32 protein-coding genes (1 of these 32 running past the window's edge) are annotated in these 42,556 nt (G+C 48.9%); 9 read left to right on the plus strand and 23 right to left on the minus strand.

The genetic code is table 11. The features are described from left to right. Window positions 1-209, minus strand: partial view of a DMT family transporter gene (locus L4D19_RS25115; protein WP_428454717.1) — the beginning only. It extends 715 nt beyond the left edge of the window; the window shows 209 of its 924 coding nt (coding positions 1-209); the start codon lies at window positions 207-209; its stop codon lies beyond the left edge, outside the window. A gap of 201 nt (window positions 210-410) precedes the next feature. Between L4D19_RS25115 and L4D19_RS25120 the strand changes: the two genes are divergently transcribed. Both L4D19_RS25120 and L4D19_RS25125 read left to right on the plus strand, forming a co-directional pair. After that, on the plus strand, window positions 411-686 hold the full coding sequence (locus L4D19_RS25120) for a hypothetical protein (protein ID WP_428454718.1): 276 nt from the start codon (window positions 411-413) through the stop codon (window positions 684-686). 478 nt (window positions 687-1,164) lie between these two features. Then, window positions 1,165-1,776, plus strand: coding sequence for a TetR/AcrR family transcriptional regulator (locus L4D19_RS25125; protein WP_428454719.1), 612 nt, complete (start codon window positions 1,165-1,167; stop codon window positions 1,774-1,776). A 115-nt stretch (window positions 1,777-1,891) separates the two neighbouring features. On the opposite strand, the gene L4D19_RS25130 is transcribed toward L4D19_RS25125, so the two are convergent. From L4D19_RS25130 to uraH, 4 genes are all read right to left on the minus strand, one after another. After that, the gene (locus tag L4D19_RS25130) at window positions 1,892-3,256 is read right to left on the minus strand and encodes an 8-oxoguanine deaminase (RefSeq protein ID WP_428454720.1); all 1,365 of its coding nucleotides are present in this window, start codon (window positions 3,254-3,256) and stop codon (window positions 1,892-1,894) included. A 136-nt stretch (window positions 3,257-3,392) separates the two neighbouring features. Next, the gene (locus L4D19_RS25135) at window positions 3,393-4,769 is read right to left on the minus strand and encodes a nucleobase:cation symporter-2 family protein (RefSeq protein ID WP_428454721.1); all 1,377 of its coding nucleotides are present in this window, start codon (window positions 4,767-4,769) and stop codon (window positions 3,393-3,395) included. Between the two features lie 89 nt (window positions 4,770-4,858). Next, window positions 4,859-6,208: an NCS2 family permease gene (locus L4D19_RS25140; protein WP_428454722.1), complete on the minus strand. Its 1,350-nt coding sequence runs from the start codon at window positions 6,206-6,208 to the stop codon at window positions 4,859-4,861. Window positions 6,209-6,665: 457 nt separating this feature from the next. Next, window positions 6,666-7,019 carry a hydroxyisourate hydrolase gene (uraH, locus tag L4D19_RS25145; protein WP_428454748.1) on the minus strand — a complete coding sequence of 118 codons (354 nt, stop codon included), beginning with the start codon at window positions 7,017-7,019 and terminating at the stop codon, window positions 6,666-6,668. Window positions 7,020-7,409: 390 nt separating this feature from the next. Here uraH and puuE point away from each other — a divergent pair, with 390 nt between their 5' ends. The 6 genes from puuE (at window position 7,410) to L4D19_RS25175 (ending at window position 12,461) form a co-directional block, all read left to right on the plus strand. Next, entirely contained in the window at window positions 7,410-8,336 is a 927-nt protein-coding gene (gene puuE / locus L4D19_RS25150) for an allantoinase PuuE (RefSeq protein WP_428454723.1), read from the plus strand. Then, a complete protein-coding gene (gene uraD, locus L4D19_RS25155) occupies window positions 8,336-8,851 on the plus strand; it encodes a 2-oxo-4-hydroxy-4-carboxy-5-ureidoimidazoline decarboxylase (RefSeq protein ID WP_428454724.1) in 516 nt (171 codons plus the stop codon). The genes puuE and uraD overlap by 1 nt, the downstream gene beginning before the upstream one ends. Before the next feature lie 73 nt (window positions 8,852-8,924). After that, complete coding sequence (gene alc, locus L4D19_RS25160; RefSeq protein WP_428454725.1) at window positions 8,925-9,914, plus strand: allantoicase; 990 nt, start codon at window positions 8,925-8,927, stop codon at window positions 9,912-9,914. A 22-nt stretch (window positions 9,915-9,936) separates the two neighbouring features. Continuing rightward, on the plus strand, window positions 9,937-10,488 hold the full coding sequence (locus tag L4D19_RS25165) for an ureidoglycolate lyase (protein WP_428454726.1): 552 nt from the start codon (window positions 9,937-9,939) through the stop codon (window positions 10,486-10,488). 44 nt (window positions 10,489-10,532) lie between these two features. Then, window positions 10,533-11,768: a urate hydroxylase PuuD gene (locus L4D19_RS25170; RefSeq protein ID WP_428454727.1), complete on the plus strand. Its 1,236-nt coding sequence runs from the start codon at window positions 10,533-10,535 to the stop codon at window positions 11,766-11,768. 189 nt (window positions 11,769-11,957) lie between these two features. Beyond that, window positions 11,958-12,461, plus strand: a complete 504-nt coding sequence (locus L4D19_RS25175; protein WP_428454728.1) for a PaaI family thioesterase — start codon at window positions 11,958-11,960, stop codon at window positions 12,459-12,461. A gap of 6 nt (window positions 12,462-12,467) precedes the next feature. On the opposite strand, the gene L4D19_RS25180 is transcribed toward L4D19_RS25175, so the two are convergent. From L4D19_RS25180 to L4D19_RS25265, 18 genes are all read right to left on the minus strand, one after another. Then, the gene (locus tag L4D19_RS25180) at window positions 12,468-13,289 is read right to left on the minus strand and encodes a hypothetical protein (RefSeq protein ID WP_428454729.1); all 822 of its coding nucleotides are present in this window, start codon (window positions 13,287-13,289) and stop codon (window positions 12,468-12,470) included. An 889-nt stretch (window positions 13,290-14,178) separates the two neighbouring features. Then, entirely contained in the window at window positions 14,179-16,569 is a 2,391-nt protein-coding gene (locus tag L4D19_RS25185) for a cytochrome c peroxidase (protein WP_428454730.1), read from the minus strand. Between the two features lie 331 nt (window positions 16,570-16,900). Next, window positions 16,901-18,379, minus strand: a complete 1,479-nt coding sequence (locus L4D19_RS25190; RefSeq protein ID WP_428454731.1) for a peptide MFS transporter — start codon at window positions 18,377-18,379, stop codon at window positions 16,901-16,903. A 582-nt stretch (window positions 18,380-18,961) separates the two neighbouring features. Continuing rightward, window positions 18,962-20,440, minus strand: a complete 1,479-nt coding sequence (locus tag L4D19_RS25195) for a peptide MFS transporter (protein WP_428454732.1) — start codon at window positions 20,438-20,440, stop codon at window positions 18,962-18,964. A 436-nt stretch (window positions 20,441-20,876) separates the two neighbouring features. Continuing rightward, the gene (locus tag L4D19_RS25200; RefSeq protein ID WP_428454733.1) at window positions 20,877-22,106 is read right to left on the minus strand and encodes a cation:proton antiporter; all 1,230 of its coding nucleotides are present in this window, start codon (window positions 22,104-22,106) and stop codon (window positions 20,877-20,879) included. Between the two features lie 51 nt (window positions 22,107-22,157). Continuing rightward, window positions 22,158-22,628, minus strand: a complete 471-nt coding sequence (gene bfr, locus L4D19_RS25205; protein WP_428454734.1) for a bacterioferritin — start codon at window positions 22,626-22,628, stop codon at window positions 22,158-22,160. A 16-nt stretch (window positions 22,629-22,644) separates the two neighbouring features. Further along, entirely contained in the window at window positions 22,645-23,109 is a 465-nt protein-coding gene (gene bfr, locus L4D19_RS25210) for a bacterioferritin (RefSeq protein ID WP_160648301.1), read from the minus strand. 446 nt (window positions 23,110-23,555) lie between these two features. After that, a complete protein-coding gene (locus tag L4D19_RS25215) occupies window positions 23,556-23,882 on the minus strand; it encodes a hypothetical protein (RefSeq protein WP_428454735.1) in 327 nt (108 codons plus the stop codon). Between the two features lie 71 nt (window positions 23,883-23,953). After that, on the minus strand, window positions 23,954-25,291 hold the full coding sequence (guaD, locus tag L4D19_RS25220) for a guanine deaminase (protein ID WP_428454736.1): 1,338 nt from the start codon (window positions 25,289-25,291) through the stop codon (window positions 23,954-23,956). A 19-nt stretch (window positions 25,292-25,310) separates the two neighbouring features. After that, window positions 25,311-26,156, minus strand: coding sequence for a xanthine dehydrogenase accessory protein XdhC (gene xdhC, locus L4D19_RS25225; RefSeq protein ID WP_428454737.1), 846 nt, complete (start codon window positions 26,154-26,156; stop codon window positions 25,311-25,313). A gap of 35 nt (window positions 26,157-26,191) precedes the next feature. Further along, on the minus strand, window positions 26,192-28,603 hold the full coding sequence (xdhB, locus tag L4D19_RS25230) for a xanthine dehydrogenase molybdopterin binding subunit (RefSeq protein ID WP_428454738.1): 2,412 nt from the start codon (window positions 28,601-28,603) through the stop codon (window positions 26,192-26,194). Next, entirely contained in the window at window positions 28,596-29,996 is a 1,401-nt protein-coding gene (xdhA, locus tag L4D19_RS25235; protein ID WP_428454749.1) for a xanthine dehydrogenase small subunit, read from the minus strand. The genes xdhB and xdhA overlap by 8 nt, the downstream gene beginning before the upstream one ends. Window positions 29,997-30,329: 333 nt before the next feature. Beyond that, entirely contained in the window at window positions 30,330-32,453 is a 2,124-nt protein-coding gene (locus tag L4D19_RS25240; RefSeq protein ID WP_428454739.1) for a type I secretion system permease/ATPase, read from the minus strand. After that, entirely contained in the window at window positions 32,450-34,378 is a 1,929-nt protein-coding gene (locus L4D19_RS25245; protein WP_428454740.1) for a bifunctional diguanylate cyclase/phosphodiesterase, read from the minus strand. Before L4D19_RS25245 ends, L4D19_RS25240 begins: the two co-directional genes overlap by 4 nt. 5 nt (window positions 34,379-34,383) lie before the next feature. Next, window positions 34,384-35,049 carry a transglutaminase-like cysteine peptidase gene (locus L4D19_RS25250; RefSeq protein ID WP_428454741.1) on the minus strand — a complete coding sequence of 222 codons (666 nt, stop codon included), beginning with the start codon at window positions 35,047-35,049 and terminating at the stop codon, window positions 34,384-34,386. A 21-nt stretch (window positions 35,050-35,070) separates the two neighbouring features. Beyond that, window positions 35,071-35,664 carry an OmpA family protein gene (locus L4D19_RS25255; protein ID WP_428454742.1) on the minus strand — a complete coding sequence of 198 codons (594 nt, stop codon included), beginning with the start codon at window positions 35,662-35,664 and terminating at the stop codon, window positions 35,071-35,073. A 19-nt stretch (window positions 35,665-35,683) separates the two neighbouring features. Further along, entirely contained in the window at window positions 35,684-37,003 is a 1,320-nt protein-coding gene (locus L4D19_RS25260) for a TolC family outer membrane protein (protein ID WP_428454743.1), read from the minus strand. Beyond that, window positions 37,003-38,397, minus strand: a complete 1,395-nt coding sequence (locus L4D19_RS25265; RefSeq protein WP_428454744.1) for an HlyD family type I secretion periplasmic adaptor subunit — start codon at window positions 38,395-38,397, stop codon at window positions 37,003-37,005. Before L4D19_RS25265 ends, L4D19_RS25260 begins: the two co-directional genes overlap by 1 nt. Before the next feature lie 365 nt (window positions 38,398-38,762). On the opposite strand from L4D19_RS25265, the gene L4D19_RS25270 reads away from it, so the two are divergent. Next, window positions 38,763-42,556: retention module-containing protein (locus tag L4D19_RS25270; protein ID WP_428454745.1), on the plus strand; the 3,794-nt coding region annotated here is incomplete at its 3' end.

Consider the following 42,556-nt stretch of genomic DNA (forward strand, 5'->3'; position numbering starts at 1 on the left):
GCAAAGTCCTTGGCTGTTGGTATGCGGAACTGTTTTTGTCCCAGCAGGAGTCCCAAAAACAGCAGGCTGGCAAGGAGGTAGCGTATCCAAGTAACAACCAGTGGGTTTAGCTGCGCGGTAATGTGACTACCAATCGGAAATGAAAGGCTGATCAGTGCCGTGAAGGCAAACATTTTGAGGTGCGCAGTGTGGCTGGTTGTCATTGTCATAGGCAAGTTTCTCGATAATAAAGTGATTGGGATCAAATTGCGGGCTATTTAATCAATACTTGACTCCCGGGTCAACAAATTTGTGATGTTAATCACGACATGTGTTTATTAACAATAGCTAACGAGTTCAGCTGACATTAATTGTAAGCTGTTCGATTGTTTGACAAAGTAGCTGGAGTGGCTAGTAGAAGGAGTTCAGGCATGTTGAAGATATCAAAAGCTGGTGTTTTTGCGTCGCTCGCGGTGGGATTGACTGTTCTGTTTGCAATAGTTGATCACGAGCCCGCTCTGGCAAGCGAAAATAGTGGGCAGGTAGGGCATTATCTTGCTCACCAAGAGCAAAACCTAGAGGAGCTTTACCAGGTCAAAGCCCAACTGGCAGCATATGGTGAAGAGGATTCCGATCTCTACCTTGCTGTACTTAATGCCATTAATACCAGTCAACACCTTGTCGATGAAGCCACGAACTGGCAGTAGTGCGCGGCATGATGGCTGCTGACAAACAGACTGTCTATGTTATCCGCTGATCTGGGTATCTGATCCGAGCATGGAGCTTTCGTCGCTATCAGATATCCATTACTATAGAAAAATCATATATACCCAAACTACCTCAAGATGCAGGATTCAGAGTGAGACCAGCGTGTTCAGTTCAAGGAAAATAGCGGCAGGAATGGTAGCCCCTTTCAACGTTATTTGACACAGAAATGGGCACGCTGGCTCACTCCCAAAGGGCGAGTTTACTTGGCTTCTATGCGTTGTTACCGATTATCAATTTAGAACCACTAGATTTTCAAATCGGTGCCTAGCCTACAAGCCAAGTAATTCTCGCTGAAACGAGCATCTTGAGGTAGCTTGGGTATATAACAATGCCATGACATATTGATAAAAGGCTGGTATCGGTGGCATGCAATATATGGTTTAGGTATTTGAATTTGTCGGATAGGCGGGACTGTTAATGTCACGGATAAGAGAAAAAAACCAAGAGCTGATTATACAAGTCGCCTGTCAGCTTTTTGCTGAGCAGGGATATGCGGCGACTAAGGTGGCTGATATTGCCAAGGCTGCCGATGTACCCAAGCCTAATATCTATTATTACTTCAAAGCCAAAGACAATCTGTATCGTGCAGTGCTCGAAAGTGTCACCCAACCTTTGCTTGAGGCTTCCCGTCCGGTTGAAGAACTTGATGATCCGGCTGAAGCACTCAGCGAATATATCAAGACAAAGCTGAGAATATCTCGTGACCACCCTTATGCTTCCAAGGCGTTTGCCAATGAGGTGATGACGGGGGCCAAGTACCTTCCTGACGATATTGCTGATAAACTTCACAGCCAGTCGCAGATGATCATTGCCAAATTCGAAAGCTGGATCGAGCGCGGAGCAATGGCGCGGGTGTCGCCGCAGCATCTGATGTTTACAATCTGGGCGGCCACACAAACCTATGCCGATTTCAGCTGGCAGATCTGCAAGGTCATGGATAAAGATCAGCTTGATGAGCAGGACTTTGCTGATGCGGCTGAGTTTCTGACTCACTTGGTGATTAATGGCTGCAAACTGGAACAATCCTAATAGTGCCTTTGCTTATATCGCCTTGGCACTGTGATTCCCCCTTGCAAGTAGGCCAGCCCTTAACAGGCTGGCTTATTTTTAGCCTTTATTTCAGTTACTTGATTTAAGGCAACAGCTACATTAATTGCTGGGCTTTTTGAGCAAGACGCTTGGCAGCACTGCGGTGTTTGGATAACAGCTGGTCGAGATCGACACCCACAACATGGCCGTCATGTACCCGCCATTTTCCAGCAATCATCACTCGGTCTGCCTGATACGCTCCGCACAGAATCAAAGCGGCTAGCGGATCGTGAGCACCGGAGAAGCGGATATCGTCCAGCCTGAACATGGCTATGTCTGCCTGCTTGCCGATAGCGAGTGTGCCGAAATCTTCCCGTCCCATTGCTTTGGCAGAGCCTGATGTCGCCCAGCGCAGGGCATCAAAGTGGCTGACATTGGCCGAGCCATATCGAAGGCGCTGAATATACAAGGCCATGCGAACTTCATTGATCAGGTTCGAACCGTCATTCGACGCTGAACCATCAACCCCAAGGCCGACATTGGCTCCGGCAGCTTCCAGCTCTTTGTTGCGGCATATACCGGAAGCCAGCATCATATTTGATGACGGGCAATGGCAGATCCCGACGTTGGCTTTGCCGAGGCGGACAATTTCCTCGTCGTTGAAATGAATACCATGCGCTAGCCAGGTGCGGCGATTGAGCCAGCCGACGTCTTCAAGATAATCAACCGGGCGTAAACCGAAACGTTGCAGGCAGAAGTCTTCTTCGTCGATGGTTTCACAGAGGTGGGTATGGACCATGACGTTCTCAGCTTTGGCAATGCGTGCTGTTTCCTTCATTAAATCCGTAGTGACTGAGAAAGGCGAGCAGGGTGCCAGCGCCACCTGGATCATAGCGCCATCATCGCGTTGGTGGTAGTCGCGGATCAGGCGTTGGCTGTCGTCGATAATGGTCTGTTCGGATTGAATGGTATGGCGTGGTGGCAGGCCGCCGTCATCTTCACCCAAACTCATTGAACCTCGGTTGAAAATAGCGCGGACGCCCAGTTTGTTGGCCGCCTCTATCTGGAGGTCGATAGCATGTTCGAGACCGGTAGGGATGAGGTAGTGATGGTCCGAAGCGGTTGTACAGCCCGACATCATCATTTCGACCAGTGCGAGTTCTGTCGCCAGACTCATCATCTCTTCGTCCAGTCCGGCCCAGACAGGGTAGAGGGTTTTTAGCCAGTGGAATAACTCTTTGTTAAGAGCATCAGGGTAGGCGCGGGTCAGGGTTTGGTAGAAGTGATGGTGAGCATTGACTAACCCTGGGGTGACAACATGCTGGCTGGCATCGATAACGCTATCGACTTTGCAGGTAGGTTCGCTGTTAGCATTGATTATCTCAATAACCTTGTCACCTTGAATGACGATACCGCCGCGGGCATCTTCGTCTGTTCCGGTGAAGATTGCTAAAGGGTTTTTAACCCAGATGGTTTCCATTCATAGTAATCCTTAGCCATCTCAGCCTTTTCAGGGGAGAGGGTCTTTTTCATTGTGCTTGTTAATAGGCAGGTTGAGTTATGTATTAAGCAGCCTGAACACTGAAGCGTCGGGCTGCCTGTATGAGTACCGGTTGTTATTGCTTGGACTCTGCTGTTTCTGCAACTGTCAGGGACTGTTCATCTGTCTCTGTTAGTTGCTCTGTACTCATTTCAGTGTCTTCATCACCGGCATCCTGCTCCGGCAATAACTGATTGAGCAATACCGTGACAATGGTGCCAGTGGTAATCCCCGAATGGAACAGGTTCGCCAGATCATGAGGCAGGTGCTGAATGAGGCGAGGCTCAATAGTCACAGCAAGTCCCGATGCAATCCCGACACAGATTACCAGCGCGTTGCGTTTGGTGTCTGCTGCCTTGATCAACATACGGATTCCGGCATAGGCAATCATACCAAACATCACGAAGCCGACACCGCCCAGTACCGGCTTGGGAATGGTGACTGCGACCGCAGCCAGTTTGGGGAATAAGCCGCCGAGAATGAGCAGGCCGCCGGTTGTTGCTACCACAAAGCGGCTGGCTACCCCGGTAATTCCGACGATACCGACATTCTGGCTGAATGAGGCCAGCGGCATTGCGGTGAGGAAAGCGGCAAGGGTACTGCCAATACCGTCGCCCAGCAGACCACGTTTAAGGTCATTGCCGGTCACCTTGGTATGGCAGTTGTTACCCAGGGCCATGAAGTCACCGGTTGCCTCGGCAATAACAACCAGATACACCAGACTCATGCTGATGATGGATGATACTGAGAAGGTCAGGCCATATTTGAGGATTTCCGGCCTGCCTACCCAGTCGGCAGCTGAAATTTGTTCCAGGTTGACCATTCCCATGGATAACGCAACGATGTATCCGCCGGCGAGCCCGATGACAATGGCAGAGGCCGCGACGGCACCTTTGCAGTAGACTGATACGCCAATCACGATAGCCAATGAGGTAAGGGCCAGAAAGAGCTTGGGCAAGGTGGCAAATTCCTGGCTGACCGCCGGCGCATCACCGACCCAGTTCATCGCGACCGGCAGGATGGTCAGGCCTATTAAGGTGACGACTACGCCACTGACTACTGTGGGGAACAGTTTGCGAATTTTGTCCATGTAGAAGCTGGCGGCAATTACAACGAAGGAGCCAACCAGACTGGCGCCCATGATCCCGCCGACACCGTCTTTGTTACCGATGGCGATGGCAATGCCGAGAAAGGCAAAGCTGGATCCCATTACAACCGGCAGCCGGATCCCGACCGGACCCACGCCCAGACATTGCGCGATGGTCACGATACCGGAGGCCAGTAGTGCAGCGTTGATCAGGGTAACGATTTCATCGGTTGGCAAGCCAATTGACGAGCCAACGATCAAGGGGACGGCGACAATCCCCCCGATTGAAGCCAGCATGTGCTGCAAGGCCAGTAGCAAAGTGATCCCGTAGGGGGGACGTTCGTTAAGTGTGTAGAGAAGTTTCATTGGTGATCCTCTGTAATCCATCGTTTGTATTAACGCTTTTGGTACAAAGAATGACTTCTACAAACTGCGTAGGGTCACGGTCGTGTGGTCTAGCCGATGTAAATTAGCTTGGCGATAAAGATAGCGGTAAGCGTATACATGCTTATCGACACATCTTGGGTTTTGCCGGTTGCGACTTTCAGCACTGTGTAGGTGATAAATCCCAGTGCAATGCCGTTGGCAATCGAGAAGGTCAGCGGCATCATCAGTGCAGTAATGGCGGCAGGGGCAGCATCGGTAAAATCTGTCCATTTGACATGCTGCATGCTGCTCATCATGACGAAAGCAACGTAGATCAGCGCGCCTGCTGTGGCATAGCTAGGGATCATTCCGGCCAGCGGAGAGAAGAAAATAGCAGCCAGGAACAGGGCGGCGATCACGATGGCTGATAGGCCGGTACGACCGCCGGCAGCAACACCGGAAGCACTCTCGACATAACTGGTAACAGGCGGACAGCCAACACAGGCACCTGCGACGCTGGCGATACTGTCGGCTTTCAGTGCCTTGCTCAGCCCCTCGATACGACCAGTTTCTTTGTTTACCAGATTGGCGCGCTCGGCAACGCCCATCAGGGTGCCAGCGGTGTCAAACATGTTGACGAACAGGAAAGCCAGGATCACGCTGACCATTGAGATATTCAGTGCACCGGTGATGTCCATTGCCAGCAGGGTTGGGGCAAGACTCGGCGGTGATGAAATCAGCCCTTGGTACTCGACAAGGCCAAGCATCATACCGACCAAAGTTACGCCGATCATGCCAATCAGGACTGCGCCGAATACCTTGCGCTCGCTCAGTACCGCAATGATCAGAAAGCAGATAGCAGCAAGCAGTGCCTGCGGCTGGGTAAAGTCTCCCAGCGTGACCAGAGTTGCCGGACTCTCGACGACAATCCCCGCTGTTTTCAGGCCGATGAGGCCAAGAAACAGGCCGACACCAGCGGTCATCGCATAACGCAGGCTTTCAGGTATGCTTTCGATGATCCATTCCCGGACCTTATAAAAGCTCATACCAACAAAAAGCACACCTGAAATAAAGACCGCGCCTAGCGCGACTTCCCAGCTGTAGCCCATTTCACCGACGACGGTAAACGAGAAAAAGGCATTGAGCCCCATGCCTGGTGCCAGGCCAACCGGCCAGTTGGCAAACAGGCCCATCAGCAGGGTACCGATTGCTGCGCCGATACAGGTCGCGACAAAGACCGCCCCGGCGTCCATGCCCGAGGCAGACATAATGCTCGGGTTAACAAAGATGATATAAGCCATGGTCGCAAAGGTGGTGAGGCCACCGATGAGCTCATTTCTTACGTTAGTTCCATGTGCTTTTAACTGGAAAAACCGTTCCAGGAAAGGGGCGGAACCCTGCGCCTTTTCATTTAGCACTTCTGCCTTAGTGTCATTCATGACTACATTCCTCTTTCTAACGTTCCTAAAATGAACTCAATTTGTATTTATATCGTTCACAATGAAGCCTGTGATTTCTGTTTTATCCGACTATTAGTGTCTGTATTTCTACAGTTCATACTCTCTACGCTTCGCAAAAAGCGTTCCAACTTTCTGTATGTGTTATCTTTTTTACTGGATCTGCCTTTTTGAATGCAGCAAAAGCCCGTATGGCAACCCTTTCAGGGCCAGTAGAAAAGATAGTGACAGCAGTAGATCGCTAATTAATTACTTAATAGTAAACATGTATACAATTTAGTTTGTTGCACCATGGGTGTGCCGAACCATATCCAGAACAGTGCATGCCGGTGCCTGTGAATACCACATTCATTCAAAGGGGGAAGGCGAGTAATGATTTTTTGTTTTCGCTATTGGGCAGAACACACTTGTATGCTGCCCTGACAGCGTTAAAGAAGCTTTAGCTCCCTCGATAAGTTGAGAAACTATAAGGTGATACGAGTAGGGGCACGTGATAGTGCGAACTTGAGTCAGCAATGCCGAAGCGGATCACCACATCATCAAGGAAGGGGATATCAGGCAGTGACACTCCCTGTTGTTTAAAGTAGTCGGCGGTATGAAAGATTAACTGATACTTACCCGGATTAAAGCTCCCGCTATTCAAAATAGCCTCATCCGTTCGTCCGTCAGCATTGGTATATACGGTTTTAACCCAGTGCAAAGCGGTATCTTCAATCCGATACAGTTCCACTTTTATTTCTGCGCCTGGAATGCCATTTGCAGTATCAAGTACATGTGTCGTTAATCGTCCCATCATTTGTCACGCGCTGAGCGCTCTCCATTGTTAACTTAAAAGATCAATATCAGTAAGAGGTTAGAAGTCAACAGGTGGTTGTTGAGATAGTTCAACCTTGCTGAGATTGTATTTAACTTTTACTAACTATGTACACAATGAGTTCAAATAGTAAAGCTTATTGTAACAAAAGTGTTAACTGATTCTGTGGGCTAAAAGACGAATTTCGAACTTGTGCCTTGATGTTAAAGGGTTTTGATGACATTGTTTAATTTGACCCTAAAGTCAGTTAAACAAAAATTTTACATTTCATCTTTCGATTGTATACAATCTGTGTTAAATATTTAGATGATACGTTGCCAAACAACTGGAACATGATTGGCATATGGAACGCTAGAAAGGAGTCATGTGATGAGTACAGACTATCCGCGAAATCTGATTGGTTATGGTGATACGCCCCCGCATCCCCAATGGCCGAATGATGCCCGCGTCGCGATTTCTTTCGTACTGAACTACGAAGAGGGTGGCGAGCGCAGTATTTTGCACGGAGATAAAGAATCGGAAGCTTTTCTGTCTGAAATACCGTCCGCGCAGCCGCTTCAGGGGCAGCGGCATATTAGTATGGAGTCAATCTACGAATACGGCAGCCGTGCAGGAGTATGGCGAGTTCTGAAACTATTCGAAAAATACGATATACCGCTGACTGTTTTTGCTGTGGCAATGGCGCTGGAGCGACACCCCGATGTCGCCAGGGCGATGGTTGCGGCTGGCCATGAAATCTGTAGCCACGGCTATCGCTGGATTGACTACCAGAACATGGATTACAGCGAGGAGCGGGATCATATGGTGAAAGCGATCGAGATCATCAAGAAGATCACCGGTCAGCGTCCTTTGGGCTGGTATACAGGAAGAACCGGCCCTAATACCCGCAAGATTGTCGCTGAAGAAGGGGGCTTCCTGTATGACTCTGATGCCTATGATGACGATCTTCCCTACTGGCATGAGGAAGCAGGCAAGCCACAACTGATCATCCCTTATACCCTCGACGTCAACGACATGCGTTTTGCTACCGTTCAGGGTTTCAATGCCGGTGATCAGTTCTTCAACTATCTCAAAGATACCTTCGATACCTTGTATGAAGAAGGGGAGACAGCGCCGAAGATGATGTCGGTCGGCCTGCATTGCCGCCTGATTGGCCGACCAGGGCGTATCGCTTCCTTGAAGCGCTTTCTCGACTATGTCCAGCAGCATGACGATGTTTGGCTTTGCCGCCGAATAGATATTGCCCGTCACTGGCACGAACACCATCCGCACCCAAGTATGAAGGAGTCCCGATAATGGCAAGCTTTAACACCTGTCAGCCAGCTCAGATGAGCCGCGAAGAATTTGTTGCCCATTTTGCTGATGTATACGAACACAGTCCCTGGGTGGCTGAACGTACCTATGATGAAGGGGTGTCAGATACCGATAATCAGGTTGAAGCTCTTCATCATCGGATGGCAGAAGTTTTGCTGCAAGCGGATGTTAAGGAACAACTAGCATTGATCAATGCTCACCCGGATTTGGCAGGTCGTGCAGCCATTAACGGAGAGTTGACGGCTGCGTCAACGGCAGAGCAGGCCGGTGCTGGCATTGACCAGTGTTCACCGGAAGAATTCGAACAATTCACCCAGTTTAACAACAGCTACAAAGAGCGCTTCAAGTTTCCCTTCATTATGGCAGTGAAAGGGGCCAATCGTTACCAAATTCTCGAGTCCTTTGAGATGCGATTAGGAAATGACAGTGCAGCTGAGTTCGCGAAGGCGATAGAGGAGATCAATAAGATCGCACTATTTCGCCTGCAGGACATGTAAGCCGCGGCTGATGTCCTGATTACTTACTCAAACCACGCATTTCATGACGAATGGAATTGAAGAAGGAAAGGAAATGACAACGACATTTGAACAGTACGTCAACCTGGCAGATGAGAAAATTGGCGCGGTTGCCATTTATGCCACCGATGATTTCTTTGCTGACAAAAGCCGTCTGATCAGCAGTGCTCAGCCAGTGTTCAAAGAAGACCTGTATGACGACAACGGCAAGTGGATGGATGGCTGGGAATCTCGCCGCAAACGCGGAGAAGGGTACGATTATTGTGTTGTCCGGCTTGGCTTTGCCGGCACTATCAAAGGGCTGGATATCGATACTTCGTTTTTCACCGGCAACTACCCCCCTTCAGCGTCTGTTGATGCCTGTTATAGCCCGGACGGTGATCCGACAGAGGCAACAGAGTGGCAGGAGATCCTGCCATCACAAAGCCTGCAGGGTGACAGCCATCATGAGCATGTTGTCGACAGGGAGCAGGTGTTTACCCATGTCAGGTTGAATATCTATCCCGACGGTGGTGTTGCGCGCCTAAGGGTTTATGGCTTGACAAACGTGGACTGGGAGAAAATTGCAGCTGACGTAGAAGTGGATTTGGCGGCGCTGGAAAACGGTGGCCGTGCATTGGCCTGCAGCGATGAACACTTTGGCAAGAAAGCCAATATTCTTCGTCCGGGGCGCGGTGAGAACATGGGTGACGGCTGGGAAACGGCCCGCCGCCGGACGCCGGGAAATGACTGGGTCATTGTGGCTCTCGGTCATCCGGGAACAGTCAACAAAGTCGCAGTCGATACCGCACATTTCAAGGGCAATTTCCCCGATAGCTGCTCTATCCAGGCCGCCTATGTGCAGGGGGGGACTGATGATCAGGTAGCGACCCAAAGTTTGTTCTGGCGTGAATTGCTGCCATCTCAGAAGCTGGCTGCCGACAGTATTCATGAATTTTCTGATCAGGTGAATGACATCGGGCCGATCACACATGTGCGCCTGAATATCTTCCCTGATGGCGGGATCAGTCGTCTTCGCTTGTTTGGTTTTAAACAACAAGCGTAACTAATCAGCTCAGGAGAGAATAATGCAACCAGCGACCACGGTAAGGCAGTTGACTATTGAGCCACTGACAAAAGAAGCTTTTCAGCCATTTGGTGATGTAATCGACAAGGATGCTAGTGATTATTTTATGATCAATAACGGTTCGACTCGCCGTTATCACAGTCTGGCCGAAGTGGATGTCGCTGATGAAGGCGGCAAGCCGATTATCAGCATTTTTCAGGCAACACCACTGCAATATCCGTTGACGGTAAAGATGATGGAACGTCATCCGCTGGGTTCTCAGGCCTTTATTCCACTTCTGGGCAATCAATACCTGATCCTTGTTGCCCCCAAAGGTGATAAACCTGATCCCGCTGCTTTGAGAGCATTTCTCAGCAACGGTAAACAGGGAGTGAATTACCATAAAGGTGTTTGGCACCACCCGGTTTTGGCACTCAGCGATCAGGATCAGTTTCTGATCGTTGATAGGGCGGGTGAGGGCAACAACTGTGATGAAGTGTATTTCACCGATGATGTTCAGGTGGAGCTGGCTTTGGACAGTTTGGAGCAGGCGGCGTTAACCGAAGCACTCTGATAAGCCAAGGGCGATCAGGGCGCTGAACATGACAGGAGTTAGTTATGGATCCACATATGACAGAATGGTTGAACCTGGCGATTCGCTGGATTCACATGATTGTGGGTATAGCATGGATAGGTGCTTCATTTTATTTTGTTTGGCTTGAAAATAACCTTAACCGCGTTAATCCCAAAACAGGGCTGACTGGTGATCTGTGGGCAATTCACGGCGGTGGGATCTACCACCTAGAGAAGTACAAACTTGCTCCGCCCACAATGCCTGAGAAGCTGCACTGGTTTAAGTGGGAAGCGTACTTTACCTGGATTTCAGGTATCTGCCTGCTGGCGGTGGTGTATTACCTCAATGCGGAAATCTACCTGATTGCACCGGGCTCGGGGCTAGAACCTTCCACAGCTATCGCGCTAGGGATTGCAGCATTGGTGGCAGGCTGGTTTATTTATGATTTCCTCTGTAATTCGAAGCTGGGTCAGACCCCGATGCTGCTCGGCGCGGTATTATTTCTTGGTTTGGTTGGGGCGGCTTACGGGCTGAGCCAGGTATTTAGTGGTCGTGGTGCTTATATTCATGTCGGCGCGATTATCGGCACTATCATGGTCGGCAATGTCTTTCGCGTCATCATGCCGGCGCAGCGCGGACTGGTAAAAGCGATAGAAGAGAACCGGGAGCCGGATCCCGAGTTACCGGCAAAAGGCCTGCTACGCTCGCGTCATAATAACTATCTGACACTGCCTGTGTTGTTCATTATGATCAGCAATCATTTCCCGAGCACTTATGGCTCAGAATATAACTGGTTGATCCTGGCTGGCCTTGCCGTGTTCAGTATTCTTGTTCGCCATTACTTTAATACCCGTCACGACGGCCAGAAATATGCCTGGACGGTGCCAGCCGCGGCTTTGGGTATGATCACTCTGGCATTTGTAACCTCACCTTACGCAGCAAAAATGTCGGCAGCGCCTGTTGCATCGGCACCAGTGAGTGTTGAGGATAAGGAAGTGGCTCAGGTTCAAGCCAATCACATTAGTTTTGAAGAAGTAAACCTGGTTATTCAGGAACGTTGCTCTGTTTGCCATTCGGCCAATCCTACTCATGCTGCGTTCAAAACAGCGCCTGCTGGGGTGATATTGGATACTCCGGAGGAAATAAAAGTCAATGCACCGCGTATTGTGGCGCAGACAGTACAGACTCAGGTAATGCCGCTTGGCAACCTTACTCAAATGACCGATGAAGAACGTGCGCTTATCGGAAACTGGGTCGAACAGGGGGCGATGATCCAGTAGTACCAGATGCTTCTGCAAACTAGGAGTTTGAATCACTTTACACGTTTGTCCGTTAAATCTCCTTGCATATTTTTAGTGCTCCCCGGCAACACGTTGTCGGGGATTTTTTGTATTTTTAAATCGAAGTTTGACTTTTTCGATACAACGAACTTAACTGGTCTAATGAGTTGATGGAAAAGAGAGAAGGCAATGGATAGCAGAGTCGATCAGGCAAATGAGATGTTGAAAAGTTTTAGCAAACAGAAAGTTAAGCTAATTGATTATTGTGCTCCGGAAATCCTGGAGATAAGCGATGAACACCTGTCACTGAAGATCCCGCTCAATGACAAGACAAAAAACCATCTTGAGAGCATGTACTTTGGAGCATTGGCAATTGGCGCTGATGTGGCTGCAGGCTTGTTGGCGATGGATATGGCTAACCATTCAGGGCTGGATGTGTCGCTGGCTTTTAAATCTGTTCAGGGAGAGTTTTTACGTCGGCCCGAAGATGATGTGGTCTTTAGCTGTTATCAGGGGAAGATGATCAGCGAGATGCTAGAAAGAAGCCACCAAACCGGGAAGAGGATAAATGAACCCGTCTCCGTTACCGTCACTTGTCCGACGCGTGACGGGAATGAGCCCGTGGCCACTTTTTCACTGACTCTGTCGCTGAAGGTGGTTTCGTCACCGGCTGCTGTCGAAGTGAGCTCCTGATGCCCATCACCGTTGGGCTTGCGGTCCGGTGTGGACTGTAAGCCCAAGAAAAGAAGCGATTAGAATACACTCGAGTCCGAAAGGTAGGTAACCTGCATAGCCAAGCAGGGGCATCTCGAACAGGTGGAAGCGATCAACGAATGGAATGTTGTATTTCCAGGGAGTCATACCGCCATAATTCCAAAGCTCCCAGAAGAATCCACATTGCAGGCCAGCCAGGGCTGGCAGACAAAACGGCCGCCAGTCCCCATGTTGCAGCACTGAAAAGATCGTTTGTTGGCCAGTCAATGCCTGTAAGGATATCAATACAATAAGCGGCGATACCCAGATCAGAGGATAAGTAGAGTCCGGCCATGCTCCCAATGCAAACAGCGAGATTGTCGATACAGATAATGCCAGCAGGGCCACGGCTCTGGGATGCGGCACCTTAAATGTCCAGTAATCTGTGTAGGCATGATGAAATTGTTTGAACGTCGCAATCCAGTAGACGGTACTCAAAACAGCAGGAAGTACCGTAGAAAAAGCCAGGCTAGCTGTCACTACCCGTGTCAGCGGTGAAATAGGCGGCCCTAGGTAGTACCAGTTATGGACAAAGTGGTTGAGGTACTCGAAGAACCACCAGAATGCCGAGCTGACAATAAACAGCAGCAGAAACATTTTGGGGCGTTCGAGCATCAGACAGGAGCCGACTCGCTTAACGCTTAGCGCGTTAATGACCAGGATATATCCCAGCCAAATGGGGGTGAAGGTATAACGCTGCAGCCCCTGAGGGGCATCATTATGAGCCAAGGCCATTGCCCAGCTGACACCGAGCAATACTAACCCCATCCAACCCCACCAGGGATAAGTGAAGCGGGAGGGAGGCTTATAGGTAGCAGTCTTGGGGACACAGTAATAGCGATATAAAAAGGGCAAGGTGCATGTAAGAATCAATGCACTGAGCATAAGAAAGACGGGCCATGAAAAGGCTGGCTGTTCCACATAGAGCGTCGAGGGCAGTAAGTTCAGGTAGGGAGCCAGTGGTTTTCCGGCCCAATAGGCACCAGCCAATGGAGGAAGAACTAATAGTCCCCCAGCAAGTACAACTCGAATAGGCCACCACCACCTGGATCTGCCTATTGCTCTTAGCCCGATTTCCATTAATACCGTCCAACAAATTTCACTACTACAGCTAAGTTAAGCATAGACACATTCAGTCTGCTGCTCGTCTTAAGTTGTAGATATCACACAGTATGTTGATAACTTGCCTCTCTAGCTAACAAATGCAGTACGCAATCATTTTAACTATAAGCTATCAAGGCAAGTTGGGGGGCTAGTCGTTTTTACGCGGTTGACGCTGAGGCTCAGAATAAGTGTTCTGAGACATTGCATAGTTCAATCGAGATTTCAGCTTTGCATGTTTATCTTCAGCACGCTTACGCTTCAATACGAGAGAAAGCAATCGAGCCAAGCTCATAATTGTCCTCCTGCCTGAGTGACCACTGCAAGATAAATTTACGTTAATGACTAAAAATCCTTACAAGACAAAGTGTAGGAGAAGGAATCGGAACTGTCATTATGAAGGAGGCGTTAATTGGGGAGATGTGCTGTTAGAAAGGCTAGGTTAGAACATTAAACCGGAATAATTGAAAGAATAGCTAGGAACGTAAGTTCCTAGCTATTAGGAGGCCTATATTACCCGTTAGCCTAAAGTGCAATTATCAGGTATGCATCTGCATTAATTACTTACAGGAACAATCCCCATCTCTTCCGGGCTGGCGCTGTCGGTGCGAACATCGGCAGAGATAGCAGACATAAAGGCATTAAGTGCCTTAAGCTCTGCCGGTGTCATCGCTAGACGTTCAATCAGCGGAGATACCGTTGGAAAGTTCGGATCGTACTTAGTGGCATACTGTGGGAAATTGCCGCTGCGGTTTCGTGTCATACCATTGTTATACATCGCCAATAATCCAAAGACGCGATCGCTGGAAGGGAAGATCATTGCGAGCTGGAATAAGCCAAGGTGTGTTGTTGGATCGGTAGTTTTGATATCACGTAGCATAGGTACCCTGAAGCGCCCCATATCTTCAGCCTTGTAAGTCACATTGTAACGGCCGCGATCTTCCAGGCTACGACCATAATATGTCAGGCCGATATTTTCGAACTTATTATTCGTCATCATCGGGCCACTATGACAATTCATACAGCGAGCCTTGGTTCGGAACAGGTGCAGGCCATGCAGCTGCTGATCAGTAAGGGCATTGCTATCGCCTTTCAGGAACTGATCAAACGCGCTCTCTGTGCTGATAATGGTACGTTCGAAAGTGGCGATGGCCTTGGCAATGCGATCCAGTGTAATGGTTTCATTCCCGAATGCCGCATTAAACAATGCCGCGTATTCCGTTTTTTGATCCAGTTTTAGTAGCAGTTCATCATGAGGCAGACCCATCTCGATAGGGTTAGAGATGGGGTGTAAAGATTGCTCTTCCAATGAACCCACACGGCCGTCCAGGAATAAGGTATCGTAATAAGCTGTATTGATGATTGTCGGCGTATTTCTTGGTCCTTTTTGACCGTCAATGCCGACTGCTGTTCTTATTCCGTCAGCCCAGCCTTTGGCCGGATCGTGACAACTGGCACACGAAATGGTGTCATCCTTGGACAGGCTGGTATCAAAGAACAACTCCTTACCTAAGGCAACTTTTTCTTCTGAATATGGGTTATCAGCAGGAAATGGGACGGCAGGGCGCAGGCCCAGTTCTTGCCACTCGATTCCTTCGTCAACGGTAGGTGCTGGCCATTCAGATGGCGATTGCGAATAGGTATTTCGTAGCTCGGTCAGATCAACAGGTGTGTCAACCGGGTCGATGTTGAACCATACATCATAAGGTTCGAAGCTATGCAGCATCACTCTGGCACTATCTGTTTCAATCGGCTGCGTTGTAACTGCGGCACCTGATGAAAAGTTAACAAGTACCTGCTCGCTGTTCTCGTTGGTCGCCCAGTACTGGGTGGAGATGTCCAGCGTTGGAAAGGTATTCGGAAACTTGATTTCAGTTCCGGAAAACAGTGCCGACAGTTCGGTAACTGTTGGTAGGCGCCAGGAAGACTTGTTGCACACAGAAGAACTGTTGGCCGTCTGGATGAAATTGCCGAGCTCGGAGTGGGTTGAGCGGGTTGTGACCTGGTCATTGGTATTCCACAATCGGGTGCCATAGCTTTTGATAGACACCCGTCGGATGTCATCCACACATGACCAAGGTTGCTCGGAATAGGCGAGAGTTTGATCAATGAGAGGCCAGCCAGTGCTGTCTAGGCGCAAGAAATCACTTACTTCTTCATTCGGTGTGCTGGCTTTGTTAAATAATGACTGGCGAGCCGTCTGAATAATGTCGCTATTGGTCGCAAAGAAGGCATTCTTGGCCGATTTATCTGCCCGGAACTTGCCCATCATTTCATAGGTCGTTTTATAGTAGAGCTTAGACGGATTTTTGCGGGCAGCCTCTGCAGCAATCATTAGATCTTCTACTTCAGCATCGTAGTCGTTTTGTACGCTATCACTGTATTTTTGTTGGATTTCTTGATCTGAAAGCAGCCCGTTCAGATCTGTGTCGGCAAGGGCGAACTCTGCGGTTGAGCGTAAGGTTATTTCAGGAACATTGGCTGATGTGTTTTCACCTGCTTTGTATTGAAGACTTGTTTTGGCAAGACGAGAAGCCTTTTGGTGGCTGGCAATGGTTTCTAAGGTTTTAACGTTTTCACTCAGATACTTAAATGTATCAACAGATAATGAGACGCTGACTTGCAAAGGTTGAGCAAGATCGGTACCGGCCGGTATTGTGGCGTCAATACGGCCGTCATTATCCACAGTGCCTGTTATCGCCAACGTGGTACTAGGCTGTGAGATGGTATAGGTGCTGCCTGCGGCCTCGTCATGTGTGACTTTCGCAGAGAAATTAAAGGCTTTTGCCGTTGTTGTCGGTGGCGCGACAGGCGCTGGAGTTGTCGATGGGTTCTGGGCTGGCGTTGATGTTGAGTCATGATCCAGGCAGCCGTTAAGTAGAGAAAGCGTACCTAAGAGTACGGCGCTTGATAATACTCGACGTGTAAATGGAGTAGTGTTAGGCATGTCTTTCCTTTGAATGCTAATGATAATTGTTATTATATTTGTTAATAAAGGCGTGAAATGTAATGTTTTGTTACATGACATTCAATAGGCAAATTAATGTTTTGGAGATATTTTTCCCATTTGTATGATGTCAGACCACATTGAGGGTTAAATGTGCAATGTTAAGCATATTTTTGCTGCCATGGAGAAAGGGTGAGAAGTCTGTTAAATCTTGGTTAGAACACTGCCGGGGGAAATTAGGCTACAGTCATTAATACGGCCACAAAATAGAAAAAAGGCTTCCGTACGGAAGCCTTTAAATGAGTGCTCAATACAAGCTAGTGAATTGAACTTAGCTCTCAGCTTTTGCAGTTGCCATCTCTTCTTGTGCCGCTTCGCTGCTCTTAAGCATGATACGGATAACGCGAGAGGCCATTAGTGCAACCACTACCATAACCACAGCCAGCATGGTTAGCGTGCTGAAGTAGCCGCCGTATACAGACTGGACAATTTCCTGGGTGATTTCCTGGCCTTTCTCAAGGGCAATTGAGGTTGAGAATACCGCGCCGACAATACCACTTAGTGCGATAGCCACAGAGAACAGGCTAACAGAGAAGTTCTCGATGTGCTTCGGTGCAACAGACAGGATGAAGGCTACAACCATACTACCTACGATAACTTCAGCCAGTGCCTGGAAGAAGTGGATAGCCAGGAAGACTTCTGGGCGAATAACCACATCTTCACCTACACTCATTACCGCTGCAGTCAGGATACCGAACGCAATGGCTGTAAGGATGAAGGCGAAACCAACTTTTGTTGCTGTCGAGAAGTTGATGTTGCGCTTCTCTAGTGAAGAGAAAGTCATCGCGATTAGTGGGCCGCCAACGATACACCATAGTGGGTTCATTGCCATTGATGCTTCAGGGGCAATTGGAATGAATCCGAACAGATCACCACGCATAGTGTTGATAGTTACCATGGTCATGGAAGTCATCATCTGACCATAGTAGACGAAGAAGGCTGTTGTTAGCACGGTAATGATAAGGATGGTGCCCATCTTCAGTGCATCTGATTTTTCAGCTTTGATCATCAGTGAGATAAAGTAGCCGATTGCCGCTGCGCCGATAACGTAAACAATGTTCTTACCGATATCCATGTTCGAGAACATGAAGAATACCAGGCCGATCATACACAGAGAGATACCGATAAAGGCTGCCCAGTTCTTAGGACTAACTGGCTGCTGGTCAATCTCGGCACCGACACCGACCAAAGGCTTGTGAGAAACAACCAGGATGGCAAATGCGATGAAGGCCATCGCCGCTGATAGCGTAAAGCTGCCGTTGAAGCCGATAGCAAGAACAAACATTGGGAATAGGTACTGGCCCAGGAAGGCACCAATGTTGTTTACCGAGTAGTTTACCGGATAGCCATTTTCAAAATCTTCTTCTGTAGCAAAGGTTCGTTTATATAGGCTTGGGTAAGAAGGAGACATCAGGCCACGGGAGTAACTGGCCAGTGCAATACCGACAAGGCTCATTGGAACATTTGATGCAGAAGCACCTAATACCAGCAGGGTATAACCTGTTGCAAAACCACCGTAACTGATAGTCAGAGAGCGGTATGCACCAAGGAACCTGTCGGCGATGAATCCGCCAGCGATGGCAAATAGGGGACCAATAGAAGAGAAGGCACCTACTACCATCATGGTATCAGCTTCACTATATCCGAGATCTTCCAAGAAGAATCGGGTCAAAATTACCATCACGCCGTAAAATGATAGGCCAAACATCATCTGGCAAACCATCATTGACTTATTAAGTCTATTCCACATAACTAAATCTCTTTATCAATGGATAATGAAAGGGAATCTTTGTAAGAATTTGTAATTGCGGAAGGGATATTAACATTACTGACAATATCAAACATTGGCGTTATGTCGCAAAACCTGCGAGATATTCATTATTTATTCTAATGAATATATGTAGTATTTCTTATGAATGTCTCTGTGTTAAGTTTTTTGATATTGCTCAAATATCGATTTTTAGCCTGTTTTGGTGGCTTTTGAGCAATGATCATACTGTTTGTTTTGACTGGTCTGATGAGGTAATCGATTGCTTAGTATTAGTTTAGATATTCTAAAAAGCGGTTTTTTGGGGCGGTTTATGCAATGGAATAAGCAATATTAAAAGTAACTATCTGTATAACAACCTTTTATCGTGAGATTAATTGCATGCTTATTTAAATAAGTATTTGGAGCTTGTTAATTTACGGTATTGAGCTATTGATTCTGTGTATAAATATATTTAAGCAGCAGCGGTATCATCAATGTTGATATTATTGCTGTAAAAAGGCTTCCACATGGAAGCCTTTTGGGACTAGACACTAAATTTACATTGAAACTTAGTTCGAAAGCTTAGCCCTTAGCTTGTACAGGTGCCAACTCTTCGTTTGCTGCTTCGCTGCTCTTAAGCATGATACGGATAATGCGAGAAGCCATCAGCGCTACCACTACCATAACTGCAGCCAAAATAGTCAGCGTGCTGAAATAGCCACCGTAAACAGACTGGATAATTTCCTGAGTAATTTCCTGGCCTTTTTCAAGAGCAATCGACGTTGAGAATACCGCACCCACAATACCACTTAGTGCGATGGCGACAGAGAACAGGCTAACAGAGAAGTTCTCGATGTGCTTCGGTGCGACCGACAGGATGAAGGCAACAACCATACTACCTACGATCACTTCAGCCAGTGCCTGGAAGAAGTGGACTGCCAGGAATACTTCCGGGCGGATCACAGCGTCAGGGCCAACGCCCATTACAGCTGCTGTCAGGATCCCGAACGCAATGGCTGTGAGGATGAACGCGAAACCAACTTTTGTTGCTGTCGAGAAGTTGATGTTGCGTTTCTCAAGTGAAGAGAAAGTCATCGCGATTAGCGGGCCGCCAACGATACACCATAGTGGGTTCATTGCCATCGATGCTTCTGGTGCAATTGGAATGAATCCGAACAGGTCGCCACGCATAGTATTGATAGTTACCATGGTCATGGAAGTCATTATCTGGCCGTAGTAGACGAAGAAGGCTGTAGTTAGCACAGTAATGATAAGGATGGTGCCCATCTTCAGTGCATCAGCTTTATCAGCCTTGGCCATCAAAGAGACGAAGTAGCCGATTGCAGCCGCACCGATAACGTAAACAATGTTCTTACCGATATCCATGTTTGAGAACATGAAGAATACCAGGCCGATCATACATAGCGAGATACCGATAAATGCCAGCCACTTCTTAGGGCTTACCGGTTGTTTGTCTATTTCGGCACCGACACCAACCAAAGGCTTGTGAGAAACAACCAGAGTGGCAAACGCGATGAAGGCGATAATCGCTGATAGCATAAAGCTGCCGTTGAAGCCGATAGCCAGTACAACCATTGGGAACAGGTACTGACCCAGGAAGGAGCCAATGTTGTTTACTGAATAGTTTACCGGGTAGCAATTTTCAAAATCTTCTTCTGTTGCAAAGGTACGTTTATATAGGCTTGGGTAGGAAGGAGACATCAGGCCCCGGGAGTAGCTGGCTAGTGCAATACCGACAAGGCTCATTTGAACGTTTGATGCCGAGGCACCCAGTACCAGTAAGGTATAACCCGTTGCAAAACCACCGAAACTGATAGTCAGAGAACGATAAGCGCCCAGGAACTTATCAGCGATAAATCCGCCAGCGATGGCAAATAGTGGACCAATCGAAGAAAAGGCGCCGACGACCATCATGGTATTAGCTTCACTATACCCGAGATCATCCAGGAAGAACCGAGTCAGAATTACCATCACGCCGTAAAATGATAGGCCAAACATCATCTGGCAAACCATCATTGACTTATTAAGTCTATTCCACATAACTACATCTCTTTATTAATGGATAATGAATGCGAATCTTTGTAAGAAACTGTAATTGCGGGGGGATATTAACATTACTGGTAATGTCAAACATTGGCGTTATGTCGCAAAAACTGAGAGGTATTCATTACTTATTTTAATCAATATGCATAGTATTTCTCATGGCTTATTTATTGAAATATTTTATTATTTATCATAATTAACAATTTTAACCCGCCTTTTGCATTGTTTGCCTGTAATTTATTCTGATTTCTTGGGTTTCTTGATGTGGTGACTGATTATTGTGTATTAGTTTAACTATCTTGGCGAGGTGTGCGTTGGGGGCGCATGTAATGAAATAGGCTACTTTAAAAGTAACGGTAAGTTTAATCACTTTTATTGTGAAAGTTTTCATTGTTTATTTAAACAAGTATTTAAGGTTTGGGTATAGTGCCGACTATGTATTACGGGAATAAATATATTTAAGTAGTAATGGTGTCATCAATGTTGTTATCACTGCCATGATCACAACGGCAGAGTATATATTTTCTGCTACGGGAGAACTGACGGTGAGATTAGAAAATAAGCCGGCTTTGAGGGCGATATCGGCGATAACCAACTCAACTGCACCCCGCGCGCTCATTCCGACGCCAACAGCTGCAGAATCCTGCCAGGATAGCCCCATCCAGCGGGCCGCTGCACCAGCGGCGATAAATTTGCCGAAAAAGGCTGCAAGCAGCAGGCTGACGACGAAAAGCGGTACGGTGAAGACGGCAGATAAATCCAGGTGAAGTCCAACTGATGCAAAAAAAATGGGAGCCAGAAATCCGTAGGTCATGGCAGAGGTTTTATTTCGTACCTCTACGTATGCTGACTCACTAATGGTCTTGCGATCAAAAAACAACCCCGCCATAAAAGCGCCAATAATAAAGTGTAGATCGAGGAGTTCTGCAAGCACCGAAAAGGCCATAGCACCCACAAGAAGTGCGCTGAACTTAAACTCCCTCTGCTTAATGACCTCCATGAAACGACCGCCGAATGGAAAGACGAACGCACCGACAATGAACGTAATGCTAAAAAAGGCAACGACTTTGGCGATAAGAGGCAATAGCTCGAAACTGTTGGCTTGCGGATCGGCGCTGATCAGTGCAGTGAGCCAGGCCAGTAACAATAAACTCAGGACGTCATCGAAGACGGCTGCTGAAACGATGATCTGTCCTGATCTCGAATCGAGTTTACCCAGATCCATCAAGATACGAACTGTAGCGGGTACTGCCGTGATGGTAAGTGCGGTACCGAGAAAGACACATTGGGCAAAAAAAGCATCTGATGACGGAAGAAACAGCCAGCCCAGCCCGATACCGAGCGCCATTGGCAGTATCATGCCACTAACCGCAACGGCCAAAGCGTCCTTTGAGTATTCAATGAGCCGGCTGGGTTGCAGCTCAATGCCGGCAAGAAGCATGATAAAAAACATGCCCAGATCGGTGATCGTATTAAAAACAGGGCTGCTGCCAAGTTTGTCGAGCTGGGGGAAGAGTTCTGTGTGGAACTGTGCAGCCAAGGCACCAAGCGTTATACCGGCTATAAGTTCGCCGACGAGGCTTGGCTGGCCAAGTTGCTCGGCGATTTCGCCAAATATGCGAGTGGTGACCAACAGGACGAGCAGGATGAAAAACAGTTCCATGTGACCAATTAACCCGGGGGAAAGACTCTCCCCCCGTTATTTTAGACTCTATTAACCCATTTGTGATTGGAGGTAGTTTTGCAAGCCGACTTTCTTAATCAGCCCCAGTTGCTTCTCAAGCCAGTAGGCGTGATCTTCTTCGGTATCCGCGAGCATGACTTCAAGAATTTCGCGTGACTGATAATCCTGCTCTTCTTCACATACCTTTATCGCGGCTTTGAGTGCTTTATCGACGGAGTATTCTAGCTGGAGATCATTATCAAGCATTTCGGGCACGTCTTTGCCAATCTTGAGATCTTCACGCTTGGTCATATCCGGCGTGCCTTCAAGAAATAGTATTCGTTCGATAAGGCGGGATGCATGGCCCTTTTCATCGTCAAATTCATGGTCAATGCGTTCGTATAACTTCTCCAGCCCCCAGTCCTGATACATGCGGGAGTGGATAAAGTATTGATCCATTGCGGTGAGTTCTCCGGCCAATAATGCGTTGAGCGTGCCGATGATTTTGCTATTACCTTTCATATGCGTCACCTATTTTCTACATTTGAGATTGCAGATAATTTTCAATGCCAATGTTACGAATCAGTTCCTGCTGGGTTTCAATCCAATCGACATATTCTTCTTCATAAGCCAGGATGTCTTCCAGTAACTCTCGGCTGACGAAATCGGCCTCGGTTTCACAAAAAGCAATGGCTTCCCGCAGCAGCGCCAGTTGTTCCATCTCCAGTACAAGATCACACTGAAGCATTTCTTCGGCGTCTTCACCGATACGCAGTTTCTCTAAGTGCTGAAGGTTGGGTAGTCCTTCAAGAAACAGAATACGTTCAATCAGATCGTCGGCTTGTTTCATGTCTTTGATTGATTTTTTATATTCCTTCTCGTTCAGCTCATCCAGCCCCCAGTTTCTGAACATTCTTGCATGTAGAAAATACTGGTTAATCGAAGTTAGCTCTACGGTAAGCACCTGATTCAAGTAACTGAGTACTTGGGTCTTGCCTTGCATAATACTTCCTCCATAAGTGGCACATATAAATATTGTTTTTGCCAAATTTAATCATAGGCGCTGATTAATAACTCTGAGGGAATAATCACGAAAAAAGCGGCTTGTTGTTCTGAAATCCGTTGAGAAGGATGAAATTGCAATAATTAGAATTGTTATCATTTCGATTGGCGTGAGGTTAGAGATGGTACATCTAAGTGCTGAGAGGAAGAGGCTAGGCTTAATACCCCCGCTTTTTAAGATGTTTGTTAGGCTTGTTACGTTGGGGGTTCGCTAAGTTGTTCGCCTCAGGAGCCATTTGGTCAGAGATTATTCAGGTGGGGTAATTACAGTTGTTGTCTTAAAAAGGGGGTTGGAGAGATCAGTTCAGTTGTGATTAAAAGGCAGAAGCTTGAGTGAAAAGCCTGCTTGCTAAACAGGCTCTTGGATTGAACATGATGTTGTCGATGTTACTTGGGATAAACAGTCTGGCGGCCGCAACCAGCACAGACGCCGTGCTGAATGCGGAGCTCACAATCATGGGTCGTTGGCGTACCGTGTGGGCAGTCGTCATCAATACCGGCAACGTAATCCAGACTGAACGTACCTTCGCGGCCGTCACCGCGTGGATCATATTCGGCCTGTTCTCCGAAGCCGTCTTGCTGCTTTATTTTCTCTAGCATGATGTCTAGCTCACCGGCAAAGATATCGGCATACCTGGCATCCTTGCTGACCATTTCACTCATGCGCTGTAATACGGTCGTCACGCGAGTTTGTGTATTCTTGTTATCAGACATAAATTCAGTGCTCATGGTTGGTGTGACTGGCTGTCAGGCAGCCAGAAAAGTCCTTGTCCTGTGGTATTTGCTTAAACGGCTATCTTGCTGTCAGGTTGTCGCTCAGTGATATCGTAGGCTTTCTCACCGTAGATATAGGTTTGGCAGACGGTTCTGTCATCCCCCAGGCTCATCAGTACAAACAGCTTTTCTTCCAGATTTGTCGCCTGATTCATGCGAAAACGCATCAATTGGGTAGCATGCAGGTCTAGAACCACGAAATCCGCTTCTTTACCTACTTCGAGGTTGCCGATCTTATCCTCAAGACGCAGCGCCCGGGCACCGCCGAGAGTGGCCAAAAACAGCGACTTCAACGGATGCAATTTCTCCTGTTGGAGCTGCATGATCTTATAGGCTTCGCTCATTGTCTGAAGCAGTGAAAAACTGGTGCCTGCACCAACATCGGTTCCCATGCCTACATTAATATTGAATTTCTCCAGCTTCGGCAGGTTGAACAGCCCCGAGCCGAGGAACAGGTTTGATGTCGGACAAAATGAGATTGCCGAGCCGCTTTCGGACAGACGCTGACATTCACAATCTGACAGGTGGATACCATGGGCAAACACCGAGCGCTCATGCAGCATGCCGAAATGATCGTAGACATCGAGGTAGTTGTCTCTTTCGGGGAAGAGATCCATTACCCACTCAATCTCTTTTTTGTTTTCCGACAAGTGCGTGTGCATGAATACATCCGGGTATTCTTTGAGTAGCTTGCCAACGGTCTCGAGTTGGGCATCGGTGCTGGTTGGCGCAAACCTTGGGGTGACGGCATATAGCAGCCGTCCCCGGTTATGCCAGCGTTCGATAAGCTCTTTGGAATCCAGGTAGCCAGATTCTGGGGTATCGGTGAGGTACTCGGGCGCATTTCTGTCCATCAACACCTTGCCGGCAATCATCCGCAGCTTGCGTTTTTCGGCTTCCTCAAAAAAGACATCGACTGACTCTTTATGAACGGTTCCGAAGACCAGCGCGGTCGTTGTACCGTTACTGGCCAGTTCATCCAAAAACAACGAGGCCACTTGTTGGGCATAGACGGGGTTTTTAAAGCGCAGCTCTTCCGGAAAGGTATAGTTTTCCAGCCAGTCGAGCAGCTGCTCGCCGTAGGAGGCAATCATTCCCGTCTGCGGGTAGTGAATATGTGTATCGATAAAGCCTGAGGTGATCAGCTTGTTTTCAAACTGTACGGTTTCAAGGTTGCTCGGGTGGCGAATGTGAATCTGTTCAGCCTCGCCGATATCCACAATATGGCCGTTTTCAACCACGATCATGCCATCGTCAAAATATTGATAGCTCTTGTCCAGACCGACATCCTTCGGGTCGGCAATACTGTGTAAGATTGATGCGCGATACGCGATTTTTTCCGTTGTCATGGTGCTATTCCTTTATCGCTCAGGCGCTGTCGTTGCTCGCCTGAGTTGCCGGTTCCGTTGCAGTGGTGCTAGGCGGGCGCTTTTGCTCTAGGGGCTCCCCCTGGTAATGGGCAATCAGCTCGCCGGCAACTGACACCGCAATTTCTGCCGGGTGCTTTCCTTTTACGGCATTGATACCTATCGGGCAGATCATTCGCTCGATCGTTTCCTGACTGTAGCCGCGCTCTGTTAATCGGTAGTCGAACTTTTTCCTTTTGGTCAGTGACCCTATCATGCCGAAGTAGGCGGTATCATTTCTGTTGAGAATCGCCTTGGCGAGATCGAAATCCAGCTGATGGTTGTGGGTCATGACCAAGTAGTAACTGTTGGCAGGCATATCCTTGACCTCGGCCACGGGATCATCGGAGACCAGTTTTTTCACTCCGGTTGGTAACTCTTCCGGGAATTCGTGCTCTCGCTGGTCAATCCATGTCACACGGAAGGGCAGGGTTGCTACAATATGGAGCAATGCTTTGGCAACATGACCGGCACCGAACAGCACCAAGTGGTTCTGCTGATGGCCGATAGGCTCGAAACTGAGCGTTGCCATGCCTCCGCAGCACTGGCCAAGGCGGGCACCCAGGTTGAAGTGCTCTACCTTGGTATGCCTATCTCCAATGAGAAGCATGTCGCGTGCCATTTTTACTGCTTTGTGTTCAAGATGACCACCGCCAATGGTTGCCACAATATTGTTGCGGGTAACGAGCATTTTGGTTCCGGCATCACGCGGGACGGATCCCTTGTCGGCCAGTACCGTTACCATGACACAGGCTTCGCCTTGTTCATCGAGTTTGGCCAGTTCATGGATCCAGTTATCGTTATACATGTCATACTCCTTGGCGGTTGTAATCTTGATTGTTGTTATTTGACGTCGTTTGTTGTGGCCTCTGCAGGTTTTTCTTGGGTTACTTTTGTGTATTGCGGTTGTTGAACCGCCTGGACTGCCCATAACACACGTTCGGGCGTAGCCGGTGTATCGAGTTTCGGGATCGCGCCATTGACGGCAACAGAGGCTATGGCATCTTTTAACGCGCTCCAGACGGACATCCCCAGCATAAACGGGGGCTCACCTACGGCTTTGGAATTGAAGACGGTATCTTCCGGGTTACTGCGGTTTTCCAGCAGGTGAGTGCGGAAGTCTATTGGCATGTCGGCAATCGCCGGGATCTTGTAGCTTGCCGGGCCGTTGGTCATCAAGCGGCCCTGTTCATTCCAGACCAGTTCTTCGGTGGTTAGCCATCCGACTCCCTGAATAAACCCGCCTTCGATTTGTCCGATATCAATCGCCGGGTTAAGGGAGGCACCGACGTCATGAAGAATATCTGCTCGTAAGATCTTGTATTCGCCGGTAAGTGTGTCGATGACCACCTCCGAACATGATGCCCCATACGCATAATAATAAAAGGGACGTCCTCGTGCTTTTTGATGGTCATAGTAAATTTTTGGTGTCCGATAGAAGCCGGTACTCGAAAGCGAAATCTGATTGAAGTAGGCCAGCTGGACAAACTCCTCAAATGGCATGAATTTATCCCTGATCTGGACAATGCCATTTTTGAAGACAATCTCTTCTTTGTCGACCTTGAAGTGAACGGCACCAAAATCAATCAGGCGTTGCTTGATGGTTTGAGCAGCATTTTGTGCTGCTTTGCCGTTCAGGTCGGTCCCGGACGAGGCGGCTGTCGGCGAAGTATTCGGCACTTTATCGGTATTGGTGGCGGTGATCTGGATTTTGTCGATATCGACCTGGAACTCTTGCGCGACGATTTGCGCCACCTTGGTATTGAGCCCCTGACCCATTTCGGTACCACCATGGTTAAGGTGGATACTGCCGTCGGTATAGATATGGATAAGGGCACCGGCCTGGTTCAGAAACGTGGCGGTAAAAGATATGCCGAATTTTATAGGGGTAATGGCCAGTCCCTTTTTGAGGATCGGACTGGTCTTGTTGTACTCGGATATGTCTTTGCGGCGCTGTTGATAATCGCTGCTGGCTTCCAACTGGGCTGTGATATCGTGGATGAAGTTGTCTTCCACCGTTTGGTAGTAGTGGGTGACATTGCGCTCTTTATGACCGTAATAATTGTGTTTCCTTACCTCAAGCGGATCCTTATTCAGGTAACGTGCTATCTCGTCCATAATGTGTTCGATGGTCATCATGCCCTGCGGGCCCCCGAAGCCACGATAGGCAGTATTCGAGGCGGTGTTGGTTTTGCAGCGATGGCCAGTGACAGTGGCATCGCCCAGGTAATAGGCATTGTCGGAGTGGAACATGGCCCGATCCACGATGGAGCTGGACAGATCCGGTGAATAGCCGCAGTTACCGGCAACGGTAATGTCGATCCCCTGGATCTGGCCATTGTCATCAAACCCAACCTTGTACTGGTTGTAAAAAGGGTGGCGCTTGCCTGTCATGGTCATATCTTCATTGCGATACAGACGCATTTTGGTCGGGCGGCCTGTGAGTGTCGCGATGACGGCTGACAGGCAGGCAGGCGCTGCGGCTTGCGTTTCCTTGCCGCCAAAACCACCCCCCATTCGGCGCATATCGATAACGACTTTGTGCATGGGTACGCCAAGGACCTCGCCAACGAGTTTTTGGACCTCGGTCGGATTCTGGGTCGAGGTGTAGACAATCACACCGCCGTCTTCGGTCGGCATGACGCTGCTGACCTGGGTTTCCAGATAGAAGTGCTCCTGCCCGCCGATATGAATATCACCTTCCAGAACATGTTTGGCTTTTTTCAATGCTGCTGCAGAGTCGCCGCGTTTTTGCTGGTGGCTCTCAGTGACAAAGTGTTTTTTGGCAAGGGCCTCTTCGACGTCCAAAATGGCAGGCAAAGGGTCATACTCAATAATGGCTGCCTGAGCCGCCTTGCGGGCGGTCTCCAGATCATTGGCAGCTACGGCTATAATCGGCTGACCATAGTATTCGACCTTGCCGTCGGCAAGCAGAGGATCGCCCGGTAAAATTGCCCCGATATCGAGCTGGCCAGGAATATCTTTGCTGGTGATGGCAATAGCGACACCGTCAAACTCGTAGCACGGTGAGACATCCAGTTTGGTGATAACGGCATGAGCCTGGGTACTCAAGCGGGCATAGACATGAAGCTGGTTTGGAAATTCAAGCCGGTCATCGATATACACAGCTTCGCCGGTAACTTGCTTACTGGCACTGTCATGCTTCACACTCTTTCCGACAGCGGTTTTCAGATCTTTCTTTACCAGGGCGACCATTTCTTCGTGAGTCATCGCCTGATGATTGTGATTAGACATATGAGGTCACCCTTGTTTCGATTTGGCTGTTGGTGTTTTGTTGCTCGATGAAGTAGCGGTGCAGCATATTGGCGGCTGTCAGTGTCCGGTATTCCTTGCTGGCCCGAAAATCACTCAGTGGCTCGAAGTCCTGATCCAGTGCCTGCATGGCGTTTTTGACTGTCGCGACAGACCAGACCTGGCCGTTCAGGCTCTCTTCGCAAGCCGATGCACGTTTGGGAGTGGCAGCCATACCGCCGAAGGCGATTCGTGCATCGGCGACTTTGCCGTTTTCAAGCTCAATAGAGAATGCGCCGCAGACTGCCGAGATGTCATCATCGAGGCGCTTGGACAGCTTATAGGCACGGAATATTTTATTGCCGTTATTGTTGTCAGCAGGTTTGGGAACAATGATTTTTTCGATGAACTCGGAAGGCTGCTGTGCCGTGACCTTATAGCTAATGAAGTAGTCTTCCAAGGCAATCGTGCGACGTTGGTTACCTTTACGAAGTACTAATTCAGCATCCAGTGCTATTAATAACGGTGGAGCATCACCGATAGGGGAGGCGTTTCCGATATTGCCGCCAAGCGTTCCTTGGTTTCGCACCTGCAGTGAGGCAAAGCGGTGCAATAGCTCCCCGAAATCCGGGTAATAGTTGCTGAGAGCCTGATAGCAGTCACTGATTGGCAAATTGGCACCGATTTCAATGCTGGTATCAGTTTCATGGAGAACCTTCATGTCACTCACTAATCCGAGGTTGATAAGCTTATCAATCGGGCGGTGAAACTGCGTGACCTCCAAAGCGAGATCGGTACCGCCGGCAACCAGCTTTGCATCGGGATGCGTGAGCAGTAGTGTCGCGAGCTCGTCAGTTGATCTTGGCGAGAAGCTGTAGCGCTCATCATAGGTAAGCGTGGCTGGCTGATCTTCGAGTTGCTTGAGTTTCGTCACAGTCGTTTGTTCCAGTTCGGCGAATTGATCAAGCAGGGGTTTTTCGGTACTCAACGAAAGGGCGGCGTCGACGATAGGGCGGTAACCTGTACATCGACAAAGGTTACCCGCTAGAGATTCGAAGATTTCTTCTTTATTGGCATTGGGTTTGTTCTTGCCGAGCGCAAACATCGACATGATAAACCCGGGGGTGCAGTAGCCGCACTGCGAGCCGTGAAAATCGACAACAGCTTGTTGGACAGGGTGAAGCTTGTCTGCCGACTGAAGATCTTCAACGGTGATCAGTTGTTTGCCGTGCAGTGCAGAGACAAAAGTCAGGCACGAATTGACCGAGCGATACTGTAGCCTGCCGTCGACAAGTTCACCGAGAACTACTGTACAGGCACCACAGTCACCAGAACCACAACCTTCCTTGGTTCCTGTTTTTTTTACATGGGTACGTAAGTAGTTCAGCACCGTCATATTCGGTGAGATTTGGTCTTCCTCACGCACTTCCTGGTTGAGTAAGAACTTAATCAAGGGACCTCCTGTTCTCGACTGTGATTAATTGACCGTTGAGTCAATATTGGCTGTTGTTGACTCTTTGGTCAACTTTTTTATCACAAGTTGATAACATTATTGGTTGGCTTGGTTTGGTTTATTCCATAAATTCAATAGATTAAGTTAGAAATAAATGTATTAAGGATTGTATGCAATTTGTGGGGGAGTTAATTAGATGCAGACTAATGCCCGCTTACAGTAATGAGTAAACGGGCGAGTGATTGCAAAGTGAACGAGCCAAAAGTTCGAGGTTAATTACATTCGCCTTTTGACCTGACTGCTGTTGCCGTCACGCAGCTGATTTAATACCTGCGATTTAGGGCCATCAGCGATAATTTGCCCTTTGTCCATAACGATAATACGATCGACAACATCGAGCATGCTGGTCTTATGGGTGATTAAAATCAGGGTGTCATTGTCAGCCAGGTTGCTTAGTTGATGCTTGATATACATCTCTGAGCGTTTATCCATGCTACTGGTGGGTTCGTCCATCAGGAGCACGGGTGGTTTGCTGAGCAGAGCTCGCGCGATGGCGACCGACTGTCGCTGGCCTCCGGATAAAAATTGCCCACCTTCACCAACCTGCTTTTCCAGACCGGCTGCATCTTGCTGAGTGAAGCTGGTAACACCAGCGCGCTCGGCTGCGCTCATAATGTCATTGTCGCTGGCAAGCGGACGCCCTAGCGTAATATTGTCCCGAATCGAGCCGAAGAACAGCATCGTATCCTGCGGAACGCAGCCAATGTTCCGGCGAACATCAATATGGTGCAATTGGTTGATATCAGTATCATCAATACGTACCGAGCCTTCTGTTGGCTGGTAGAGCCCCATAATCAGACGTTCAAGACTTGTTTTTCCTGAGCCAATGCGCCCGATGATAGCCACTTTTTCCCCTGGATTAACGGTAAAACTGACATCTGTAAGCGCAGCGGTTTGGGTGTTCGGGTAGGCAAAGCTAACACGATCAAATTCTATTTTTCCTTTGATGATCGGGCGATGAATATAACGTTTGCCATCTTCTTGCTCAGTGGGCATTTCCATCAACTGCTCGATGATTGTCATTGCCGATTTCGCCTGATTATAGCGGGTTGACAGTAGTGATAACTGTACTAGGGGGCCGACAGCGCGACCGCTCAGCATCGTTGCTGCAATCAGGCCTCCCATAGTTAACTCGCCGTCAGCAATGAGATAAACCCCAAATAAAATCATGGCAATAGAAACAAATTGCTGAAGGAAGCCGGCGGTATTTTGCACCGAATCGGTCAGCCTGCGGGATTTGATCCCCCAGTTTGCCATATGGGCAACGGCTTCTTCCCAGCGGTACTGGAACTGGTTTTGGGCACCGAACATTTTTACCGTCTCCAGGCCGCTCAGGCTTTCTATTAGGTTGGCGTGTTTCTGGGAAGAAAGCCGGGAGCCTTCTTCGATGCTCTGACGAAGCGGACGCTGGATAAGCAGGCTGTAGGTAACCAAGATAGCCACTGCAATTAACGGAACCAAGGCCAAGGGGCCAGCCACCAAACAGATGATGAGGAGAAACATCAAGGCGAAGGGGAGATCGATCAACGATGAAATAGTCGCAGAGGTGAAAAACTCTCGGATAGACTCAAATTCTTGCATATGTCGGGCAAAAGCGCCGACAGACGGGGGACGTGCCTCCATTCGGATCCCCATTACTTTGCCGAAGATTTTTGCGGATAGCAACAAATCAGATTTTTTGCCAGCCAAGTCAATAAAGTAGCTTCGCATCAGTTTCAGAACTAAGTCGAAGAGAAAAATGATACTGATGCCGATAGTGAGCACCCATAGAGAGTCAAAAGCCAGGTTTGGGACGATCTTGTCGTATACCAACCTGGTGAAAAGCGGGGCGGAAATAGCAAATATATTGATGAGTATCGAAGCGATAAAGACATCACGATAGATAGAGCGGGACTGCCATAAAGTGCTCCAGAACCAGTGGCCTTCCTGGCTTTTCAGTATTTCGGGCGAGCGTTCGTCATAACGGAACCGCTTTTTGAGCAGAAATAGCTGGCCGGCATACTGGTTATTCAGCTCGTCGAGGTTGATCCACTGTTGTGAGTTGTCGCCATGAGCCAGTACGACTTCCGCCTCATTCTTTTCCTTGTCGATGCTCAGGATCACACAGGCGTCGTTCCCTTTCAGCAGAGCTATGACCGGAAAGAGTAATGGTGGAATTTCCGTTAGTGCCATTTGGCTCGCTTTGGCCTGAAGTCCTGCGGTTTCCGCGGCCCGTGGTAGAAGAAATGGTGTTAGCAGTCCGTCAGCCAGCGGCAGATCGGCAATCAGTGCATCAGGAGAGTTGGCTTGGCCATAATAGCGGCTGACATAGATAAGAGATGTCAGTAAGGGATCTTTCATACCGTTTTCTCGTTGTTCATTTCATCGACAACAAAACCCTGAAAGCCTTTTACCATTAATGCTGCCAGCTTTTCTTGTTGCTTGGTTGTTTCGACCCGTGATGCGATGGTGACAATAGAGAGGTTGTTGGCGGTACGGGTAATGGATGTGAGTAGATCAGCTTTAGCTTCATCGTCGATTTGGTTGGTATAGGCAAAGTCGAGTTTGACATAGGCTGGACGCAGCTTATTCAAATTGCTCAGTGAGCCGAAGTTATGGCCAAAGTTATCGATGCCGAAAGCAAAGTTATTTTGGTGGATCATCTCGCATAGCAAATCGGTGTCATTGCTGTGTTTGATAAAGCTGATTTCTGGCAGTTCGAACAGAATACGGTCACTCAGGGATTGATGTGACTTCATTTTGTTGCTTAGCCAGCGGATGAACCCGGTATCACTAATACTGCTCTGAGTGATATTAACAGCAATTGGTCCTAGATCCGGATCGGCTGCCAGCTGGTTAAAGAGCTTATCAAGAATATGCATATCCAGTTGAGTGCCTGCATTGAGCTGTTCTATTGCCCCGACAAACTGGCCTGCAGAGTAATATCTATCGCCTTTTTCAATGTAGGCAAAGACTTCATCGTGCAGTGCCTCTCCTTGATCGTTGATGGCTGTTTGGAATTTAAATTTGAACCGTTTGTTGGCGATCGCCTCATCAACCAGTGCTTTCCATTGTAGTTTGCCCATTACAGAGTTTTGCTGAATAGTGTCAAACAGAGCAATGGGTTCTTTGGGTTGCTGGCGGGCTTGCATCAAGGCGTTATCTGCCTGTGCCAATATTGAAGAGATTGTGTCGCTGTCGCGTCTGACGACCAACCCAACAGCAGCCTGTACTGGCCTGACATCTAGGGGATCGCTTTGGAGCTCAGAACTCATGTGCAGCATGGTTCGTCCAATCGACTGTAACTCGGAGGTCGACGTATTTGGTGCCAGCAAAACGAACTCGGCCTGACTTAATCTTGCAATGGTAAAATCATTGGTGGCAAGGTTTGTTATACGGCTTGCCAGGCTTTGTACCATTTGGTCGCCTGCTTCGTAGCCGTTTTGCTCATATCTGTCTTTGATTAAGTCAACCTTAAGTAATGCAATACCACCTTTAGCCGAGGTACCTAGCCAAGATTCCAACTGGGTGAGCAGATAGCTGCGGTTTGCCAGGCCTGAGACCGGATCTTGGAAGGCTCTGACTCTGAGTCTGTCAGCTTCCTGGGCCTGCTGTTCAAAGTGGAGTTTTAGCTGGGCACTCATATGGTTGAATGCCTTTACTACATCGCTCAGTTCACGGGTACGCGGCACTGTCAGGGCTTGGCCAAACTGGTTGACGGACATCTCTTTCGCACGTTTCTGGATTGCCTTTAGTGGCTTGAGCACTTTAGACAGAATCATGGCTAGAATAACGGCTCCCAGAAAAAAGCTTGAAATGAAGCCTAAAATGAGCTGTATGGTTGCCTGCCATAGCTTTAGATAGGCATAGGCTGGGTTGCTGGTTACAGACAAGGAAGCAAGCTGCATCCAGCCACTGGTTAGCGTGGTGGATTTTGCAATTGGCGCGATTTCAATGGTATTTCGGAACCACTCAGGTACCCCGGAAATGTTTTCAGGGTAGGTGCGTTCAATGGTTAAGTCGTCTTGAAGCAGATCAAGGCTGATACTGCTGTAGAAACTGCTATCAAATGTTGCGTTGATCACCGATTCCGTTGCGATGGTGTCTCCGGACTCTAGGTACGGTGACAGCGCCAACCCGACGGCACTGATGGCGTTGTCGATTTCCGTAGACTGCTGCTCGCGCAAAAAGTTACGGGTTGTGTTGAATTGAATCACAAACACCGAGGTGATAAGTGTGAAAAATACAATCAGCATCCATATCAAAAGTTGTCTGTATAGTGTCATTGCGGTCACTCATCAAAGTTAATTATTGGGCGGTGAAGTTGGGTGTGGTTTGAACGTTGGCGCAAGTCGTTCCACACACTTAATCGCGAGGCCTGGCCTGCGAGCTGACCTCGGCCTTTTTGTTTCATTAGCCAAAGCTTGCTACCGTTAAAGCTGTAAATAGGAAGTAGATCAGTCCGTTTTGTCGCAGGCTTGATTTCACCGTCGAGGTTATCAAGCAGTAACGGAATGGATGATGGTGTCGGATAGTAGGCCACTACCATATGAAATTGATTCAAGTTAAGTGCTTTTACGTAGACTAGACGTAGCCGACTGTCATCAATGCCGAGCTCTCGTAAAGAAAAGTATTTTGCAATACTGAAATCCTCGCAGTCACCGGCCCCTGAGCCTATAAACTCTAACGGTGTTGCCCAGTAGTCTTCCTGTCCCCATAGCTTGTTGTCGTCAATGAAGATCAATTGATTGAAAAAATTATTGATGGCCTTGAGCTTATGTTTGTCGTTAGTTGTGTGGTTACTTCTGATCACCTGCCGCCATGACAACATGCGCTGTCCGGCTCTTTCTCCGTAGAACTGGCGGACTTTTTCGACTTGCACTAGTTCACTATCGGTCAGTGCAATAGCACTGGCCGATAGTAAAATAGCCAAGATCCAGAGATGGATTTTTTTCACGAGGTGCGTATCAAAAATGGTCTATATATTGCGCACCATGAAAATTGTCCACTCTTCGACGACATAACCTTTCTCGCCAACAACCTTGGCGACTACCCGACGGCTAAGTGTATTTGTTTGCTCTTTGCTATCACTATTAACTGGCTGTGTGTCGCCAAAGCCGACGGTTTGAACTCGTTCGGAGGCGATTCCAGCCTTGATCAGTTGGTTGCGGACCTGCTTGGCTCGCTGAAGAGAAAGCTGCGTATTGTACTGATGACGACCGACAGGACTGGCATGGCCTTTTAGCTCTACGTAGGTCTCCGGGTACTTCTTGAGAAAGTCGCTCATACGCGCAATTTCAGGAAAAAATGAGTCCGGAATCATACTGGAGTCATTGGCAAACAGAACCTGTACGTTATTTTCTTCAGATCGATTTACGTAGACCGGGCAGCCATCATTATCAACCACCGCAGTCAATGGTGTTTCGGCGCAATTATCCCGTGCGTTGATGACTCCATCGTGATCGAAGTCCCTTAGATCGCGTGACTGTGTCACAGCTTGGGGCTCAGGAATTTGTCCAGTCGAACAGCCGAACAGGAACAAAGCCAGCAGGGTAACTAAAGAATGTTTCATGATTAATGTCCTGTAATCGTTATTTAACTGATTGAGTCCAGTTGTTGGCTAGATCGACGCGCATTTCAGAGAGTAATTTCCCGGTGGCATTAAGTACTCTGTACTTGGACAAAATCCCGCTGTAGTGGGCTTGCAAGTACGACTTCCGTGCCTCAAAGAGCTCGTTCTCGGTATTGAGTACATCCAGTAAAGTGCGCTGGCCGATTTTGAATTGCTTCTCATAGGCGATGACGGTCTGTGCCGAGGCATCGACATGTTGTTGTAGATACTGGGTTTGCTGGTTTGCCAATTCCATGGCATTCCATGAGAGTCGAGTGCTTTCTTCAAGCATTCGGTAAGCCCTGTCCCGTATCGCTTTGGATTTGTTGACCTGATAGGCAGCCTGGCGCGATTTTGCGATATCAGAGTTACCGCTGAACAAGTTGTAGCGCATTTTCAGCATGGCTGAAAACTCGTCATTGTCGCCGGGAGTGCCGCTTACTTCTTTGCCCCACTGCTGGGAGGCTTCAACGGTGAAGGTCGGGTAAAAGTTACCTTTAGCCTGATCGTACTGGATGTGCGCTGCTTCGACGTCATTGGAGGCGACTTGGACGATAGGATTATTCCTTCGTGCTTGTTCAAGTGCATCATCAAGTGTTGGTGCAACGTAATTTATATCGACTTCTGGTTTCGCCAAATCTTTTGGATAGTTGCCTACAACGCGGATGAATGCGGTGATTTTATCGTTTAGATTACTTCGGGCTGATAATAAATTGGTGTTAGAGCGAGCTAGGCGCCCCTCAATTTGCGCTAAGTCAGCAGTTGAGCCAATACCGGATACTGTGCGTTTATTGATGTCTTGGTACATTTTTTTGTGTACCTGAAGGTTTGCTTCGGATAGCTCGAGTACATCTTGGGCACGGAGAACATCAAGATAGACTTCTGTTGCCTGGAGTGCAGTGTCTTGGGCGTCAGCAAGTAGTTGGTAGCGCTGGGCTTCCGTTTCAGATTTGTTTCGCTGGATGTCGTTGTAGGTAATGGAGCCATCCCAGATTAACTGGCGAAAGGTGATTTTGGCCGATCGCGGATTGTAGTCACCTTTGCTGCCATATTCGTTGTCATAATCTTCATACCCAACACCAGCTTCTAGATCCAGAGAAGGCAGATAGTCACCCGTAGAGGCATTAATCAGTTCGTTACGGCTCATAAATTCGCTGTAGGCACTTTTAATATCAGGATTCGAAGCCAAGGTCTGAGCAATTGCCTGCTCGAGTGGTTGAGCCATGATAGGTAAAGCAAGACACTGGGCCGAAACCATAAATGCAAGCTTTATTAATAGTTGTTTCTGTTTCATTGTCATTATTCTCTTAGCGCGGTCTGGCTAGCTTTTAGAACGGGTTTTAACAGGTACTTCAGGACGGTGCGCTTGCCTGTGATAATATCTGCTGAGGCTGTCATTCCTGGAATAATCGGTAACGGTTCACCATTTGGCCCGGTAAGGCTGTTTTCATTAGTACGTATACGAACTTGGTAGTAGCTATTTCCTTCTTCATCCTGGATGGTATCTGCACTTATGGTTTCCAGGATGCCAGTGAGGCCACCATAAAGTGTGAAGTCATAGGCGCTAAACTTGATGACAGCCTTGAGGCTTGGTCTCAAAAAGCCGATATCCTGAGGCGCAATTTTAGCTTCGATCAGTAGGCTATCTTCGGTCGGTACGATCTCCACCAGTGGCATTCCTGGCTGAATAACTCCGCCAATGGTATTAACGTGTATTTTTTGAATTGTTCCGGTTACAGGAGATGTGACCACAGTCCTATTCACTCTGTCTTTTAAACCAATTTGAGATTCAGACAGGCTGGATAATTTATCACTGGTTTCATTGAGCTCAGCTTGTACTTCGGAACGAAATCTCAGAGCAATATCGATATGTTTGAAAATAGTTTCCTGAATAGCCGCTTTGATCACTGGTATCTGTAGTGTTGTTGAGGTTAACTGACTTTTAGTGTCATTTAACTGACGTTGGAGTTTTAATAACTCAATGGGGGGGACAACACCTTCTTCAGCTAGAGGCTGGGTAATGTCAAACTCTTTCTTCGCAATGGTGTAATTGCGGCGCAAATTATTAAGGCGTGATTGAGTTTCAATTAGCTCTCTTTCTTTTTGGCTGATTTGTTCGGCAGTAACGGATAGCTGGTTTTCCAGGTTAGAGATACGATCTTGATATTGGTTATTTTGTCGCCTAACTAATTCAATATGTTTATTAGTAAAGTCTGAACTAAATACTAATGGTTGACGGCGTACTTCGACACTGCTCTGCCATTTTGTTTTAGCTTTGGTTTTTTTGACACTCACACTTTTTAATAGCGCATTTAGTCGGATGGCATTAGCTTTCGAGCCTGCTAACGCAAGGCTTTGTTCGCGATAATCTGAGAGGAAAAGGGTGTCGTCAATCAGCAATAGTTTTTGTTTTTTTTCAACATGCTGACCCTCCTTTATTAACACCTCTTTAACAATGCCGCCTTCAAGGTTTTGGACAACTTGCAACTGAGATGAAGGAATAACTTTGCCTGCGCCAACTGTTACCTGATCAAGTTGTGCCATTGACGCCCATACAACAGCAACAATAAAAAACAGAACAACAACCCACAGCATAATACGTGCGCTTTTGGGAGTATTCAGTAATAGTGCTGCTGTCTTGTCATCAACAAAATCGAGGTGATCAGAGGTAATAGTTGGTGCGTTATTTTTCATTCATTCTCTTCGTGCAAATAATAAGTACTTTAAGATTTTATAAATATTTATGAGTGAAATATGTTTATTGTGTCAATTTATTGCAAATGATAAACTGCCAAAAAATTGGCGTAAAGGATTATTTTGACTCTCGCAATAATTATTAGGAATAAAGCTTATTTAGATAATGTTGCATTTAATAGTAATGTATTTTGTGTGATTTTTATTTAAGCAATATTAATCATGCAACATGATTCATGTGTCGTGTTTCATGCAGCAGGTAGAGTCGCGTCATTATATTTAGCAAATAACAATCAAATTCAATATCGCTTTATTTAAAGCGCGGGTTATATAACTTATCGTGAATGATAATTGGGTGGTCATATATGGATACAAGTAATAACAGCAAAGTCGTTGATGTGAAGATAGCAAATGGTGTGGCATTTGTTATCAAAGGGAGTGATCAAGTTATTGCTGTTAAGGCTGAGTATCAAATACAGCCAGACGAGATAATGGTTGCGAATCCAGGCACTCGTTATGTTGTTTTGGTAGATGGTGAGCCTGTAGTTGTTCAGGAACCATGTCCAACTTGTGTGGCGATATCTGACAATGGAGTCAAGGTAGCTGCTATGGATAACAATGTGACCTTTAATCCTGATTATGCCGACCAAGCCCGTTTTGACAATGATGAATTAACAGCAATACAGAATGCGATTTTAGCCGGAGAGGATCCGACAAGCATCTTTGAAGCAACGGCAGCAGGTTCTGCATCTTCTGGTGCTTCAAATCAGGGCTTTGTTGTTATTGACTATGACTATGACAATGTATTGGCTGAAGCTGGTTTTGATACATCATTTGGGACGGAGTTAGACACTGATGAGAGCGAGGATGAGAGTAGTCTTGTTCAGCTAACTCCTGTTGATATAAATCAAGCCCCCGTTGCCCAGGCAAGGGTGGATTCCGCAACTGAAGGCAGCGAGATCATTAGCGGTCATGTTGTAGCTAATGACCCTGACGGCGACTCATTGACTTACCAGTTGGTCGATCAGGATGTTCCGGCAGGCCTCACATTCAATGCTGATGGTTCATATACCTTTGACCCAAGCCACGATGTTTATGACAGCCTAGCTGAAGGTGAAACGGTTGACGTTAAAGTGTCTTACCAGGTTGATGATGGGCGTGGTGGAAAGGATACCCAGACACTTACAATTACTGTTGTTGGTACTAACGATGGCGCGGTTGTGACGCCGTCAACGCCGGATGCCGATGCGGGCACGGTGAAAGAGGATATGACGCTGACCACCGGCGGTAAGCTGGACGTGGCCGACCCGGATGCGGGCGAGGCGACCTTTGAGGCCAAGACGGTCACCGACGGCAATTTCGGTACCTTCAAGATCGACAGCGAAGGTAACTGGAGCTATGAGCTGAACAACGGTTCGGCGGAAGTGCAGGCGCTGACCGAGGCGAGTGAGCCGCTGAGCCGCGAGTTCACCGTGACCACCGCGGACGGCACCGAGCACACGGTGACCGTGACGATTAAAGGGACTGGTGATGCACCTGAATTTATCAGTGGCTTCAATGACAACCATGGTTTGGATACCAGTGGAATGACGGATGCTGATATTTACCAGTTTACCGTGGATGAGAACCAGTTGGATGCCAAGGTCGGCCTGGTGGGATCGTACGACCCAGATGCTGGCGATACCGTGACGTATACTCTGACCAATCACAACGACCTGTTTGAAATCAACGCAACGACAGGAGAGATTCGTCTCAAGGACGGTGTGGCACTGGATCACGAAGAGGCGGCGAGTTACAGCCTAGTGGTCGAAGTGACCGACAGCGAAGGGCTGAATGACACCGCAGAAGTGAAAGTCACTGTCGGAGATGTCAATGAAGCTTCAGAAGTAAGTGGTAAAACTGTCGGTGATGTCACCGAGGGCAATATCGGCGACGCGCCGGAGACGGCGACCGGCACGATTGCGATCAGCGACGTGGACAACGGCGACAACCCGCGCTTCGACAACGTGGACAGCACCGCAGGCGACAACGGCTACGGTAGCTTTAGCCTGGTCGACGGCGAGTGGACCTACACCCTGGACCAGAGCAAGGTGCAGCAGCTGGACGAGGGCGACAAGGTAGAAGATACCATCACCTTCACCGCGACCGACGGTACCAGGCAGCAGGTGACGGTGGAGATCACCGGCACGGAAGATGCGTCGCAGGTCAGCGGCACGTTTACGGGCGCGGTTACCGAGGGCAATATCGGCGATGCGCCGGAGACGGCGACCGGCACGATCGCGATCAGCGACGTGGATAACGGCGACAACCCGCGCTTCGACAACGTGGGCAGCACCGCAGGCGACAACGGCTACGGCAGTTTTACTCTGGTTGACGGCGAGTGGACCTACACCCTGGACCAGAGCAAGGTGCAGCAGCTGGACGAGGGCGACAAGGTAGAAGATACCATTACCTTCACCGCGACCGACGGCACCAGGCAGCAGGTGACGGTGGAGATCACCGGCACGGAAGATGCGTCGCAGGTCAGCGGCACGTTCACCGGGGCGGTTACCGAGGGCAATATCGGCGACGCGCCGGAGACGGCGACCGGCACGATTGCGATCAGCGACGTGGACAACGGCGACAACCCGCGCTTTGCTGATGTCACCAGCACTGAGGGTGACAACGGCTACGGTAGCTTTACCCTGGTTGACGGCAAGTGGACCTACATCCTGGACCAGAGCAAGGTGCAGCAGCTGGACGAGGGCGACAAGGTAGAAGATACCATTACCTTCACCGCGACCGACGGCACCAGGCAGCAGGTGACGGTGGAGATCACCGGCACGGAAGATGCGTCGCAGGTCAGCGGCACGTTTACCGGGGCGGTTACCGAGGGCAATATCGGCGATTCGCCGGAGACGGCGACCGGCACGATTGCGATCAGCGACGTGGACAACGGCGACAACCCGCGCTTCGACAACGTGGACAGCACCGCAGGCGACAACGGCTACGGCAGCTTTACCCTGGTTGACGGCGAGTGGACCTACACCCTGGACCAGAGCAAGGTGCAGCAGCTGGATGAGGGCGACAAGGTCAGCGACACCATTACCTTCACCGCGACCGACGGCACCAGGCAGCAGGTGACGGTGGAGATCACCGGCACGGAAGATGCGTCGCAGGTCAGCGGCACATCTAGCGGGGCGTTTACCGAGGGCAATATCGGCGATGCAACGGAGACGGCGACCGGCACGATTGCGATCAGCGACGTGGATGACGGCGACAACCCGCGCTTTGCGGATGTCACCAGCACCGAGGGTGACAACGGCTACGGCAGCTTTACCCTGGTCGACGGCGAGTGGACCTACACCCTGAACCAGAGCAAGGTGCAGCAGCTGGACGAGGGCGACAAGGTCAGCGACACCATTACCTTCACCGCGACCGACGGCACCAGGCAGCAGGTGACGGTAGAGATCACCGGCACGGAAGATGCGTCGCAGGTCAGCGGCACGTTCACCGGGGCGGTTACTGAAGGCAATATCGGCGACGCGCCGGAGAGGGCGACCGGCACGATTGCGATCAGCGACGTGGACAACGGTGACAACCCGCGCTTTGCGGATGTCACCAGCACTGAGGGTGACAGCGGCTACGGCAGCTTTACCCTGGTCGACGGCGAGTGGACCTACACCCTGGACCAGAGCAAGGTGCAGCAGCTCGATGAGGGCGACAAGGTCAGCGACACCATTACCTTCACCGCGACCGACGGCACCAGGCAGCAGGTGACGGTGGAGATCACCGGCACGGAAGATGCGTCGCAGGTCAGCGGCACGTTCACCGGGGCGGTTACCGAGGGCAATATTGGCGACGCGCCGGAGACGGCGACCGGCACGATTGCGATCAGTGACGTGGACAACGGCGACAACCCGCGCTTCGACAACGTGGACAGTACCGCAGGCGACAACGGCTACGGCAGCTTTACCCTGGTCGACGGCGAGTGGACCTATACCCTGGACCAGAGCAAGGTGCAGCAGCTCGATGAGGGCGACAAGGTCAGCGACACTATTACCTTCACCGCGACCGACGGCACCAGGCAGCAGGTGACGGTGGAGATCACCGGCACGGAAGATGCGTCGCAGGTCAGCGGCACGTTCACCGGGGCGGTCACCGAGGGCAATATCGGCGA

The organism is Photobacterium kasasachensis (assembly GCF_050336885.1).
GTDB classification, from domain to species: Bacteria; Pseudomonadota; Gammaproteobacteria; order Enterobacterales; family Vibrionaceae; genus Photobacterium; species Photobacterium kasasachensis.

Excerpts from the sequence above, each read along its gene's own strand:
- L4D19_RS25175 (WP_428454728.1), top strand. The coding sequence starts at position 11,958 with ATGGATAGCAGAGTCGATCAGGCAAATGAGATGTTGAAAAGTTTTAGC.
- L4D19_RS25120 (WP_428454718.1), top strand. The coding sequence starts at position 411 with ATGTTGAAGATATCAAAAGCTGGTGTTTTTGCGTCGCTCGCGGTGGGA.
- L4D19_RS25140 (WP_428454722.1), bottom strand. The coding sequence starts at position 6,208 with ATGAATGACACTAAGGCAGAAGTGCTAAATGAAAAGGCGCAGGGTTCC.
- L4D19_RS25165 (WP_428454726.1), top strand. The coding sequence starts at position 9,937 with ATGCAACCAGCGACCACGGTAAGGCAGTTGACTATTGAGCCACTGACA.
- L4D19_RS25185 (WP_428454730.1), bottom strand. The coding sequence starts at position 16,569 with ATGCCTAACACTACTCCATTTACACGTCGAGTATTATCAAGCGCCGTA.
- L4D19_RS25255 (WP_428454742.1), bottom strand. The coding sequence starts at position 35,664 with ATGAAACATTCTTTAGTTACCCTGCTGGCTTTGTTCCTGTTCGGCTGT.
- L4D19_RS25125 (WP_428454719.1), top strand. The coding sequence starts at position 1,165 with ATGTCACGGATAAGAGAAAAAAACCAAGAGCTGATTATACAAGTCGCC.
- L4D19_RS25215 (WP_428454735.1), bottom strand. The coding sequence starts at position 23,882 with ATGTCTGATAACAAGAATACACAAACTCGCGTGACGACCGTATTACAG.
- L4D19_RS25195 (WP_428454732.1), bottom strand. The coding sequence starts at position 20,440 with ATGTGGAATAGACTTAATAAGTCAATGATGGTTTGCCAGATGATGTTT.
- guaD (WP_428454736.1), bottom strand. The coding sequence starts at position 25,291 with ATGACAACGGAAAAAATCGCGTATCGCGCATCAATCTTACACAGTATT.
- xdhC (WP_428454737.1), bottom strand. The coding sequence starts at position 26,156 with ATGTATAACGATAACTGGATCCATGAACTGGCCAAACTCGATGAACAA.
- uraD (WP_428454724.1), top strand. The coding sequence starts at position 8,336 with ATGGCAAGCTTTAACACCTGTCAGCCAGCTCAGATGAGCCGCGAAGAA.
- L4D19_RS25245 (WP_428454740.1), bottom strand. The coding sequence starts at position 34,378 with ATGACACTATACAGACAACTTTTGATATGGATGCTGATTGTATTTTTC.
- alc (WP_428454725.1), top strand. The coding sequence starts at position 8,925 with ATGACAACGACATTTGAACAGTACGTCAACCTGGCAGATGAGAAAATT.
- xdhA (WP_428454749.1), bottom strand. The coding sequence starts at position 29,996 with ATGACGGTGCTGAACTACTTACGTACCCATGTAAAAAAAACAGGAACC.
- L4D19_RS25180 (WP_428454729.1), bottom strand. The coding sequence starts at position 13,289 with ATGGGGTTAGTATTGCTCGGTGTCAGCTGGGCAATGGCCTTGGCTCAT.
- L4D19_RS25190 (WP_428454731.1), bottom strand. The coding sequence starts at position 18,379 with ATGTGGAATAGACTTAATAAGTCAATGATGGTTTGCCAGATGATGTTT.
- L4D19_RS25135 (WP_428454721.1), bottom strand. The coding sequence starts at position 4,769 with ATGAAACTTCTCTACACACTTAACGAACGTCCCCCCTACGGGATCACT.
- bfr (WP_160648301.1), bottom strand. The coding sequence starts at position 23,109 with ATGCAAGGCAAGACCCAAGTACTCAGTTACTTGAATCAGGTGCTTACC.
- L4D19_RS25260 (WP_428454743.1), bottom strand. The coding sequence starts at position 37,003 with ATGACAATGAAACAGAAACAACTATTAATAAAGCTTGCATTTATGGTT.
- bfr (WP_428454734.1), bottom strand. The coding sequence starts at position 22,628 with ATGAAAGGTAATAGCAAAATCATCGGCACGCTCAACGCATTATTGGCC.
- puuE (WP_428454723.1), top strand. The coding sequence starts at position 7,410 with ATGAGTACAGACTATCCGCGAAATCTGATTGGTTATGGTGATACGCCC.
- L4D19_RS25170 (WP_428454727.1), top strand. The coding sequence starts at position 10,533 with ATGGATCCACATATGACAGAATGGTTGAACCTGGCGATTCGCTGGATT.
- L4D19_RS25265 (WP_428454744.1), bottom strand. The coding sequence starts at position 38,397 with ATGAAAAATAACGCACCAACTATTACCTCTGATCACCTCGATTTTGTT.
- L4D19_RS25130 (WP_428454720.1), bottom strand. The coding sequence starts at position 3,256 with ATGGAAACCATCTGGGTTAAAAACCCTTTAGCAATCTTCACCGGAACA.
- xdhB (WP_428454738.1), bottom strand. The coding sequence starts at position 28,603 with ATGTCTAATCACAATCATCAGGCGATGACTCACGAAGAAATGGTCGCC.
- L4D19_RS25200 (WP_428454733.1), bottom strand. The coding sequence starts at position 22,106 with ATGGAACTGTTTTTCATCCTGCTCGTCCTGTTGGTCACCACTCGCATA.
- L4D19_RS25240 (WP_428454739.1), bottom strand. The coding sequence starts at position 32,453 with ATGAAAGATCCCTTACTGACATCTCTTATCTATGTCAGCCGCTATTAT.
- uraH (WP_428454748.1), bottom strand. The coding sequence starts at position 7,019 with ATGGGACGATTAACGACACATGTACTTGATACTGCAAATGGCATTCCA.